A 56,813-nucleotide genomic window follows, 5' to 3' on the forward strand; every position below is an offset into this window, starting at 1 on the left:
GCCGCGACCCTCTCCCCCACCTGGGGCATCTACAGCGGCTACGAACTGTGCGAGAACACCCCCCTCAGGGCGGGCAGCGAAGAGTACCTCCACTCAGAGAAGTACCAGTTGCGCCCACGTGACTGGGAGACCGCGGACACCATCGCTCCACTCATCACCAAGCTCAACGCCGTCCGCCGTCGCCACCCCGCGCTGCACTTCCTGCGCAACCTGCGCTTCCACCACACCGACAACGACGCCGTGATCGCCTACAGCAAGCGCTCCGGCCCCGACACGGTCCTCGTGGTCGTCAACCTCGACCCGCACCACACCCAGGAGGCCACGGTCTCGTTGGACATGCCGCAACTCGGCCGGTACCGGGACGAATCCCTGTCCGTGCACGACGAACTGACGGGTGAGACCTATGTGTGGGGCAGGACCAACTATGTGCGCCTCGAGCCCGGCCGGGCACCCGCGCACGTGTTCCACGTCCAGGCCTCGCCCGCCTCGCCGCAGATCGGAGGGTCTACCGCGTCATGACCGTCAACGAGCCCGTCCATGACACCTTCGAGGACACCCCGGCCAAGGACCGGCATCCCGACTGGTTCAAGAGCGCCGTCTTCTACGAGGTGCTCGTCCGCTCCTTCCAGGACAGCAACGGCGACGGCGTCGGCGACCTCAAGGGCCTGACCGCCAAGCTGGACTACCTCCAGTGGCTCGGCGTGGACTGCCTGTGGCTGCCGCCGTTCTTCAAGTCCCCCCTCCGGGACGGCGGCTACGACGTCTCCGACTACACCGCCGTCCTGCCCGAGTTCGGCGACCTCGCCGACTTCGTGGAGTTCGTCGACGCCGCCCACCAGCGCGGCATGCGGGTCATCATCGACTTCGTCATGAACCACACCAGCGACCAGCACCCGTGGTTCCAGGAGTCCCGCAAGAACCCCGACGGCCCCTACGGCGACTACTACATGTGGGCCGACGACGACAAGCAGTACGCCGACGCCCGGATCATCTTCGTCGACACCGAGGTCTCCAACTGGACCTTCGACCCCGTGCGGGAGCAGTACTTCTTCCACCGGTTCTTCTCCCACCAGCCGGACCTCAACTACGAGAACCCGGCCGTGCAGGAGGAGATCCTGGGCGCCCTGCGCTTCTGGCTGGACCTCGGCATCGACGGCTTCCGGCTCGACGCCGTGCCGTACCTCTACGCCGAGGAGGGCACGAACTGCGAGAACCTCCCCGCCACGCACGAGTTCCTGAGGCGGGTCCGGCGCGAGATCGATGCGATGTACCCGGACACGGTGCTGCTGGCGGAGGCCAACCAGTGGCCGGAGGACGTCGTCGACTACTTCGGCGACTACCGCAACGGCGGCGACGAGTGCCACATGGCCTTCCACTTCCCGGTCATGCCCCGCATCTTCATGGCCGTACGGCGTGAATCGCGCTACCCCGTCTCCGAAATCCTCGCCAAGACGCCGGCCATCCCGTCGGGCTGCCAGTGGGGCATCTTCCTGCGCAACCACGACGAGCTGACCCTGGAGATGGTCACCGACGAGGAACGCGACTACATGTGGGCGGAGTACGCCAAGGACCCCCGCATGCGCGCCAACATCGGCATCCGGCGCAGGCTGGCGCCGCTGCTGGACAATGATCTGAACCAGATCGAGCTCTTCACCGCCCTGCTGCTCTCCCTCCCCGGCTCGCCGATCCTCTACTACGGCGACGAGATCGGCATGGGCGACAACATCTGGCTCGGCGACCGGGACGCGGTCCGCACCCCGATGCAGTGGACTCCGGACCGCAACGCGGGCTTCTCGACGGCCGACCCCGGCCGGCTGTTCCTGCCCACGATCATGGATCCGGTCTACGGGCACCAGGTCATCAACGTCGAGGCGGCGATGGCCTCGCCCTCCTCGCTGCTGCACTGGACACGCCGGATGATCGAGATCCGCAAGCAGAACCCCGCCTTCGGACTCGGTTCGTTCACCGAACTCCAGTCCTCCAACCCGGCGGTGCTGGCCTTTCTGCGGGAGTACGAGGACGATCTCGTCCTGTGCGTGAACAATTTCTCCCGATTCGCCCAACCTACCGAGCTCGATCTGCGCGAGTTCGACGGGCGGCACCCGGTGGAGCTGTTCGGCGGGGTCCGCTTCCCCGCCATCGGCGAACTGCCGTACCTGCTCACCCTCGCGGGTCACGGCTTCTACTGGTTCCGGCTCTCCCGAGTCGCCTCCCGCATCGGCCGCCGACCCTGAGCGTCTGCCCCTTGCGCGTGTGCCCTTGAGCGTGTGCCGACGAAAGGACGCGTCACCATGCCGAAGACCGCATCCCTCAGACCGAGCCCTCCGGCCGTCGCCGACATCATGGTCTCGCTCGGCGGTCTGCTGCGTCAGTGGCTGCCGCGGCAGCGGTGGTTCGCGGGCAAGGACCGGCCGGTCACCGACCTGGCCCTGTTGTCCATGACCGAGCTGTTCCCGGGCTGTCTGCACCTGCTGGTCCACGCCGGCCATGTCCCGGTGCCCGCCCCGGGCGGCACCACCGCGCCCCCGGCCGGCGACTGCTACCAGCTGCTGCTCGGCGTGCGGGAGCATCCCTCCCCACGCCTGGGCCGCAGCCTCATCGGACGGGCGGACGAGGGCCCGCTGGCGGGTCTGACGGTGTACGACGCCTTGCAGGACCTGCGGTCCGCGCAGATGCTCCTGGACCGGCTGCGGCACCCCGGCGCCGCCGGACCGCTGCGCTTCGAGTCCTGCTCGTCCGTGCCGGTACCCGCGGGCCTGGCACCCCGGCTGATGGACGCCGAGCAGTCGAACTCCTCGCTGGTGTACGGCGACGCCTTCGTACTGAAGGTGTTCCGGCGCATCCAGCCGGGCGTCAACCCGGACCTGGAGGTCCCGGGCGCGCTGGCCCGCCAGGGCTGCCGCAGGGTGCCCGCGCCCGTGGCCTGGTTCCGCACGACCCAGCCCTGGGACGCGACCCTCGGCGTGCTCCAGCCGTTCCTGCGGGACGCCAGCGACGGCTGGACGCTGGCGCTGCAGGCGCTCGCCTCCGGTGACGACTTCACGGCGGAGGCCCATCAGCTGGGCCGGGCCACCGCCGAGGTCCACCTGGCGCTCGCCTCGGCGTTCCCATGCGACACCGTCCGCGAGAACGGCCGTACGGCGGCGGCGATGACCGAACGCCTGGACGCCGCCGCGCACTGCGTACCGGCGCTGCGGCCGTTCGTGCCGGGCCTGCGGACCGCCTTCGGGGCGCTCACCACCTGCGACGCCGGTCCGCCCGCCCAGCGCGTCCACGGCGATCTGCACCTCGGTCAGGTGCTGCGGGCCGGACGGGAGTGGTTCGTGATCGACTTCGAGGGCGAACCGTCCCGGCCGCTCGCCGAGCGGCGCAGCCCGCACTCCCCCGTCCGGGACATCGCCGGGATGCTGCGCTCCTTCGACTACGCGGCGCGGCAGCGCCGCCCCTGGCGCCCGGAGTGGGCCCGCCGCTGCCGGGAGGCCTTCTGCGCGGGGTACGCCTCCGCCGCCGGCTGGGATCCGCGCAAGAAACACGGCCTGTTGCGCGCCTACGAGACCGACCGGGCCGTGTACGAAGTGCTGTACGAAGCCAGACACCGTCCGGACTGGCTTCCCGTACCGATGGCGGCGATCGAACGTCTCGCCGTACGAGGAGGCTGACCCCATGGCGCTGCGCGACACCTCGCTGCCGGAGCCCTCAGGACCCGCCCGGTGCACGGCGGCCCCGCCGCTGGACCCCACCGACCGCGGGCGTCTGCTGGCCGGCGCCCATCATGATCCGCACGCGCTGCTCGGCGCGCACGCGGTCCCCGGCGGGGTCGTGTTCCGGACGTTGCGCCCGTTCGCCCGTGCGGTGAGCGTGGTGATCGACGGCGAGCGCCACACGCTCGCCTCGGAGGGCGACGGCCTCTTCTCCGGCGTACTGCCGCTGCCGGAGCTCCCGGCGTACACGCTGCTGGTGTCGTACCCGGAGGGGGAGCAGGAGGTCGATGACCCGTACCGCTTCCTCCCGGCCCTCGGCGAGCTGGATCTGCACCTGATCCGGGAGGGGCGGCACGAGCAGCTGTGGAAGGCGCTCGGCGCCGAGCCGATGACCCACCAGGGCGTCACCGGCACCCGCTTCACCGTGTGGGCGCCGAACGCCCAGGGGGTGCGGCTCGCGGCTGACTTCACCTACTGGGACGGCACCGCCTTCCCGATGCGCTCCCTCGGCGCGTCGGGGGTGTGGGAGCTGTTCCTGCCGGGGGTCGGCGAGGGCACCAAGTACAAGTTCGAGATCCACTCCCGGCACGGCCACCGCTTCCTGAAGGCCGACCCGATGGCGCGGTACGCGGAGGTGCCCCCGGACACCGCGTCCGTGGTGCACTCCTCGCACTACGAGTGGGGCGACGCGCAGTGGATGGCGCACCGCGGGGACGTGCCCGTGCATGTGGCGCCGTTCTCGGTGTACGAGGTGCACCTGCCGTCCTGGCGGCCCGGGCTGACCTACCGCGAGCTGGCCGAGGTGCTCCCCGCGTACGTGAACGACCTCGGCTTCACCCATGTGGAGTTCATGCCGGTCGCCCATCACCCCTTCTCGGGTTCCTGGGGCTACCAGGTCACCGGCTTCTACGCCCCCATGGCAGGGCTGGGCACGCCCGACGACTTCAAGTACCTGATCGACGCGCTCCACCGGGCCGGCATCGGCGTGATCATGGACTGGGTGCCCGCCCACTTCCCGAAGGACGACTGGGCGCTGGCCCGCTTCGACGGGGAGCCGCTGTACGAGCCCGGGGACGACCGGCGGGCCGAGCATCCGGACTGGGGCACCTACGAGTTCGACTTCGGCCGCACCGAGGTGCGCAACTTCCTCGTCGCCAACGCCGTGTACTGGTGCGAGGAGTTCCACATCGACGGGCTGCGCGTGGACGCGGTCGCCTCGATGCTCTACCTCGACTACTCGCGCGACTCCGGCCAGTGGACGCCCAATGTGTCCGGCGGCCGGGAGGACCTGGACGCGGTGGAGTTCCTGCGCGAGATGAACGCCACCGTGTACCGGCGGGCACCGGGCGTGGTGACGATCGCCGAGGAGTCCACCGCCTGGGAAGGGGTGACCCGGCCCACCGACAGCGGCGGGCTCGGTTTCGGCCTGAAGTGGAACATGGGCTGGATGCACGACTCGCTCGGCTACGTCAGCCACGAGCCGGTGCACCGCAAGTACCACCACAACGAGATGACCTTCTCGATGGTGTACGCCTACAGCGAGAACTACGTGCTGCCGATCTCCCACGACGAGGTCGTGCACGGCAAGCAGGCCCTGGTGTCGAAGATGCCGGGCGACTGGTGGCAGCGACGCGCCAACCACCGCGCCTACCTCGGCTTCATGTGGGCCCACCCCGGCAAGCAGCTCCTCTTCATGGGCCAGGAGTTCGCCCAGGGCGGCGAGTGGTCCGAGCCGCACGGGCCCGAGTGGTGGCTGCTGGACCCGGAGTACTGCGCCGAGGCGGACCACCGGGGTGTGCTGGAGCTGGTCAAGGAGCTGAACACGGCCTACCGCGCGACTCCGGCCCTGTGGCAGCGGGACACCGACCCCGGCGGCTTCCAGTGGGCCCTCGGGGACGCGGCGGACGACAACGTCTTCGCGTTCCTCCGGTACGCCACCGACGGCACCCCCCTGCTCGCGGTGTCGAACTTCTCCCCGGTGGTCCGGGAGGATTACCGCATCTGGGTGCCCGAGGGGGGCCTGGTCTGGGAGGAGACCCTGAACACGGACGCGGGCCGGTTCGGCGGCGGTGACGTCACCAACCCCGGTCCGATCAAGCCGGAGGACGACGGCGTCCGGATCACGCTGCCGCCGCTGGCGACGGTGTGGCTGACGCCGTACCCCTCCTGAGGCCCGAGGGGCGGTGCGAGGTGTCCGAATGCCCGGAAACGGGCAGTCGGGGCGTACGACGAAATCCTCGTCGTCCTCGCATCGGGCCGCAGAAGGGGTGCCTCAGGTGCGTACTGTGGGAGTGGAGGAGGAACTCCTCCTGGTCGACCCGGAGACGGGTGAGCCCCGGGCGTTGTCGGCCGAGATCATCGCCCGGGCCGCGCGGGACAGCGCGGACGGGAAGGACGTGTTCGAGAAAGAGCTGCACGACCAGATGCTCGAATACGCCAGCCAGCCGCAGTCCGGCATGGACGACCTCCACCGGGAGATCGTCCGGTGGCGCAAGGAGGCGGCGCGACACGCCGGGGAGCTCGGCTGTACGGTCGCCGCGCTGGCCACTTCCCCGCTGCCGGTCAGCCCGTCCGTCGGGGAGGCCCAGCGCTATCAGTGGATGGCGGAGCAGTACGGCATCGCCACCCGGGAGCAGCTGGTCCTCGGCTGCCATGTCCATGTGTCGGTGGACTCCGACGACGAGGGCGTCGCGGTGATCGACCGGATGCGGCCGTGGCTGTCGGTCCTGGGTGCGCTGAGCACCAATTCCCCGTTCTGGCAGGGCAAGGACACTGGGTACAGCAGCTACCGCAGCCGGGTGTGGCAGCGCTGGCCGTCCGCCGGTCCGACCGAGCTCTTCGGATCGGCGGAGCGCTACCACCAGGTCGTCGCGGACATGCTCGACACCGGGGTGATCCTCGACAAGGCGATGGTCTACTTCGAGGCCCGGCTGTGCCGGAACTATCCGACGGTGGAGATCCGGGTGGCGGACGTCTGTCTGCACGCGGACACCCCCGTCCTGCTCGCCACCCTGGCCCGCGCCCTCGTGGAGACCTCCGCGCGGGAGTGGCGGGCCGGGATCGAGCCGCCCGCGCACAGCGTGAGCGTGTTGCGGCTCGCCGCCTGGCAGGCGGCCCGTACCGGGCTCACGGAGGAACTGCTGCACCCCGTGACCATGCGCCCCATGCCCGCCCCGGTGGTCGTGCGGGCCCTGCTGGACCACGTCGGCGACGCGCTGGAGGAGACCGGTGACCTCGACCGCGCCCGCACCCTCGTCGCCGATCTGCTGGGCCGGGGCAACGGCGCCCGGGTGCAGCGCGAGCTGATGCGCCGCAAAGGCGACCTGGGGGCCGTGGTGACGGAGTGCGTGCGGCGCACCCAGGAGTGAAGCGGCCCCCGCGCGCTTGGGAGCCGGGCGACGAGTAGCACGGGCGCGTCGGCCGCCTTCGTGATCGGCCGACGCGTCCTCCCGTGGTGGGTGAAGCGGCGGGCGCCTCGGTCACCCTTGGGTGCCCAGCCGTCGCGGGCCGAAGCGATCGAGCCGTTCGACTTGTCGGATTCCGGCACGGTTCGCTCGTACCTCGGCTAGATTCGAGCACCGCCGATAACCCTGCTCGTCGGTGGCGTCACACCGCGTACACCACAGGAGCTGCGCATGCGCGACTTCGCCCTGGCTCCGTCCGTCTCCGCGCCGCCGGCCGGCGGCCTCGCCGACAGCGTCTTCGAACGGGCCGCCCGCGAACCCACCCTGCCGGTGCTCGCGCGCCGGATCGCCGGCTCCGCGCAGTGGGCGGAGATCACCGCGGTCGAGCTGCGGGACACCGTGGTGGACCTGGCCAAGGGGCTGGTCGCCTCCGGGATCTCGCCGGGCCACCGCGTGGCGATCATGGCGCGCACCCGGTACGAGTGGACGGTCCTCAGCTTCGCCCTGTGGGCGGTGGGCGCCGAGGTCGTCCCCGTGTACCCGACCGCCTCGCGCGAGCAGGTGGAGTGGATCCTCCGGGACGCCCGCTGCGTGGGGGTGGTGGTCGAGGACGAGCAGTCGGTCATGACGGTCGGGTCCGTGTGCGCCTCGCTGCCGATGCTGCGGCATGTGTGGCAGCTGGACGCGGGGGCGCTGGGCGAGCTGATCGAGCGGGGCGCGTTCGTGCCGCTGGCCACGGTGGACTCGCTGCGCCGGATCGTGTTGCCAGACTCCACCGCCGTGATCGCCTACACCTCCGGCTCCACCGGACGCCCGCTCGGCTGCGCGCTGAGCCACCGGAGCCTGGCGAGCCCCTGCGACACCCTGCTGGCGGGCTGGGGGCACACGGTGGTGCCGCCGGGCGGACAGGCCTCGGTGCTCGCCTTCCTGCCGTTCTCCCATGTCTACGGGCTCATGGTGCAGGGGCTCTGCCTGCGCGGCGGGATGCTGATGGGGCACGAGTCCGACCCGAGCGGGGACGGTCTGGCGGCGTCGCTGCGCTCGTTCCGGCCGACGTACTTCTGTGCCGTCCCGTCGGTCTTCGAGAAGATCTACAAGAACTTCCTGCGCTCGGCCCGCGAGAGCGGCCGGGGCGCGCTGTTCGAGCGGGCGGCCGACACGGCCCGGGACTTCGCGCTGGCCGCGGAGCGGCACCGGCTCGGTGAGGGGCCGGGCCCCGGTTTCGATCTGCGGCTCCAGCACGCCCTGTACGAACGCACGGTCTACCGCGGACTGCGGGCCGCGCTCGGCGGCCGGGTCCGCCGCGCGACCTCGGGCGGCTCGCCGCTGCACCGGGAGATCTCGCTGTTCTACGAGGGCATCGGCATCTACCTCAACGACGGGTACGGGCTGACCGAGACCGCCGGCGGGGTCACCGCACAGCCACCGGGCCGGGAGCGCTCGGGGACGGTCGGCAAGGTGCTGCCGGGCATGGACGTCCGGGTGGCGGACGACGGGGAGATCCTGGTGCGCGGCCCCTCGGTGTTCCAGGGCTACGTCAACGACGAGGCGGCGACCCGGGCAGCGCTGCGCGGCGGCTGGCTGGCCACCGGGGACCTCGGGGTCCTCGACTCCGACGGCTATCTGGCGATCACCGGCCGGAAGAAGGACGTCATCATCACCAGCAGCGGCAAGAGCGTCGCCCCGGCCGCCCTGGAACAGCGGCTGCGCATGCACCCGCTGATCCACCAGGCGGTGGTCGTCGGCGACGACCGGCCCTGTGTCGGGGCGCTGCTCACGCTGGACCCGGACTTCCTGGCGTACTGGCGCCGCACGCTGGAGCCGCGCCCCGACCCGCGCGGCCGGGACACCCGCGACGCCCGGGAGGAGAACGCGCTGCGGGAGGAGATCGCCCGGGCCGTGGCGGCGGCCAACAGCGCGGTGTCGCGGTCGGAGTCGATCCGGGTGTTCCGGGTGCTGCCCGAGCCGTTCGACCTGGCCAACGGTCTGCTGACACCGTCGATGAAGCTGCGCCGGGACGTCATCGTGCGGCACTACGCGCTGGAGATCGACGCGATGTACCAGGCGCGGGCGCGGACCCGGCGGCAGTCGGTGCCGGACGACCCGGGGGTGTGGGACGACTCCGACAACGTCTTCGGGTGAGGGTGCGTAGATCGCGGCGAGCGGGGAAGCCGGACAGCGCAGTTGTTTGGGGGGAGAGACGGACGACGACACCTTGGCGGCACAGGAGATTACGCACCGCCTCGTCCGCTTCGCGGGCGAACACGCGGACGTGACCAGGGCGCGCTTGGCGGCGGAGGAGTTCCTCCGCGACCTCGCGCGAGTGGCCCCACCTGCCGAACCCGACCACTGTGACGACATCCTGCTGGTGGTGACGGAGCTGGCCCAGAACACGGTGGAATACGCCCCGGGCCCCTTCGAGCTGCGGTTGAGCAGGGCCTCCGACGGAGTGCACGTCATGATGCGCGACACCAGCATCGAGCCACCGGTGCCGCGCTCCTTCGACGTCCGCCAGGGGGGACGCGGGATCGGCTGGTACCTGGTCCGGAGCCTGAGCCATCAGGTCGGGGTCATCACCCATGAGCAAGGCAAGGACGTGCATGCCTTCCTGCCCTGGTGAGTCAGCGGCCGTTCTCGCGGAACCCCGTGTGCCCGTGGCCACCTTGGGGCAGTGTGGCTCGAAAGCGTCGTTCATCTGCCTGCCGCACCCGACTGGCGCAGCCGCCGGGAGCGCGGTGGGATCGGTGTGGTGGGAAGCAGCGATCCAGGGGCAGGCGTACGACGTCGTAGCAGACCGCCTGGAGCCGCAGAAGGGAACAACACCGTGACACGACCCAGGATCCTGGTGGTTGGCGCAGGCTTCGCCGGAGTGGGGTGCGTCCGCCGTCTGGAGCGCAGGCTCGCCGCCGACGAGGCCGACGTCACCCTGGTGACGCCGTTCGCCTACCAGCTCTATCTGCCCCTGCTGCCCCAGGTCGCCTCCGGCGTGCTGACGCCCCAGTCGATCGCGCTGTCCCTGCGGCGCAGCCGCAGGTACCGCACCCGGATCATCCCGGGCGGCGCCATCGGCGTGGACCTCGCCTCGAAGGTCTGCGTCATCCGCACGATCACCGACGAGATCGTCAACGAGCGGTACGACTACATCGTGCTGGCTCCCGGGAGCATCACCCGCACCTTCGACATCCCGGGCCTGACCGACCACGCCTTCGGCATGAAGACCCTCGCCGAGGCCGCCTACATCCGTGACCACGTCATCTCGCAGCTCGACCTGGCCGACGCCAGCCACGATCCGGACGAGCGCGCCGCCCGGCTGCAGTTCGTGGTGGTCGGCGGCGGATACGCGGGCACCGAGACCGCCGCCTGTCTGCAGCAGCTGACGCACAACGCGGTCAAGCGCTACCCGCGGCTGGACCCGGCGCTGATCAAGTGGCATCTGATCGACATCGCGCCGAAGCTCATGCCGGAGCTGGGTGAGAAGCTCGGCCGGGACGCCCAGGAGATACTGCGGCGGCGCGGGGTCGACATCTCGCTCGGGGTCTCCATCGCGAAGGCCGGGCCGGAGGAGGTCACGTTCACCGACGGCCGGGTGGTCCCCACCCGCACCCTGATCTGGACCGCGGGGGTCGTGGCCAGCCCGCTCATCGGCACGCTCGGCGAGAAGACGGTGCGCGGACGGCTTCAGGTGCGGTCCGACATGAGTCTGCCCGGTCACGACGGCGTGTTCGCGCTCGGGGACGCGGCGGCCGTGCCGGACCTGGCCAAGAAGGAGGAGGACGCGGTCTGCCCGCCCACCGCCCAGCACGCGATGCGTCAGGGCAAGGTGGCCGCCGACAACGTCATCGCCACGCTCCGCAACCAGCCGCTGCGGCCCTATGAGCACAAGGACCTCGGACTCGTCGTCGACCTCGGCGGCAAGGACGCGGTGTCCAAGCCGCTCGGCGTCGAACTGCGCGGTCTGCCCGCCCAGGTCGTGGCCCGCGGCTACCACTGGTCGGCGCTGCGCACCAATGTCGCCAAGACCCGGGTGCTGACGAACTGGGTGCTCAACGCGATCGCCGGCGACGACTTCGTGCGCACCGGCTTCCAGGCCCGCAAGCCCGCCAGGCTCAAGGACTTCGAGTACACGGACGCCTATCTGACGCCGGAGCAGCTGCGGGAACACGTGACGGGGACGGGGGCCGAGGAGTAGGCGCCGAGGACAGGGGGCGAACCAGGCGAGGGCCGACCGGGACGAGACCGATCAGGAAGCGACCGGCCAGGAGGGAGCGAATCGTTTCCTCCGGTAGTACGCCAGGAGCGTGGGCGCGACTTCGGGACCGGATCGCGGCCTCCGATCCCGGGCTGCTGCGGCTCGCCGCGGGCCTGCGGACGGTGGGCTCGATCACGCTCACGCTGGTCGTCCTCGCCCTGTTCGGGGCCGATGTGCCCCATCTGGTCGCCGGAGCCATGGCGGCGATGGTCTCCACCTTCGCCGTACGGGAGAAGCAGCGCGGTCCACAGGCGGTCACGCTCGCCCTCGGTCTGCCGGTGGGGCTCGCCTCCGTCACGCTGGCCGCGCTGCTGCACTCCCATGTCGTCGCGGGCGACCTGTTCTTCGTCGCGCTGATCTTCGGCGCCGTGTACGGGCGCCGGTTCGGCGACCGCGGGACCGCGCTCGGCATGATCGGGTTCCAGCTGTACTTCGTGTCCCTGTTCGTCGGCGCCACGGTCTCGGACCTGCCCGAGCTGTACGCCGTCGTCGGGACGGGCTTCGTGTGCAGTGCCGTGGTGCGGTTCGCGCTGGTGCCGGAGACTCCGGCCGGGACCCTGACCCGGTTGCGGGAGGCCTTCCGAGCCCGGCTCGCGCAGTTGGTGTCGGCCCAGCTCGAGCTGCTGGACGCCGGGCCCGAGGAGGCGGACCGGGCGCTGGAGAACGTACGGGAGGGCACCGCGCGGCTGCACGAGACGGCGCTGATGATCCAGGGCCGCCTCGAGGAGGGCACGGCCGACGAGGGCACGGCCCGGCTGGTGCAGCGGCGGGTGGCGGACGCCGAGATCGCCGCCGAGCGGCTCGGCCTGCTCCTGCTGACCGCGCGCAGCGCCGAGCGCACGGACACCCTGACCCTGCACCTGCCCGGCGCGCCCGTCCCGTCCGCCGGACGGCTGCCGGTGCGGGACGCGGCGAAGACCCTGCGCCGGGATCTGCGGGCGCTGCGCCTGCTCGTCCAGCACCCGGGCGGCACGGGGCTCGCCCAGGTCCGCAACCGGCTGCTGTCCTACCGCGACGAGGAGAACCTGCCCGACGCCTCACCGGCCGCGCAGGACGTCTTCCGCGGGATCGGCGAGGCCGCGCGGGCCGTCCTGGGCCTGCGCCTGGCGCTGGAGGGGCCGCAGGACGAGTCGGACGACACCCCGTCCACGACACGCTCCCGGGAGGAGCTGGACGCCGAGGACGCCGCCATCGACGCGGCCGAGGAGACCGACCAGGAGGAGCGGACAGGGCTGCGGCGGCCGACCACCCGGGCCGCCGTGCAGGTCGCCGTGGGCTCCTCGCTGGCCATGGTCGGCGGGGAGCTGCTCTCCAGCCACCGCTGGTACTGGGCCGTGCTGACCTGCTGGATCGTCTTCCTGAACACCTCCTCGACGGGCGAGATCCTGGTCAAGGGCTACCGCAGGCTGCTCGGCACGCTGTTCGGCGTCGTGGCCGGGATCGTGCTGGCGGGCCTGGTCGGGCAGCACACCCTGACCGCTTTCGCTCTCGTGCTGGTGTTCGTGTTCCTGATGTTCTACACCGCGCCCCTGTCGTACACGCTGATGTCGTTCTTCGTGACGGCCGCGCTGGGGCTGCTCTACACGCTGCTGCACACGTACAGCTTCTCGGTGCTGGTGGTGCGGGTGGAGGAGACCGCCCTCGGCGCGGCCTGCGGGATCTTCGCGGCGGCACTGGTGCTGCCCATCGCCACCGACCGGCGGACGAACGAACTGCTGGGCACGGTTCTGGACCGGCTCGGGGAGGTCACCGAGAGCGCCGTGGAGCAGCTCAGCGGCGGGTCGCCGGTCGAGCTGCTCGACCAGGCACGCGAGCTGGACCAGGCGCTGGCCGACCTGCGGGCCGCGATCCAGCCGCTGACCCACCCCGTCACCCCGCTGCGGGCCCGGCGGGACACCGCCCGCTACGTGGTGGCACTGCTGGAGACATCGGCCTACCACGCGCGCTCGCTGGCGGCGACCGCCGAGCTGCTGCCCACACATCCCTCGATCGCGGCGGATCCCCGCCTGCGCGGCGCCGGGCGGCGCATCGCCCGCAACATCGAGGCGATCGCCGCGCACGTCGCCGACGAGCGGGCCACGGACCGGGTCGAGACCGGCCCGAGCATCGCCTCGCTCCTGCCCCAGGCACCCGGCGCCACCCGGTACGGCCGGGTGACGGACCGGGTGCTGCGCCACCTTCAGCGGCTGGACGAGTCGGTGATGGGCCTGGCCCGGCCGCTGGGCGTGCCGAGGGCCGACTAGTCAGAAGTCGGTGGGCAGGCCGCTGGCCTCGGCGATGCCGCGCAGTTCCTCGTCGTCGTGGCGGCGGCCCCGGATGTAGGACGCGATCTCGTCCAGCCGATCGGGGTCGGAGGCGGTGGCCGCGTCCGTGACCACCCGGATGGAGCCGGTGTCGCCCAGGTCGATCTCCACGACCTCGTTGTCGAGGCGTCCGGTCACGGCTGTCGCGATGACCAGGGCGGCCTCGTCGCGCACCTCCTGGGGCAACTCGTCGGCGCCGTCTCCGTCCAGGGCGAGTTCGGCGGGCGGGAATCGCCGCTCGTCGATCGCTTGCAGGACCGGCTCGACCACGTCGAGCAGGCGAAGGAAGTTGTCGGTGTCCATCCGCGAACGCAGCAGACCGAGGTAGATGTCCACGGGCCGGCCGTCGGGCGGAAGCTCGTAGTCGTTCATCACTGCCGCGTTCCCCGTACGAGCCGTCTCAGACGCGTCGCCTGCGGGAGAGGAAGAAGGAGAAGAGACCGAACAGCACCAGACCGAACGCGACCACGGCCAGCAGCCAGGGCCCGAGCGCGGTGTCGGCGAAGGTTCGCAGCGTGTCGTCCAGGCCCTTGGCCCGGTCCGGTTCGTAGTCGACGGCGGCCTGTACGGCGAACGCGCCCAGGGTGGTGAACACCACGCCGCGCGCGACACCCCCGCCCACGCCCGTGACGTCGGTCAGCCGCCGCTCGGTGCGGGACATCTCGCCGAGCTTGAGCTTGTCGTGGTAGCTGCGCCGGATCGCCTGGACGCCGATCCAGACGCCCGCGATGACGATCCCGATCCCGCCGGCGGCGACGAGCCACTGTCCGGCGGGCAGGTCCAGCGCGGTGGCGGTGATGTCGCGGGACTCCTTGTCGCCGGACTTGCCGCCCTGCTGCCCGTCGCTCACGGTGAAGCGCAGCACGGAGAACGCGACGAAGCCGTAGAAGAGGCACCTGACCAGTGCGAGGCCGCGCTTGTGGAGCTTGCGGCCGTCCTTGCCCACGGAGCCGAAGAGCGCCTCGGAGAGCCGCCACACGGCCATGCCGACCAGGCCGATGCCGAGAGCCCACAGCAACACGGACCCGAGCGGCTTGTCGGACACCTCGGTCAGGGCGCCCTGGCGGTCGGCCTGCTGCTGTCGGTCGCCGAAGGCGATCTGCAGGGCGAGGGCGCCGACCAGCAGGTAGATCACGCCGCGCGCGGCCAGGCCCGCCCTGGCGGCACCCTCGGTCACCGACGCGGTCGTCTTGCTCCCGGCCGGGGTACGCCCGGCCCTGGTCACGGCACTCAGATTCATCTCGACCTCCCGGAGTCCGGATGCCCAGCATCGGGCGGCACTCACCTGGGAGGTTCGGGGCTGCGGCCTTCCGGTCACGGGGCGCCTCGGCGGTCGCGGCAGACGCTCGGAACGACAGGCTCCCGGGCCACCGGCACGTGCTTGCCTGCCGCGGAGACGCGCTCCGAACCCAGGCGCGCCCCTGCCCGTGCGGCCGCGCCGCTGGAGCTTGCGGCAGGGCGCAGGCGCGGGCCGCTCCACCGGGGCGCGCTCTTCGGCCGCCGGGACGTGCTCCAGCCTCCAGCGCGCTCGTTCAGACGAGCGGCACCACGGCGCTCACGCGCTTGCCCCCCGCGGGCAGCACCGCCACCTGCACATCGCGGGCGAGGCGGCACACGATCGACCAGCCGCGGCCCCCGATGCGGCGGTGGGCGCGCGGGCCGCCGGTGTCCGGGAGCACGGGCAGGCGTTGGCTGCGGTCGCTCACCGAGACCCGCACGCCCGGTTCGACGAGGTCGACGCGGAAGTCGGTGACGCCTCCGCCGTGCAGGATGGCGTTGGTGGTCAGCTCCGAGGCGACCAGCAGGGCGTCCTGGACCGCCATGCGGTCGCACCGCGCGCCCGTGGCGCTGCAGTGTTCGGCGACCGCGTGTTCCACGGCCCGGCGCGCCTCCGCCGGCTCGCGCACGCTGTGAGTGGTTTGCTCCCCGCGCATCGTATGACTCCGTGTCGATTGACTCCGCGAATCGATGTGAATCGATGTGAATCCCGTACTCTTCGGCTCGCCGTTGTCCGGCCGGTCAAACCTCCCGGCGCCCGGGCCGGCCGCGGGAATACGGCCGTATCGGGGGTACGCGGACGGCATGACCGATGTCGTGGACTCAGACGAACTGCTCCGGCGCATCCAGCGCGCCCGGGCCTGTGCCCGGGAGGAGGAGCAGACCTGGCGCAACCGCAGCTTCGGCCTGCGGTCGAGCGACCCGGAGGGTGCCGAGGAGGCCGCCGTCCGGACGCTCGCCTACGAGGCCGTCGGGACCGTGCTGGACGAGATCCTCACCCCGGGCACTCATCGGCACGAGCCCTGAGCGGGCGCCCCGATTCGTTCCCGCCCTGCCGGGAACCCGCACCCGTATGAAAGCCGATCACGAACGAGCACCGGTTCTGGAGGCCCTGGCCGAGTACCACCGCGTGAAGAGGACGGCGTTCTCGCCACCCGGCCACAAACAGGCCCGCGGCGCGGACCCCGCCGTACGGGAGCTGCTCGGTGACGCCGTCTTCCTCGGGGACGTGCTGGCGTCCGGTGGCCTCGACGACCGGCTCACCCGGGACCAGGTGCTCCAGCGCGCCGAGGCGCTGATGGCCGACGCGGTCCACGCCGACCACACCTTCTTCACCACGTGCGGCAGTTCCCTGTCCGTCAAGGCGGCGATGCTGTCGGTCGCCGGCCCGCACGAGAAGCTGCTGATCGGGCGGGACGCCCACAAGTCGGTCGTGTCGGGGCTGATCATCGCCGGGATCGAGCCCGTGTGGGTGGACCCGTGCTGGGACGGCGAACGGCATCTGGCGCATCCCCCGGCCCCGGCGGACTTCGACCGGGCCTTCGCCGAGCATCCGGACGCCAAGGGCGCCCTGGTCACCAGTCCCACGCCGTACGGCACCTGCGCCGATCTGCGGGCGCTCGCGGACGTGTGCCACAGCCGGTCGGTGCCATTGATCGTGGACGAGGCCTGGGGCGCGCATCTGCCCTTCCACCCCGATCTGCCGTCGTGGGCGATGGACGCGGGGGCCGACATCTGTGTCACGAGCGTGCACAAGATGGGCAGCGGTCTGGAGCAGGGGTCCGTCTTCCACCTCCAGGGCGACCTCGTGCCACCCCAGCTGCTGAAGATGCGCTCGGACCTCCTCGGCAGCACCAGCCCGTCGGTACTGATCTACGCCGGTATGGACGGCTGGCGCCGGCAGATGGCGCTGCGTGGCAAGGAGCTGATGGGCGGGGCGCTGGACCTCGTGGCCCGGGTGCGGGCCACCGTCGAGCGGATGGAGGGGATGCACGTCGACGACCGGGACGACTTCTGCGGTGCCGGTCTCGCCCACGACCTCGATCCGCTGATCGTCACCGTCGAGGTCGGCGACCTCGGGATGACCGGGTACCGGGCCGCGGACTGGCTGCGGCAGCACCGCGGCATCGACGTCCATCTCTCCGACCACCGGCGGCTCGGCCTGCAGCTCACGCACGCGGACGACGACGAGACGGCCGACGAACTGCTGGCGGCGCTCGGGGATCTCGCCGAGGCCGCGCCCCAACTCCGGCCGGTCCCCGGGGTGAAGGTGCCCTCGCCTTCCGAACTGCGGCTGGAGCAGACCTGCTTGCCGCGGGACGCCTTCTTCGGGCCGGCCGAGGACGTTCCGGCCGACGAGGCCGCCGGACGGGTCGCCGCCGAGATGATCACGCCGTATCCGCCGGGCATCCCGGTCGTCCTGCCGGGCGAGCGCCTGACCGAACCGGTGCTGGCGTATCTGCTCAGCGGGCGGGACGCGGGCATGAACCTGCCTGATCCGAGCGATCCGCATCTGGAGACGATCAGGGTCATGAAGGAAACGGAGTGAAACGGGTCACGTGACCCGGTCCTGGTTTCTCACACCCGTCATAAATGGTTTACGGTTCATCCATACGTGGTCGCGGGGTTGACGTCGTCCGTCCCCCGTACCCCGCATACGGCCCTGGCTGGCTTCCCCCGTCCAGCCAGGGCTTTTTCATGCCCGCGGAATTCTCCACCGGTTCTGTAGTCCGTCGAGGTGCCCTACGCGTCCGCAGCGGCTGAAATGGGCGTAGGGAAAGCCCCGGAACCCCGACGCCGGCGAGGAGCCCCGTGTCATGACCAAAGCGACCAAACTGCTGAACGCCCTTCCGCCTCCGCAACGCCAGCGGCTCATGGCACTCGCCAAGGAGGTGTCCTTCCCCGAGGACGCCCGCATCTTCGAGGCCGGGGGCACCGCCGACCGCTTCTGGGTCATCCGCTCCGGAGCCGTCTCGCTCGACCAGCGGGTGACCTCCCTGCAACGCGTCACCGTCGCCAGCCTCGGCGCCGGGGACCTGCTCGGCTGGTCCTGGCTGTTCCCGCCGTACCAGTGGGACTTCGGCGCGGAGGCGTTCAGCCCGGTGCGCGCCTACGAGTTCGACGCGGCGGCCGTACGGGCGCTGTCCGACGAGGACCAGCAGCTCGGCCTGATCCTGGTCCGCCAGGTCGCCGAGATCCTCGCGCACCGGCTGGAGATCACCCGGGGCAAACTCATGGAGCAGTACGGGATGCGCCGGGGCAGCGGCGCCCTGTAGCCGGGATCGGACGCGGTGGCGGCGGCGGCCGGGATCAGACGCGGTAACGGCGCAGCGCCGGGACGGCGAGGGCCAGGCCGAGCATCGTGGCGACGACCAGCAGGCCGCCGCCCGCCACCGCCTGGCGCGCGCCGAAGGCGGAGCCCGCGGTGCCGTGCAGGACGTCGGCGAGCCGGGGTCCGCCCGCGACGACGACGGTGAACGCGCCCTGCATCCTGCCGCGCATCTCGTCGGTGGCGGCGGACAGCAGGATCGCCCCGCGGAAGACCATCGACACCATGTCGGCGACCCCGGCGACGACCAGGAACGCCACCGCGAGCCACAGGCTGCGGCTCAGCCCGAAGCCCGTGATCGCGGCGCCCCAGGCGACGACCGCGCCGATCACCATCAGTCCGTGCCGTCGTGCCCGGGAGAAGGTGCCGGAGAACAGCCCGCCGAGCACCGCGCCGACGGGGATCGCGGCGAACAGCACGCCGAGCGCGAGGCCCTCGCCGTAGGAGGCGTAGGTCTCGGCGGCGAGTTGGGGGAACAGGGCCCGGGGCATGCCGAGGACCATGGCGATCACATCGGCGAGGAAGGACAGCAACAGCACCTTGTGCAGGGCGATGTAGCGAAAGCCCGCGCCGATCTCCCGCACCCCCGCCCGGCGGACCGTCGAGCCGGCCAGCGGCGGCAGCGGGGGCAGTCGGTGGACCGCCCACACCGTGACGCACAGGGCCAGCGCGTCGAGCAGATACAGCTCGGCCAGACCGATCGCCGGAATCAGGGCACCGGCCAGCAGCGGCCCGGCGACCAGTCCGGTCTGCATGACGGTCGAACCGAGGGCGCCCGCCGCCGCGAGCTCGTCCGCCGGGACCAGTCGGGCGATGGAGGCGGTGCGGGCCGGGGCGTTGAGGCCGAAGAAGGCCTGCTGGGCGGCGAGCAGGAGCATCAGGGCGGCCACCGACTCCAGGCCCGTGACGGCCTGGAGCCAGAACAGCACCGAGGTGACGGCGATCCCGCAGTTGGTGATCAGCAGCAGCTTGCGGCGGTCCATGGTGTCGGCGACCGCTCCGCCCCACAGCGCGAACACCACCAGCGGGAGCAGTCCGGCGAGGCTCGCGTAGCCGACCCAGGCCGAGGAGCCGGTGATGTCGTAGATCTGCCTGGGCACGGCGACCGCGGTGAGCTGGCTGCCGACCGCCGTGACGATCGTCGAGGACCACAGCCTGCGGTAGGCCGGGCGGCGCAGCGGGCGGGTGTCCATGGCCCAGCGGCGCCAGCCGCTTCGGGCCTCCTGGGCGGGCGGCTGCTGTTCGGTGGCGTCCACGGACTTCCTGGTTGCTCGTTACATCTTTTTCGGACCAGGGTTCACTATCGCACCGCCCGGCGGGAGTTCGGTGCGCGGGATCTCAGCGGAACGCGGGATCTCAGCTTCCGAGGATCAGCGATGCCCCGAGGGCGAGCATCGTGGCGGCGACCAGACCGTCCACCACCCGCCAGGCCGTGGGCCGGGACAGGAACGGGCTGAGCAGCCGCGCCCCGAAACCGAGCGCGGCGAACCAGCACAGGCTGGCGAGGACGGCGCCGAGCCCGAAGGTCCAGCGCAGATCGCCCCGGTCGGCGGCGATGGAGCCGAGCAGGAAGACGGTGTCGAGGTAGACGTGCGGGTTGAGCCAGGTCATCGCCAGACAGGTCAGCACCGCCCGCCGCCGGGACCCGGTGGCCTCCCCGTCGGTCCGCAGGGCGCCGACGGGACGGAACACGCGCCGGGCGGCGAGTGCGCCGTAAGCGATCAGGAAGGCGCCGCCGATCCAGCCGATCGCGGTCAGCGCCCCCGGCCAGGCCACCACCACCGCCCCGACTCCGCCCACGCCGAGGGCGATGAGGGCGGCGTCGGACAGGGCGCAGATGCCGACGACGGCGAGGACCGCGTCGCGGCGGATCCCCTGGCGCAGGACGAAGGCGTTCTGGGCGCCGATGGCGACGATGAGCGAGAGACCGGTACCGAATCCGGCGGCGGCCGTGGCGAGTGCGGTGGGCATGTCCTCGACGCTAGGGACGTCCGGATCCTGTGTACAGCTAAAGATTCTTACGTAGCATTAGCTCTCGTGATGGTGACGGAGCTGCCGCTGGACCATGTACGTACGCTGCTCGCCGTGGTGGACGAGGGGACCTTCGACGCCGCGGCGGCCGAGCTGCATGTGACACCGTCCGCGGTCAGCCAGCGGGTGAAGGCGCTCGAACAGCGCACGGGGCGCGTGCTGCTGGTCCGCACGAAACCGGTGCGCCCCACCGAGTCGGGCGCGGTCGTGGTGCGGTTCGCGCGGCAGCTCGCCCGGCTGGAGCGGGACGCCCGAGCGGAACTCGGCATGGGCGGCGCCGAGGAGGAGCCGACCCGGGTGTCGGTCGCGGTGAACGCCGACTCGCTGGCGACCTGGTTCCTGGACGCGCTCACCCGCGTACCGTCCGCGCCACGGCTCTGCTTCGAACTGCGCCGCGAGGACGAGGCGCATACGGCGGCCCTGCTCCGGGAGGGCCAGGTGATGGCGGCCGTCACCTCCGCTTCCGAGCCCGTGGCGGGGTGCTCCGTCCGTTCGCTCGGGAAGATGCGCTACCTCGCCGCGGCGAGCCCCGGCTTCGCCGACCGCCATCTCGACGGACCGCTGCGCGAGGCGTTGCCGGGCGCGCCGGTGGTGACCTTCGACCGCAGCGACGACCATCAGGACGCGTTCGTGCGGCGGCTGCGGCGCGGCCGGGGCGGCGCGAGTGCCGTCCGGCACCGGATCCCCACCTCCGAGGGGTTCGTGGCGTCGATCGCGGCCGGCCTCGGCTGGGGAATGGTGCCGGAGATCCAGGCCGGGGACCTGTTCGACACCGGGCGCCTGGTCTCCCTCGCGCCGGAGCGCGCGCTGGACGTCCCGCTGTACTGGCAGCAGTGGAAGCTGGACTCGCCGGCACTGGCGGCCGTGGCGGAGGCGGTGGCCGGGACGGCGGCGGAGGTGCTCCGGCCTTAGGAGGCCCGGACGACCTTGAGCCGGGCCTCGGCGCTGTCCAGAAGCATGTCCAGTGCCGTGGGATAGGCGCTGGTCACCATGCGTGTCGCGAGCAGGGGCGCGGCCTCCGCGATCCGGGGGTGGGTGGTGCGGGGCAGCCGGGCGTACGTCGAGCGCCACATCGCCTCGTCGGCGCGCTGGGAGGCGCTCGGCAGGGTCAGCGAGGCGGCGTCCAGGGCGGCGAAGGCCAGGGTCTGGTCGATGAAGGCGTGGTAGATCCGCACGGTCTCCGGCAGCGGGAAGCCGGCGGCGCGCAGCACGTCCAGCACGGCCTCGTCGGCGGCGAGTTCGTTCGCCCGGCCGGTGACCCGGTTGGTGGTCAGCAGGGCGGCCTGCGGGTGGGCGACGTAGGCCGCGTGGATCCGGAGTCCGACCGCCTTGAGGTCGGCCCGCCACTCCCCCGTCGCCCGCCAGCCCTTGAGCGCCTGCCCGATGAGCGCGTCGCCGATCGCGAGGGTCAGGTCGTCCATGCCGCGGAAGTACCGGTACAGCGTGCTCGGGTCGGCGTCCAGGGCCAGACCGAGGCGGCGGGCGGTGAGCCCGGCGCTGCCGTGCTCGCGCAGCAGCCGCAGCGCGGTCTCGACGATCAGCGCCTCGGACAGCACGGTGCCGCTCTTGGTCGGCCTGCGTCGGCGCCGCTTCTCCTCGGGGACCACTGGTTTCGGCACGCCCGCCTCCTACTCTTATGCCAACGCCATTGACCTTACGTGAGCGGCGGGCGTTGTATCTCCGTCAGGGCCCCGCTTTCTCCGCAACCTCCAGCAGGGAGTTCTCGTCATGCGTGTACTGCTCGTGGGCGCCGGTGGTGTGGGCACCGCCGTCACCCGGATCGCCGCCCGGCGCCCGTTCTTCGAGGCGATGGTGGTCGCCGACTACGACCCGGCGCGCGCCGAGGCGGCGGTGGAGTTCCTCGACGACCCCCGGTTCCGCGCCGAGCGCGTCGACGCCTCCGACGAGGCCGCCGTCACCGCGCTGCTGCGCCGGCACTCCTGCGACGTCCTCCTCAACGCCACCGACCCGCGCTTCGTGATGCCGCTGTTCCGGGCGGCTCGCGCGGCCGGCGCCTCCTACGTGGACATGGCGATGTCCCTGTCGCGTCCGCATCCCGAGCGCCCGTACGCCGAGTGCGGGGTCAAGCTCGGCGACGAGCAGTTCGCCGAGGCCGAGGAGTGGGCGAAGGACGGGGCGCTGGCGCTCGTCGGCATGGGTGTGGAGCCGGGCCTCTCGGACGTCTTCGCCCGGCACGCGGCCGATGAGCTCTTCGACGAGATCGAGGAGATCGGCGTCCGCGACGGCGCGAACCTCACCGTCGACGGCTATGACTTCGCCCCCTCGTTCAGCATCTGGACCACGATCGAGGAGTGCCTCAACCCGCCGGTCGTCTACGAGGCCGGCCGGGGCTGGTTCACCACCGAGCCGTTCAGCGAGCCCGAGGTGTTCGACTTCCCCGAGGGCATCGGCCCGGTGGAGTGCGTGAACGTGGAGCACGAGGAGGTGCTGCTGGTCCCCCGCTGGGTCGACGCCCGCCGGGTGACCTTCAAGTACGGCCTGGGCCAGGAGTTCATCGACACGCTGAAGACCCTGCACCTGCTGGGCCTGGACCGCACCGAGCGGGTGACCGTGCCGGGCCCCGGCGGACCGGTCGAGGTCTCACCGCGGGACGTCGTCGCCGCCTGTCTGCCCGATCCGGCGACGCTGGGCGAGCGCATGCGCGGCAAGACGTGTGCGGGCACGTGGGTGCGGGGCGTGAAGGACGGGGCGGCGCGGGAGGTGTACCTGTACCACGTCGTCGACAACGAGTGGTCGATGGCCGAGTACGGTTGCCAGGCCGTGGTGTGGCAGACGGCAGTCAATCCGGTCGTCGCCCTCGAACTCCTCGCCGGCGGCGCCTGGTCGGGCTCCGGAGTGCTCGGCCCGGAGGCCTTCCCCGCCCGCCCGTTCCTGGATCTGCTGACCGACTACGGCTCCCCCTGGGGCCTGCGCGAGCAGTGATCGCGCGGCGAACCAGGATTCAGTGGTTTCACTCCCGTATCGACAGGTGACCCGAAAGCGACTAAAAGCTTCCGAAGGGGCACGTACGAATGGGAACGCAGGTGACTGCGATGGACGACTGGCGCGACCATGCCGCATGCCGCGAGGAGGACCCGGACCTCTTCTTCCCGATCGGCACCTCCGGCCCGGCCCTCTTGCAGACGCTGCAGGCGAAGGCGGTCTGCGGACGCTGTCCGGTACGGGAGCGGTGCCTGAGCTGGGCGCTGGACACCGAACAGGCGGTCGGCGTGTGGGGCGGCACGAGCGAGGGCGAACGGCAGGCGATGCTCCGCAAGACGGCGGCGCGGCGAAGGAGCGGCTGATCGCCGTCAGGCGTCGTCGGGCGCCTGGCTCCCCGGCAGCCTCAGGTCGTCGGGCGCCTCGCTCCCCGGCGGCCTCAGGTCGTCGGGCGCCTCGCCCCCCGGCAGCCTCAAGGTGAACACCGAGCCGCTGCCCTGCTCGCTCGTCGCCTCGGCCGTACCGCCGTGGGCGGCCAGCAGGTGGCGGACGATGGGCAGGCCGAGGCCGCTGCCTCCGGTACGGCGGCTGCGGGACTTCTCCGCCCGCCAGAACCGGTCGAAGACGTGCGGGAGGTCCTCGGCGGCGATGCCCGTCCCGGTGTCGGTGACGGTCAGGACGACGTCCTCGCCGTCCCGGCGCGCGGCCAGGGTGACGGTGCCGCCCCGCGGGGTGTGCCGCAACGCGTTGGAGACGAGGTTGCCGAGCGCCTGCCGCATCCGGACCGGGTCGGCGTCCAGCCAGGGCGCGCCCTCGGCCGTGGTGCGCAGGGCGACGCCCGCGGCGTCGGCGGCCACGCGGTGGGCGGCGGCGACCTGGTCGAGGAGTTCGTCGGCGCGGACGGGTTCCCGGCGCAGCCGCAGGGTGCCGGCGTCGGCGTCGGCGAGGTCCTGGAGATCGTCGATGACGCGCTGGAGGACGAGTGCCTCCTCGTGCAGGGAGGCGAGCAGGGCGGGGTCGGGTTCGACGAGGCCGTCGCGGGTGACCTCCAGCCAGCCGCGGATGTTGGTGAGCGGGCTGCGCAGTTCGTGGGCGATGTCGCTGACCATCGCCTTGCGCTGGGCCTCCAACCGGGCCCGGCGCTCGGTGAGTTCGTTGAAGGCCGCGGCGAGGATGCCGGTCTCGTCGCGGGTGGTGACGGGCACCCGCACGTGCAGGTCCGGGGGCTGCTGGGCGGCCGCGGTCAGCGCTCGCAGGGGGCGGACGAGCCGGGTCGCGACGACGGCGGTCACGGCCACCGTGACGGCGAGCACCAGGCCCGCGGCCCCCACGACCTTGGTCCAGTTCGCCGGGGACAGGTCGAAGCGGACGGTGGGCCGGTCCCCCACCCCGAGGAACAGATGGGCGGCCGGGGCGACATAGGGGTCGAGCTGGGCCCGGAGGGCCTGGTCGACACAGGCCCGCGCCTGTCGCTGGGCCCGCTGTTGCGGCTGCGCCTTCAGCTTGCCCATCACGTACCGGGTGTCCAGCTTCCTTTCGGTGACGTCGACGGTGACGAACAGCGGCTCGTGAAAGCCCAGTTCCCGCCCGTCCAGACAGCTGCGGGCGTGGGCGGTCAGCTGGGCCAGCGCCTTCTCCTCGGTTGCGGTCGGGGTGTTGAGCCGTCCGTCGGCGCACTCCAGCGGCACGTAGTCGACGGCGCTGCCGTCCTGGTCGGTGAGGACCGGGCGGCCGGTCGGGGTGCGCGCCACGGTCACGACGACTGCGTTGCGCTCGTAGCACTCGCGCCGTTCCTCGGCGAGCGCGTCCAGGGCGGCGCGTTCGGCCGCGGGCAGCCGGTAGGGGCCGACCACGCGCGGGTCGACGCCGCCACGCTGGGCACCGAGGTCGGTGTGGGTGTCGGTGCTCAGCGGGTCGACGGTGGCGGCCGCGCGCGGCGGCAGCGGGGTGCCGGGCGGGGCGGAGTCGGCGATGGCCCTGCGGTCGGCGGTGGTGAGGGCGATGCGCCGGCCGATCCGCTCGGACAGCTCCCCCAACTGGGCCTCCACGCCTCTCCAGTCGGCGTGCGTCGCCGCGTAGCCGCTGAGCCGGGTCAGGACGTCCATGTCGTCGGCGAGGACCTGGCCCTGTTCCTCGCGCAGGGCGCGGGTGGTGGTCTCCACCGCCAGCCAGGCCGTGGCCGCCACCGAGCACACGGCGATCAGCACCGAGGCGATGAGCAGCCGGACCAGCAGCCGCTTGCGCAGCGGTATCCCGGACCTCATCCCCGGCCGCCGCTGAGCTTGTAGCCCACCCCGAACACCGTCAGCAGCCGGGCCGGGCGCCGCGGGTCGGCCTCGATCTTGCGGCGCAGGTTCATGATGTGGACGTCCACGGCCCGTTCGGTGGAGGCCCGGTCGGTGCCCCGGGTGCACTCCAGCAACTGCCGCCGGGAGAAGACGCGTTCCGGCTCGGCGGTCATGGCGAGCAGGATCTGGAACTCGGCCGGCGTGCACTCCACCGGCCGCCCGTCGCAGCGCACCTCGTGCCGTGCCGGATCGACGGCGATGCCGGCGGCCCGTACGACGGGATCCTCCCGCTTGTCCGCCGCCCGCCCGCTGCGCCGCAGCACGGTACGGATGCGGGCCATCAGCTCGCGCGGGCTGTACGGCTTGGTCATGTAGTCGTCGGCGCCGAGCTCCAGGCCCAGCAGGACGTCGTCCTCGGCGGAGCGGGCGGTGAGCATCAGCACCGGGATGTCGCCGTCCCGGCGCAGCACCCGGCACACCCCGAAGCCGTCGATCACCGGCAGCATCAGGTCCAGCACGACCAGATCGGGACGGAGCCGGCGGGCCGCGTCCAGGGCGGCGGGGCCGTCGTGGACCACGGTGGCGGTGTGACCCTCCGCCAGCAGGGAGCGCCGTATCAGTTCGGCCTGCATCTCGTCGTCCTCGGCGACCAGCACATGTGCGCACACTCGGCGGATCCTAGGCGTCGGCGGGAATCAGCGGGCGAGGGAGACCCGGTCGCCCATGACGACGACGGGGTTCTTGGCGGGATCCAGAGCGAGGAGAAGGGCCTTCATGTGCTCGCGGTCGAGGCTGACGCAGCCGTGGGTGGGGCCGTCGTGGTCCACGTGCAGCCATATGCCGCCGCCCCGGTCCGCGCCGAGCGGGCGGGTCCAGTCCAGGGGTGAGGTACCGGGCTCGCGGTTGTAGTCGATGGCGACGACGTAGTCGAAGGAGCCCGCGAGGGGTTCGCCCTCGAATCCGGTGCCGGTCGCGGTGAATCCGGTGGAGCGGTCGTACGGCAGTTTCGTGCCGGGGTCGCCGAGCAGCCCGCCCGCGTCGGTGAGGGTGAACACGCCGATGGGGCTGCGCAGGTCGCCGAGCCGGTGGTGGTCGGTCCAGCCGCGCAGGGCGTTGTGCGCGTCCCAGGTGGCCCGGGGCTCCCACCCCGCGTCGGTGCGCTCGTACAGCACGGCCGTGGACCGCGAGGAGTTCTTGCCGCGTCCGGTCACCACGACCGCCTGGCGGGTGTCGGAGGGCACCTCGGCCCAGGTGCGGGGTCCGAGTCCGGGCAGTTGCCGCGGGGCGAGGTCGAGGGAGATCCCGGGCTGCGGCGCGCTGGTCGTGGGGGCCGGGGCGGCGGGGGTGTTCGCCACGGTCCCGGTGCCGCAGCCGGTGAGCATGAGGGACGCGGCCAGCAGTACGGCGCGACGGTTCGGCGTGATCATGCGTCGACCCTGACGGACACTTGTGAGGAACCCGTCAGCCCCGTGTGGAAAGGCCCGACCGTGAGCTTGCGCATCCGCCGTGTCTACGAACCGCCCGTGCCGGAGGACGGTGTACGCGTCCTGGTCGACCGGCTCTGGCCGCGCGGTCTTTCCAAGGACGCCGCCCGCGTCGACGAGTGGCCCAAGGCGATCACCCCGTCGACCGACCTGCGCCGCTGGTACCACGCGGGCGAGGGCTCGTACGAGGAGTTCGCCGCCCGCTACGAGGCGGAGCTGACCGGCCCCGAGGCGGACGAACTCCTCGACCATGTGCGGGAGTTGGCGGGCAAGGGTCGGGTGACCCTGCTGACGGCCGCGAAGACTCCGGAGGAGAGCCACGCGGCCGTCCTGGCCCGGCTGCTGGGCTGAAGCTCAGCCGGTCTGCTGGGCCGCCGCCCGTCCCGCCGCCCGCCCCGAGAACAGGCAGCCGCCGAGGAAGGTGCCCTCCAGGGCGTTGTAGCCGTGGACGCCGCCGCCGCCGAAGCCGGCCACCTCCCCCGCCGCGTACAGACCGCCAACGGGCTGTCCGTCGGCGCCGAGGGCGCGGGAGTCGAGGTCGGTCTGGATGCCGCCGAGGGTCTTGCGGGTGAGGACGTGCAGCTTGACGCCGATCAGCGGGCCGGCCGCCGGGTCGAGGATCCGGTGCGGGGTGGCGACGCGGCCGAGGCGGTCGCCGATGTAGCGGCGGGCGTTGCGGATGCCCTGTACCTGGGCGTCCTTGCTGTAGGGGTTGGCGAGCTGGAGGTCGCGGGCCTCGATCTGGCGCCGCATCTCGGCCGCGTCCAGGAGCGGCTTCTCGGTCAACCGGTTCATCTTCTCCACCAGTTGCTCCAGGTTCGGGGCGGTCACGAAGTCCGCGCCCTTGCGCAGGAACGCGTCCACCGGACCCGGCGCGCCCTTGCCCAGGACGCGCTCCTTGAGGAAGCCCGCCCGGTCCTTGGCGGTGATGTCGGGGTTCTGCTCGGAGCCGGAGAGCGCGAACTCCTTCTCGATGATCTTCTGGGTGAGGATGAACCAGGAGTGGGAGTGGCCGGCGATGTCCTCCGTGGTGCGCAGGTACTTCAGGGTGCCGAGGGTGTCGTAGCCGGGCAGGCAGGGGTCGGGCAGCCGGCGGCCGAGCGCGTCGAACCACATGGAGGACGGGCCGGGCAGGATGCGGATGCCGTGCCCCGGCCAGATCGGGTCCCAGTTCTGCAGACCCTCGGTGTAGTGCCACATGCGGTCGCGGTTGACCAGCCGTACGCCCGCCTGCGCGCTGATGTCGAGCATCCGGCCGTCGACGTAGGCGGGCACGCCGGTGACCATCCGCTCGGGTGGGGTGCCGAGGCGCTCGGGCCAGTAGCGGCGGACGATGTCGTGGTCGGCGCCGATGCCGCCGGAGGTGACGATCACCGCCTGGGCGGTCAGCTCGAAGTCGCCGACCGGGTCGCGGTTGGAGCGCACACCGCGCGCCGAGCCGTCCTCGGCGAGGAGGGTGCCGCGCACACCTCGCGCCTGGCCCTCCTCGATGACGAGTTCGTCGACCCGGTGGCGGTGGTGGAAGGTCAGCAGCCCGTCCCGCGCGGCCTGCTTGGCGTGGTCGACGAAGGGCTCGACGACGCCCGTGCCGGTGCCCCAGGCGATGTGGAAGCGGGGCACGGAATTGCCGTGCCCGTGGGCGCGCAGGTCACCGCGCTCCGCCCAGCCGACCGTGGGCAGGAACTTGATGCCGTGCCCTTCCAGCCAGGACCGCTTCTCCCCGGCCGCGAACTCGACGTAGGCCCGCGCCCAGCGCACCGCCCAGGAGTCCTCGTCGTCGACGCGGTCGAAGCCCGCGCTGCCCTGCCAGTCGTTCCAGGCCAGGTCGAAGGAGTCCTTGATGCCCAGGCGCCGCTGCTCCGGGGAGCCGACGAGGAACAGCCCGCCGAACGACCAGAAGGCCTGTCCGCCCAGGTTGTTGGCGTTCTCCTGGTCCACCAGGGCCACCCGGCGGCCCCGGCTGGTGAGTTCGTGCGCGGCGACCAGGCCCGCGAGGCCCGCTCCGACGACGATGACGTCGGCATCCATGGCGACCGTTCCCTTCCTCATTCGGGGGTGCCGCTGCCGTCGGTCAGCAGGGCGGTGAGCAGTTGCTTGAGCCAGGCGCGGGCGCTGTCAACGTCCTTGTCCAGCAGCAGTTGGGTGGTGACCCCGTCGTACGCGGCGACGACCGCGCGGGCGGCGCCGTCGATCCCGCCGAACACGGCGGGCAGTGCGGTGGGCCCGGTGGCCCGGGCGAGCCGGTCGGCGATGGCCTCGCGCAGCCGCTCGCGGTGCTCCAGCAGGGTCTGGGCGACGGCCGGGTCCCGGGCGGCGTGCACCAGGAAGTCCGTCTTGACGAGCAGCCAGTCCACGTCGAGCAGCAGCACCTCGGTGACCCGGTCCACCGACTGCGTCACGTCGAGGTCGGGCCCGTCCAGCGCCAGCGCGCCCGCGACCTGCTCGGCGATCAGGTCGGCGCGCTGCCGGTACAGGGCGAAGAACAGCTGGTCGAGGCTGGCGAAGTTGGAGTAGAAGGCGCCCCGGCTGTAGCCGGCGGCCTCGCAGACCTCCTCGATGGAGACCCGCCCGAACCCCTTGGCGGCGAACACCTCGAACGCGGCGTCGAGCAGATTGGCCCGCGTCCGCACGCGACGCCTGGTCACGCGCCGTGCCGCCTGCTCCGCCACGATGGCCGCCCCTTCATCCGATACGGGAATGTATCCGATACACCAGTGCATCGAAAGGCCTGTGACATGCACGATCGCCCGGGATCATAGATAGGAACACATTTTCGAATCAGGAGTACGCTGGACTCATGACCACGCACCTCCAGGGCTCCCTCTTCGACCAGACGGACGAGCTGCGCCTCGGCCCGCTCGACGGGATCCGCCGGACCGGGCTCGGCCGCGGCGCCTGGATCGACGTGCTGCCGGGCTGGCTCAGCGGCGCGGACATCCTGTTCGAACAGCTGGCCGCGGAGGTCCCCTGGCGAGCCGAGCGCCGCAAGATGTACGACCAGGTCGTCGACGTCCCCCGGCTGCTGGCTTTCTACGGCGCGGACGACCCGCTGCCGCATCCCGTACTGGACGAGGCGCGCACCGCGCTGACCGCGCACTACGCCGAGGAGCTGGGCGAGCCGTTCACCACGGCCGGCCTGTGCCACTACCGCGACGGCCGGGACAGCGTCGCCTGGCACGGCGACCGGATCGGCCGGGGCGCCCGCGAGGACACCATGGTCGCCATCCTCTCCGTCGGCGCGCCCCGCGACCTCCTCCTGCGCCCGACGGGCGGCGGCGGCGAGACTGTGCGCCGTCCCCTGGGCCACGGGGACCTGATCGTGATGGGCGGCTCCTGCCAGCGGACCTGGGAACACGCGATCCCCAAGTCGACCCGCGCCACGGGCCCCCGCATCAGCGTCCAGTTCCGGCCGCACGGCGTGAACTGAGCCGCCGGCCATCTGCTTTGCTGTTCCCGTCGGGCGGACAACCTCGGGATGTGGAACGGCCATGCGGGCAGACGTACGTCAAGTAGCCGACGGCACCTATCTGGTGCACGGCTCCAACACCAACTGGGTGATCCTCGCCGAGGGAGACGCCGTCACCCTCGTCGACACCGGGTACCCCGGCGACCGGGACCAGGTCCTCGCCTCCCTCACGGAGGTGGGCAGTTCACCGGAGGCCGTAGCGGCCGTCCTGATCACCCACGCGCACAACGACCACCTCGGCTCGGCGGAGTTCCTGCGCGCCTCCTACGGCACACCGGTGCTGCTGCACGAGGCCGAAGTACCGCACGCGCGGCGGGAGTTCCTGCACCAGGTGACCGTGGGCAAGATCCTGCGCAACGGCTGGCGGCCCGGGGTCGTGCCCTGGGCACTGCACGCCCTGCACTCGGGCGGCACGGCCCATGTGCCGGTGACCGCGCCGGCGGCGTTCGCCCCGGGCGCCCCGCTGGACCTGCCCGGGCGACCGGTCCCCGTGCACACCCCCGGCCACACCGACGGCCACTGCGCGTTCCACCTCCCCGGCACCGGCGTACTGATCGCCGGTGACGCGCTGGTGAGCGGGCACCCGACGTCCCGGATCAAGGGCCCGCAACTGCTGCCCGACATGTTCCACCGCGAGCGCGCCCGCACCGTCGTGTCCCTGGAGGTACTGGCCGAGCTGGAGGGCGATCTCCTGCTGCCCGGCCACGGTCCCGCCCACCGCGGTCCGGTCCGTGAAGCGGCACTTCAAGCGCGGGAGCGGGCCGTTTAGGGTGAGGTGACGATCACCGGCGAGACGATCACCGCGAGACGAGGACACCCCGCCCATGGCCCTGCAGATCAGCGCGACCAACCCCGAACATCCCGCGCTCCTGCTGGAGCTGCCGTGGCACCTGCCGCTGGAGGACTGGCCGGAGGAGTACCTCGTGCCGCTGCCGCGCGGCATCTCCCGGCACGTCGTGCGCTACGCCCGCGCCGGTGAGGAGGTCATCGCGGTCAAGGAGCTGGCCGAGCGGCCCGCGCTGCGCGAGTACGAACTGCTGCGCGACCTGGACCGGATCGGCATCCCGGCGGTGGATCCGCTCGCCGTCGTCACCGGCCGCACCGACTCCGGCGGCGCTCCCCTGGAGCCGGTGCTGGTCACCCGGCACCTCGGCGGCTCCATGCCGTACCGCTCGATGTTCGAGACGACGATGCGCCCGGCGACCATGCACCGGCTGATGGACGCCCTGGCCGTGCTGCTGGTGCGGCTGCACCTGGCCGGGTTCGCCTGGGGCGACTGCTCGCTGTCCAACACCCTCTTCCGGCGCGACGCGGGCGCCTACGCCGCCTACCTGGTCGACGCCGAGACCGGAGACCTGCACCCGCAGCTGAGCCCCGGCCAGCGGGACTACGACCTCGACCTCGCCCGCGTCAACATCAGCGGTGAGCTGCTGGACCTGGAGGCGTCCGGCGCCCTGCACCCCTCGGTGGACCCGATCGAGTTCGGCACCGAGATCTGCGCCCGCTACCGGGGCCTGTGGCAGGAGCTGACCCGCACCTCGGTCTACCCGGCCGGGAAGTACCACTACATCGAGCGCCGGATCCGCCGCCTGAACGACCTCGGTTTCGACGTCGCCGAGATGCAGATCGAGCACTCCTCCAACGGCGACACCGTCACCTTCGTGCCCAAGGTCGTCGACGCCGGCCACCACCAGCGCCAACTGCTGCGCCTGACCGGCCTGGACACCGAGGAGAACCAGGCCCGCAGGCTGCTGAACGACCTGGAGAGCTGGATGGCCACCCAGGACGACTACGCCCCGGGCGACCCCCTCGCCGCGCGTCCCGAGGTCCTCGCCCACCGCTGGGTGCGCGACGTCTTCCGGCCCACCGTGCGGGCGGTCCCGCTCGGACTGCGCGGCTCCATGGACCCCGCGGAGATCTACCACGAACTCCTGGAACACCGCTGGTACCTGTCCGAGCGGGCCCAGCACGACATAGGCCTCGACACGGCCGTACAGGACTACGTCAAGAACATCCTCCCCACGGCGCGGGAGACGCTCCAGCCGGTGTCCGAGGCCACGGACTGAGTCAGGAGGCGGGCGGCACCACGGCCACCGGGCAGTCGGCGTGGTGCAGCACACCGTGCGCGACCGAGCCGATGCGGGCGCCCACGGCCGTACGGTGGGCGCGGCGACCCACGACCATCAGCTGGGCCCGGCCGGCCACCGACAGCAGCACCTGTCCGGCGCTGCCCATCTCCACGTGCTCCACCACGTGCACGTCGGGGAACCGCTCACGCCACGGCTGCACGGCCGCGGCCAGCGCCTTCTTCTCGTAGGGCTCGAGACCGCCGGCGTCGTCCAGCAGCTTCAGCGAGGACGGGCTGTACGCGAACAGCGGCGGCAGCGTCCAGGCGCGGACCGCCCGCACGGTGGCACCGCGCGCCGCGGCCGTCTCGAACGCGAACCGCAGCGCGGCGGCGCTGTCCTCCGGCTCGCCCTGCTGGCCGACGACGATCTCGTGCCCGGCGACCTCGGCGGACGGCTGGTCCCCGGCGCGCACCAGCACGAGGGGTCGCTCGGCCTCCACGATCACCTGCTGCCCGACCGAGCCGAGCAGGAAGCCGACGACGGCGCCATGGCCACGGGAGCCGAGCACGAGCATCTCGGCGTCCACCGCGGCGGCGACGAGCGCGTCGACGGGCCCGCCCTCCGCCACCTCGACGGAGACGTCCAGACCGGGATGGCGCGCACCGAGATCCCGGGCGGCCTGCTCCACCGCCTCCCGCGCCCACTGGGCCTGCGCGTCCGGGTCCGCCTCCTCGACCGCCTCCAACGGCTGGAACCGCCAGGCGTGCACCACGCGCAGCGCCAGCCCGCGCCGGACCGCCTCACGGGCCGCCCACCCCAGTGCGGCCACGCTCTCCTCGGTGCCGTCGAATCCTGCCGTGATCGGGCGCGTCATGTCCCGGTGCCTCCCTGTGTCGCGGTCACGTCCTCGCCCCCAGTCTTCACTACGCTGCGACCATGGCCTTGGAATGGGAACAAGTGAACGTGGACGCGGCCGATCCTGTGGCGCTGGGCAGTTGGTGGGCCGAGGCGCTCGGCTGGGTGGTCCTCAACGACTCCCCCGACGAGTACGAGATCCGCCCGGCCCCGGACCGCCTTCCCGGCCTGATCTTCTGCCCGGTCCCGGAACAGAAGACGATCAAGAACCGGCTCCACCTCGACTTCCGCCCGGACGATCAGGAGGCCGAGGTCGCCCGCTTCCTCGCCCTCGGCGCCCGCCGTGCGGACGTCGGCCAGGGCGAGCAGTCCTGGGTGGTGCTGCAGGACCCGGAGGGCAACGAGTTCTGCGTCCTGTCCTCCCGCCGGCGCTGAGGGGCGACGATGGACACCGACTCGCTGAACGCGGCGGCGGACGCCTTCCAGCACGTGCGTCCGCGACTGTTCGGCATCGCCTACCGCGTCCTCGGCAGCGTGGTGGAGGCCGAGGACGTCGTGCAGGACGCGTGGGTGCGCTGGCAGGGCGCGGACCGTGACACGGTGCTGGACGCCGGGGCCTTCCTGGCGAGGACCACCACACGCCTCGCGATCAATGTGGCCCAGTCGGCGCGGGTGCGCCGGGAGGCGTACGTGGGACCGTGGCTGCCGGAGCCGGTCGACACCAGCGTGGATCCCCAGGTCGGCGCGGAGCGCGGCGAGGCGCTGGAACTGGCCGTGCTGCTGATGCTGGAGCGGCTGAACCCGGTGGAGCGCGCGGCCTACGTGCTGCGGGAAGCCTTCGATTACGGCTACGACGAGATCGCGGCCTTCCTGGAGCTGAGCCCGGTCAACACCCGCCAGATCGTCAGCCGGGCCCGCAAGCGGCTGGCCGCCGAGCGCCGGGAACCCGTCGACGCCGCACAGCACCGGCGGCTCCTCGACGCCTTCGTCGCCGCCGCCCGCGACGGAGACATCGCCGCCCTCGAAAGCGTGCTGTCGGCGGACGTCGTCACCTACGCGGACGGCAACGGCCTGCGGGGCGTGGCCCGGCTGGCGATCACCGGCGCCGAGCGCACGGCCCGGGTCACCGCCTTCGCGCACACGTTCTTCCCCGGCGCCGAGTACGCCGTCGCCGAGGCCAACGGTCTGCCCTGCCTGGTGCTGCACCAGGGCGGCACGACGGTCGCCCTTGTGAGCCTGACGGTGGGCCCCGCCGGCATCGACGGCCTGTACTGGGTCATCGCGCCGGAGAAGCTGCGGGCGTACGAGCGCTCCGCGAAGAGGGCCGCCTAGCTCTGCCTGGCGGGCCGACTCAGCCCTGCTTGAGCCAGTCCTCGTACCGCGTGGCCGCGACATGGATGCCGGCGTCGCCGGTCAGCACGTCCGGCATGCCCGCGAACAGGCTGGCCGTCTCGTCCGTCACGACCGTGCGGCCGTCCGGCTTCGCGGCGAGGGTGATCTCGCCGAACCGGTCGAGGCCGTGGATCTCGGGACCGGCGATGTCGCGGATGCCGTTCGACGGATCGCTCTGCGCCGCCTCGGCGACGGCCGCCGCGACATCGGCGGAGGCGATCGGACGCAGCGGCAGCGACGGCAGACGGACCTCGGTGCCCTCGGTGGCCATGTCCATCACCGGAGGGATGAACTCGAAGAACTGCGTGGCCCGCACCAGGCTGTAGGGCACGCCGCTGGCGCGCACGGCCTCCTCCTGGGCGACCTTGGCCTGGTAGTAGCCGTAGTCGGGCACCTGGTCGACACCGACGATGGAGAGCCCCACGTGGTGGCGGACTCCCGCCTCCTTCTCGGCCGCGAACAGGTTCCGTGCCGAGCGGGTGAAGAAGTCCAGCGCCGCCTCGGTCTCGAAGGACGGCGAGTTCGACACGTCCACGACCACGTCCGCGCCCTTCAGCGCCTCCGCGAGGCCGTCGCCGGTGAGCGTGTCCACGCCCGTGGAGGGGGCCGCGGCAACGGCCTCGTGACCGTTCTCGCCCAGCAGCGCGACCACCTGCGAACCGATCCGGCCCGTACCGCCGATCACCACGATCTTCATGTCCGTCTCCCTCAGCCGCTCTCGACGGGCCCGACGACCTCCGCCCAGCCCGGCGCGTCACCGCGCACACCAGAAGGACCGGACAGGGGGCGGGCCTGTGACAGCGACTCGGGCATGTCTGAGCAGAGCGGCACGATCGAACATACGATGGCCACAGTCGGCAGGGCGGCAGCCGTCGCCGTGCCGGGGCACCGGACCACTCGGGGTGGGAGACGTATGGCACAGGCCGCCGAATCCGCGCGGACCGTCATCCTGACCGTGGACGACGACCCGGGGGTCTCCCGCGCCGTCGCCCGGGACCTGCGGCGGCGCTACGGCGAGTCGTACCGGATCGTGCGCGCGGAGTCCGGGGAGTCCGCGCTGGAGGCGCTGCGGGAGCTGAAGCTGCGCGGGGACCTCGTGGCCGTGATCCTGGCCGACTACCGGATGCCGCAGATGAACGGCATCGAGTTCCTCGAGCAGGCCATGGACATCCATCCCGGCGCCCGGCGCATCCTGCTCACCGCGTACGCCGACACCAGTGCGGCCATCGACGCCATCAACGTCGTCGATCTCGACCACTACCTCCTCAAGCCCTGGGACCCGCCGGAGGAGAAGCTCTACCCCGTGCTGGACGACCTGCTGGAGGCCTGGCGGTGCAGTGACTACCGGCCGGTGCCCGCCACCAAGGTCGTCGGTCACCGGTGGTCGGCGCGGTCCTCGGACGTGCGGGAGTTCCTCGCCCGCAACCAGGTGCCCTACCGCTGGTACTCCGCCGACGAGCCCGAGGGACAGCGGCTGCTCGCCGCCGCCGGACAGGACGGACGGCGGCTGCCCCTGGTGATCACCCCGGAGGGCACACCCCTGGTCGAGCCGGACGTGCCCGAGCTGGCCTCGCACGTCGGCCTCGCGACCACACCCACCGCCGACTTCTACGACCTCGTCGTCATCGGCGGCGGCCCGGCCGGGCTGGGGGCCGCGGTGTACGGCGCGTCCGAGGGCTTGCGGACGGTGCTCGTGGAGCGGTCGGCGACCGGCGGGCAGGCCGGGCAGAGCTCCCGGATCGAGAACTACCTCGGCTTCCCCGACGGTGTCTCCGGCGCCCAGCTCACCGACCGGGCCCGCCGTCAGGCCGCCAAGTTCGGCGCCGAGGTGCTCACCGCGCGCGAGGTCACGGGCCTGGAGGTGAGCGGCGCCGCGCGTGTCGTGCGGTTCTCCGACGGCTCGGCCATCGCCGCGCACAGCGTGATCCTGGCGACCGGGGTGTCCTACCGCCAGCTCCAGGCGCCCGGCTGCTCCGAGTTGACCAGCTGCGGGGTGTTCTACGGCTCCGCGCTGACCGAGGCGCCCGCCTGCCAGGGGCAGGACGTGTACATCGTCGGCGGCGCCAACTCCGCGGGGCAGGCGGCGATGTATCTGTCCAAGGGCGCCAAGTCGGTGACGCTGCTGGTGCGCGGGGCCGATCTGTCGGCGTCGATGTCGCACTACCTCATCCAGCAGATCGAGGAGGCGCCCAACATCTCCGTGCGCCCGAGGACGGTCGTGGAGTCCGCGCACGGCGAGGGCCACCTCGAACAGCTCACCCTGCGCGACACCCAGACCGGGGAGAGCGAACTCGTCGATGCGCAGTGGCTGTTCGTCTTCATCGGCGCGGCTCCGCTGACCGACTGGCTGGACGGCACCGTGCTCCGCGACGCGGGCGGCTTCATCCTCGCCGGACCCGACCTCACCCCCGACGGACGGCCCCCGGCGGACTGGGAGCTGGACCGGCCGCCGTACCACCTGGAGACCAATGTGCCCGGCGTGTTCGTGGCCGGCGACGCGCGCGCCGAGTCCGCCAAGCGCGTCGCGTCCGCCGTCGGAGAGGGAGCCATGGCCGTGATGCTCGTCCACCGTTATCTGGAGCAGTCGTGAGCGGCCAAGCGATGCCGTGCAGCCCCGTGGAGATCGGCTCGCTGTTCCTGTTCGAGAAGCTCTCCCCCGAGCAGCTCGGCAGGCTGTGCGCCGAGGGACGGGTGGAGCGGTTCGAGCCCGGCCAGGTCTACGCCGAGGGCGATCCGGCGACCTGCTTCTACGTCATGATCGAGGGCACGGTCGTGCTGTCCCGCCGGGTCGGCGCGGACGACGTGGAGGTGATCCGCAGCTCCCAGCGCGGGGTGTACTCCGGAGCCATGCAGGCCTATCTGGGCGACCGGGACCGGCAGGTCTACAACAACACCATGCGCGTCACGGAGCCTTCGCGGTTCTTCGTGCTGCCCGCGGACACGTTCGCGGGCATCATGCAGGAGTGGTTCCCGATGGCGGTGCATCTGCTGGAGGGCCTGTTCTTCGGTGCGAAGAACACCCAGCGGGTGATCGGGCAGCGGGAACGGCTGCTGGCGCTCGGCTCGTTGTCGGCGGGCCTCACCCATGAGCTCAACAACCCCGCGGCGGCGGCCGTACGGGCCACCGCCACCCTGCGCGAGCGGGTGGCGAAGATGCGGCACAAGCTGGCCGTGATCGCCTCGGGGCCGTATCCGCGCGAGAGCCTCGCGGGACTCATCGAGATCCAGGAGCGCACCGCCGAACTCGTCGGCAAGGCACCGGCCCTGAGCCCGCTGGAGGCCGCCGACCGCGAGGACGCGCTCACCGACTGGTTCGACGACCACGACATCCAGGAAGGCTGGCGGCTCGCGCCGACGTTCGTCCAGGCCGGGCTCGACGTCGACTGGCTGGAGCAGGTCGCGGCGGCGGTGGAGGCGGACGTCCTGCCGGGGGCGATCGGCTGGCTCAACTACACCGTCGAGACCGAGCTGTTGATGAGCGAGATCGAGGACTCCACCACCCGGATCTCCCATCTGGTCGACGCCGCCAAGCAGTACTCCCAGCTCGACCGCGCTCCGTACCGCAGCGTCGACGTGCACGAACTCCTCGACAGCACGCTGCTGATGCTCTCCGGGAAGATCGGCCGGCAGATCAAGGTCGTCAAGGAGTACGACCGGAGCCTCCCGGAGATCCCCGCGTACCCGGCCGAGCTCAACCAGGTGTGGACGAACCTCATCGACAACGCGGTCTCCGCCATCAACAGCGCGGGCGGCGAAGGGACGTTGACGGTACGGACGGCCTCCGACCACGACCGGCTGCTGGTGGAGTTCCGCGACACCGGCGTGGGGATCCCCCGGGAGATCCGCGACCGGATCTTCGATCCCTTCTTCACCACCAAGCCCGTGGGCGAGGGTACGGGGCTCGGGCTCGACATCTCCTGGCGGATCGTGGTGAACAAGCACCACGGGTCGCTGCAGGTGGAGTCCGAGCCGGGCGACACGCGGTTCCAGGTGCTGCTTCCGCTCACCGCCGCGGACGAGGACACGAGTGAGGAGTCCGTATGACCGAGGTCAACGGTATCGATCCCAGCGTTCCGCCGAGCGGTGCGGGGTGCGTGGACTGTGATGCCGTCGGAGGCTGGTGGTTCCATCTGCGGCGGTGTGCGCAGTGCGGGCACATCGGGTGCTGTGACTCCTCGCCCGCCAAGCACGCCACCGCGCACTTCAAGGAGACGGGGCATCCCGTCGTGCAGAGCTACGAGCCGGGTGAGGGGTGGTTCTGGGACTACAGCACGTCTGAGCTGTACGAGTCCGGGCCGGAGTTGGCCGCGCCTTCCAGTCATCCTGTAGATCAGCCTTCGCCCGGGCCTGCGGGGCGGGTGCCTTCTGACTGGGCTCAGGTATTGAAGGGCGCCTGACGGGGTGGGAAGTCCGGCTTCTGCGGCGGGTGCGGGTCCTTCGTGGCTTGTCGCGCAGTTCCCCGCGCCCCTGGAGGTCGGAACAGCGTGACTAGGATTGATCGGTGACCCAGAACCTGTCCCCCGCTCCCCTCGTCGGCCGCGAGCAGGAGCTTGACCGGCTCCTCGGTGTGCTTGCGCGGGCCCGCGCCGGGGAGGCCCGGGCCGTGCTGCTCGCCGGGGACGCCGGAGTCGGGAAGACACGGGTCCTGGACGAGGTCGCCTCCCGGGCCGCCCGGGACGGGATGACCGTGCTCACCGGGCACTGTGTGGATCTCGGTGATGTCGGGTTGCCGTACCTACCCTTCACCGAGGTACTGGGGGTGCTCGCCGGGGACGAACGGTTCGCCTCGGTGCTGGCGGCGCATCCGGAGGTCGAGCGGATGCTGGGCGGGGGTACGGACACCGCCCGGGACTCGCGGCCGCGGCTGTTCGAGGGGATGGCCGGGCTGCTGGCCGAACTCGCGGACGTGGCTCCGCTGCTGCTCGTCCTGGAGGATCTGCACTGGGCCGACCAGTCCTCCCGGGATCTGCTGCGGTTCCTGCTCAGCCGGGGTGTGCTGCACCGCCCGGCGGGCGGGGTGGCGGTGCTGGCCTCCTACCGCGCGGACGACCTGCACCGACGCCATCCCCTGCGGCCGCTGCTGGCGGAGCTGGTACGGCTGCCCGCGGTGGAGCGGCTCGAACTGCGGCCGCTCGCCGACACCGAGGTGACCCGGCTGGTGAGGGCCCTTGAGGAGCGCCCGCTGCCGGAGACCACGGTCCGCCGGATCGTCGAGCGGGCCGAGGGCAACGCCTTCTACGCAGAGGAACTCCTCGCGGCCACCGACACCCAGGCCGGCGGGGTGCCGAGCGGACTCGCCGACGTCCTGCTGATCCGCTTCGAGCAACTGTCGGAAACCGCCCAGCAGGTGCTGCGCACCGCCGCCGTCGCCGGGCGACGCGTCGAGCACGACCTGCTGCGGGAGGCCGTGGGCCTGCCGGAGGCGGAGCTGGAGTCGGCGCTGCGCGAGGCGCTGGGACGGCAACTGCTGGTCCCCGGGACCGGCGACACGTACTCCTTCCGGCACGCCCTGGCCCGTGAGGCCGTCTACGCCGATCTGCTGCCCGGTGAACGGGCCAGGCTGCACGGCGCGTTCGCCCGGCTGCTCGCCGACCGGCCCGGGCGCGCCGAGACCGCGGCCGAGCGCGCCCACCACTACCGCGAGAGCCACGACCTCGCCGAGGCGCTCACCGCCTCGCTGGAGGCCGCCGACCACGCCCGCAGGCTCGGCGCCCCCGCCGAGGAACTGCGGCACCTGGAGACCGCCCTGGACCTGTGGCCCACGGTGGAGTCGGCCGCGCGGCCCTCCGGCGAGGACGGTGACCGGGTGACCCTCACCCTGCGCGCCTCCTCTGCCGCGGCCCACGCCGGTGAGGCGCACCGCGCGGTCGCGCTGACCCGGGCCGCGCTGGCCGGCGTCGACCAGGAGGAGGACTCGGAGCTGGCCGCCCGGGTCCGCTACACCCTGGCCGACAATCTGATCACCGTCGACAACCTGAGCGCGGCCTACGCCCACAGCAGCGAGGCGCTCGCCCTGATCCCCGCCGAACCCGCGACGCCCACCTGGGTGTGGGCCGCGGCCACGCACGTCCTGGCGGCCCGTCAGGTCGGCGAGACCGAGAAGGCGTTGCAGGTGGCCCGGGAGGCGCTGGCGGTCGCCGAGCGGCTCGGGGTGACGGACGCCCGGGCCGATCTGCTCGTCTCCCTCGCGATCCTCGAAGGCGGCGGCCGGAGCAGCGAGGGCGGCAGGGCGCGGCTGAAGGAGGCCCGGGAGCTGGCGCGCGGTTCGGGCAACGCGCAGGTGGAGCTGCGCGCCCTGTTCAGCCTCGCCATGGGCAGCTACGAGGCGGGCGAGCTGGAGGAGTGCCTGCCGTGGCTGACCGAGGGCCTGGACCGGGCCCGGCGCGCCGGGCTGCTGTCCTCGACGTATCCGCTGGAGATGCGCTACCTGCGGCTGCTGGTGCTGTACACGCTGGGCCAGTGGGACGAGTGCCTCAAGGCCTCCGCCACCGACGCCGACGTCCTGCCCACGGCGGGCGGGTACACCTCCGGGCCCGCCTGGTACGTATCGCTCGCGCGCGGTGACCTGACGGCCGCCGACCGGGCCGGGGCCCTCCTGGAGGGGCCGTTCGACTGGATGGCCACGCTGGTCGCCGGAATCGTCCGGACCGACGCCGCCGCCCTGGCCGGCGATCCGGAGACGGCGGTCGAGCGGATGCGGTCCACGGTCGCCGCCCTCACCGACGACGTGGGCGTCCGCCCGGACGTGACCGTGCGGCTCGCCGCGCTCGCCCTGTCGGCCGTGGCCGACCGGGCCGCCGAGCTGCGGCGGGGCGGGGACGGGCCCGGGGCACGGCACTGGGCGGACACGGCGACGGAACTCGTCGAGCTGGCGCGCCACTCGGCGGCGCGCGGTGTGAACCGGGCGCCGCAGGGCCCGGAGGGAAAGGCGTGGCTGGCCCGCGCCGAGGCGGAGTGGCTGCGGGCCACGTCGGGACCCGATGTGGCGGCCTGGGGCCGGGCGGTGGCCGCGTTCGACTACGGCGACGCCTACGAACTCGCCCGCTGCCGGTTCCGGCACGCCGAGGCCCTGCTGACGGCCGAGCGGCGCGAGGAGGCGGTCGCCGAGGCGGCGGCGGTCCGGGAGACGGCCCTACGGCTGGGCGCCGGGCCCCTGTTGGAGCGGGTGGACGCCCTGACCCGCCGGGGCCGCCTCGGCGACACCTCGTCCGCCGCGGACCGCACCTCCCCACTGACCGCCCGGGAGCAGGACGTGCTGCGGCTGCTGGCCAGGGGCCGCAGCAACCGGCAGATCGGCGAGGAGCTGTTCATCAGCGGCAAGACGGCCAGCGTCCATGTCTCCAACATCCTCGCCAAGCTCGGCGCGGCGAGCCGTGGCGAGGCGGTGGCGATCGCCTATCGCGAGGGGCTGATCGCGCCGGAGCCGACGGCGTCCTCCAGCTGAGGCGGGTCCCCCCAGGATCCCCCATGCGGGCGACCCATGTCCGCGTATGTCCCGAATGACCATCTTTCTATCTCTCCCCGGCACTACTGTGCGTCGCCGTGACGGTGTGTCAGCAGGGAGAGAGGACCCGGATGGACTCGGCAACGGTGGGCAGGGGTACGGCGTTGGGGACCGCGGTCCTCCTCTCCCTCCTGGCGACCCCGGCGCACGCGGCGCCCCAGGAACCCGCGCCCGATCTCGCGGGCCTGCGCGGCGTCCTGCGCACGGCGACGACCCAGGGGGCGCCCGGCGCGACGGCGCGACTCGACGACCACGGCACCGTGCTGAGGACATCGGTGGGCATCGCGGACCGGAAGACGGGGCGAGCCCTCACCACCACCGACCGGTTCCGCATCGGAAGCGTCACCAAGACCTTCTCCGCCGTCGTCCTGCTGCAACTCGTCGACGAGAAGAAGCTGAAGCTCGACACCTCGGTCAACCACTATCTGCCCGGACTGCTGCCGGACGACCGGATCACCGTGCGCCACGTCCTCAGCCACCGCAGCGGCTTGTACGACTACACCAACGACATGTTCGCCCGGACGGTTCCCGGCTTCGAGGCGGTCCGCAGCAAGGTGTTCACCTACCGCCAGCTGATGGACCGCTCCCTGCGCAAGCCGCGCACCACCGCGCCGGGCGGCGCCTACACGTACTCCAACACCAACTTCGTGGTCGCCGGCCTGCTCATCGAGAAGCTGACCGGGAACCCGGTCGCCGCCGAGTACCAGCACCGGATCATCGAGCCGTTGCGGCTCACGGACACCTTCTACGTCCATCCCGCAAAGAAGATCCCGGGCCGGTACGCCCGGGGCTATCTCACCCCGGACGCGGCCGGGGCCGCGCTGGTCGACGCGACCGAGCAGACGGTGTCCTGGGCGCAGAGCGCGGGCGCGGTGATCTCCAGCGCGCGGGACCTGAACACCTTCCTCTCCGCGCTCCTGCGAGGCGAGCTGACCTCCGCGGCCCAGCTGACGCAGATGCGGCGGTGGGTGCCCGCGGGCTCCGGCCAGGCGTACGGGCTCGGGCTGCGGCGCCGGGACCTGTCGTGCGGGGTGTCGGTGTACGGGCACACCGGTGCCGTCCAGGGCTTCTACACCTACGCGTTCGCCTCCAAGGACGGCGGGCGCAGCCTGGCGGCGTTCGCCAACACCTCCAACAACGGCAAGGTGCACACCACCATGCTGGGCGCGCTGGAGTCGGCGTTCTGCGGCAAGCAGGCCAAGGCGCCACGCGGTTCCTCGGTCGGCGACACGTCCGAGGCCGCCGCCGTCCGCTGATCCCGGCCTGGTCGGGAACCCTCAAGGGGCGGCGCGCGTTGTCCGGACAGCTCTCGCACGAGCGTGTACGACGACACCAGGACGGCCCGATGAGCGAGTTGGTCCCCGGGGGCAATGTGCCCCTCCCGGGCGGTCCCGTGGCCGTCCGGGTGCCCGGTCCCTTCGATGTGTCCGCGCTCATCACGGACGACGGCGGCAAGGTCAGCGGCGAGGCCGACTTCGTGTTCTACAACCAGCCGTCGGCTCCGGGCGCCCGGCTGCACGGCGACACCCTGACCGTCGACCCGGGCCGGCTGCGGGCGGGCGCCACCCGGGTGACGGTCGTCGTCAGCCCCGCCGACCCCGGCACCGCCCTCGGCGGCCTGCCCGCCCCCACGCTCCATGTCACCGGAGCGGGCGGCCGCCCGCTCGCCCGGTTCGCCCCGCCACGCCCCCGGCAGGAGACGGTGCTGCTGCTGGCCGAGCTGTACCGGCGCGGCGGCGGCTGGAAGCTGCGGGCCCTGGGCCAGGGGTACGCGGACGGACTGGCGGGTCTCGCCCGGGACTTCGGGGTCGAGGTCACGGAGGACGCGCCGTCGCAGGCCCCCGACGAGTTCACCGCCCTCGTCAACTCCGCCCGCGCCTCGGCCGGTTCCCCGCCGGTCGGCCCGGACGCCCGGCTGGCCTCCGCCGCCCGCGCCCACGCCGGTGCCATGGCCGCCGCGGGATGCCTGAGTGTGGAGGGCCGGGACGGCGTCTCCGTCTACCAGCGTGTCACCGCCGCCGGATACGCGTATCTGACCGTCGGGGAGCACCTGGTGTCCGGCCCGCGCACCCCGGCCGAGTTCGTGGACTACTGCCTGCGCACCGACCAGGCCCGGCGCACTCTTCAGGACCCTGCGTTCACGCACGCCGCCGCGGCATGCGTCCCCGCCGGGCGCGGCGGCGACGTCTACTGGACGGCGCTGTGGGCGCGCCCGTTCACCACGGCGGACCTGGCCAGGACCGCCACTCAGGTGGTCGACCTCACCAACCGCGAGCGTTCCAGGGCCGGTCTGCGCCCGCTCGCCGTCGACCCGGTCCTGACCACCGCCGCGCAGGCGCACAGCGCCGACATGGTGGCGCGGGCGTTCTACTCGCACACCTCGCCAGAGGGCAGCCGGCCTTGGGACCGGGCGGCAGCGGCGGGCTCCCGGCGCCGCTCGATCGGCGAGAACATAGCCTGCGGCCAGCGCTCCCCCGCCGAGGTCGTGGAGGGCTGGATGAACAGTCCCGGTCATCGCGCCAACATCCTCAAGCCCGACTTCACGCACATCGGCATCGGCTTCGCGGGCGGCGGGCCGGCCGGCACGTACTGGACCCAGCTGTTCGGCGCGTGAACTTCGCCCGTCTAGGCGGAAGGAGGTCGTCCGGGACACGATGCCGTCATGAAGGGTGACCTCTTTTCCAGTGAGCACATGGTCCAGCCCGCCACGGCGCCGGGCATGACGGTCGAGAACGCCAAGTGCGTCCGGTACGCGGTGAACGGGGAGATGCTGGCCCGTCAGGGCGCGATGATCGCCTACCGGGGCAATCTCCAGTTCGAGCGCAAGGGCCAGGGCGTGGGCGGCATGCTCAAACGCGCGGTCACCGGGGAGGGGCTGCCGCTGATGGCGGTGCGCGGTCAGGGCGAGGCCTGGTTCGCGCACGAGGCGCAGAACTGCTTCGTCGTGGAACTCGACCCCGGTGACGAGTTCACCGTCAACGGCCGCAACGTCCTGTGTTTCGACGCCACGTTGTCGTACCGGATCGCGACGGTGAAGGGAGCGGGCATCTCCGGCGGCGGCCTGTTCAACAGTGTGTTCACCGGCCAGGGCCGGCTGGGCCTGGTCTGCGACGGCAATCCGCTGGTGATCCCGGTGTCGGCGCAGTACCCGGTGTACGTCGACACCGACGCGGTCGTCGGCTGGAGCGCGGGCCTCGGGACCTCGCTGCACCGCTCGCAGTCCATAGGCTCGATGCTGCGCGGCGGCTCGGGTGAGGCCGTACAGCTGATGCTGAGCGGGGAGGGCTATGTCGTCGTACGGCCGAGCGAGGCCACCCCGCCGAAGGCCCAGCAGCACTGACGGTCCGTGAGGTGATCTGCGCCTCACGGGCAACCCCGCCGACGCCGTCCACGTCTTGATCCACAACAGATGACACCAGCCCTGGTCCCTCCCGGGGGGCCGGGGCTGGTTTCACAGGCTCTATACACGCCATGTATACGCTCAATGTATAGATGGGGTGTATACGGATCGAAAGGCATCCATGTACGGCAAGGCATTCGCCCCCGAGTACCAAGGCGCTCTCACCACCCTGTCCGTGAACTCCTCGCTGACGGACGTCCTGGCCGCCGGCACCGAGGAGTTGCGGGCCGCCGAGCGGACCGGGCGGCACGCAGAGGCGGCGCGCTCGGGGCTCGCGGTCGCCGAGGCGTACCGGCGTCTCGGGCAGATCGGGGAGGCGGACCGGGCCTGGAAGGCGAGTTACCGCGCCGCCCGCGCCGCCGAGGACACCGCGGCGATGGCCTGGGCACTGTGGAGCGGCGGCACCCTGGCCCGCCAGCGCGGCGAGTTCGCACTCGCCCGGCGTCTCCTCCGGCTCGCCGCCGACCTCGGCGAGCGCGGCGGGGACGTCGTCGTGCGCGGCTACTCCCTCGCGGGGCTGGCCGAGACCGGCCGGATCCAGGGCGACTACGAGGCCGTCGCCCGGCTGCACGAGCAGCTCCTGGCGGAGGCCAGGCGACGCGGCGAGGCGCGGCACACGGTGTGGGCGCTGGAGGGCATCGCCCAGATCCACCGCAACACCGGCTCCTACGACACCGCGTTCGCCCTGTTCGAGGAGGCGGCCGGGATCGCCGCCCGCGCCGAGGACCGGCGCGGGCACGCCTGGGCGCTGCGCGGCCTCGCCGACATCGTCTCGGTGCGCGACGGCGACACCGAACGGGCGCTGGAACTGCTGTCCGAGGCGGAGACCACCTGCCGGACGATGAAGCTGTCCAGCGCGCTCGCCTACAACCACAAGATGCGCGGCAACGTCCTGTACCGCGCCGGTCGTTACGCCGAGGCCCGCGAGCTGTACGAGCAGGCCCTCGCCGAGTTCCGCGCGATGGGCGAGCCGCGCGGCGAGGCACTGGCCCGCCTGGGACTGGCCAAGTCCAGGGCCCGGCTGGGCCGGGACCGCTCCGAGACGGAGGCCGAACTCGCCGAACTGGCCCGCACCTTGGACCGCATCGGCCTCAAGCACGCCCGGGAGATGGTGGCCCGCGCCCAGCAGGAGCTCGACGCGGAGGTCGTACGGTGACGGCGTTCCCCTCCACAGCGCCCCTGACCGGCGTCCAAGTCCTGGACCGGTGCCGGGAGTCGGTCCGGCCCGAGCTGGAGCGGGCCGTGGCGCGGTTGCATCCCTGGGTGGCGGAGATGGCCGCGTACTCCTTCGGCTGGTGCGCGGTGGGCGGCGCCCCGGTCGGCGGCTCCGGCGGCAAGGGAGTGCGGCAGGCCCTGGCCCTGCTCGGCGCCGAGGCGGTGGGCTGCCCCGGCCGGGCGGGGACGAGGGCCGCGGTGGCGGTGGAGCTGGTGCACGTCTTCTCGCTGCTGCACGACGACATCATGGACGGCGACACCGCCCGCCGGGGCCGGCCCACCGTGTGGCAGGCGTACGGCACAGGACCGGCGGTCCTCGCGGGTGACGCCCTGTTCGCGCTGGCCGTGGAGACCCTCGCCGCGGCACCGGGCGGCGGGGACGCCGTACGGCTGCTGTCGGCGGCGCTCGGTGATCTGGTGCGGGGGCAGGCGGACGATCTGCTGTTCGCAACCCGGCCCTGGACCGGCCCCGAGCGGGTGCGGCCCGAGGAGTACCGGGCGATGGCCGAGCGGAAGACGGGCGCGCTGCTGGGCTGCGCGATCGCGCTGGGCGCCGCGCTCGGCGGGGCACCGGCTACCACGGTCGCCGCGCTGGACCGGGCCGGTCGGGACCTCGGGATCGCCTTCCAGATCGTCGACGACATGCTCGGCGTGTGGGGCGATCCGGCCGTCACTGGCAAGCCCGTTCACAACGATCTGCGGGCCCGCAAGAAGACCCTCCCGGTCCTGCTCGCCCTCGGCACACCCCTGGCCGGTCGCCTGGCCGGACTCCTGGAGTCGGGCGAGAATCCGGACGCGGCGGCCGTGCTGATCGAGGAGGCGGGCGGCCGGTCCGAGGCGCTGCGCGAGGCGCGGCACCGGATCACCAGGGCCGAGGCCGCCCTGGACGCCGTACCCCTGGAAGCGGGCGCCGTCGGGGAGTTGCGGGCGCTGCTGGACTTCCTGGTGCGGCGCGACCTGTGAGCCGGGCGTCCGGTGCGATGCGTGTTCGATGCATCGGATGAACAAAAGGAAATCGGCGCATCTCGCTCGGCGAACCTTGAACGCACCCCGTCACGCACGCCGTACCTGTGGGAAAGGTGAGAGCCAGGGGTTCAGCGAAGGATGACCATGGTCAAGGCGCACGTCTCCACACCCGTGTTGGTCGCCGGGAGATACCGGCTCGTCGAGGTGCTCCACCAGGAGACCAACCGCGTCTGCTGGTACGGCGAGGACATCGGGGTGGAGCGTCCCGTCATGGTCACCCAGATCGGGCTGCCGGAGGATCCGGGCGGGGAGGAGGCGCGCCGCGTCACCGCGCGCGTCCTGCGGGCCAACGAGCAGATGGCGCTGGTGTGTCCCGACCGGGTCGCCGAAGTCGTCGACGCCGTCGAGGAGTCGGGCACGCTGTGGGTGGTGACCCGGTGGGTCGACGGCCGGCCGCTGAGTGAACTGCTCTCCCAGCAGGGCGTCTTGAACTACGTACGGGTCGCGCGCATCGGTCTGGAGCTGCTCGACGTGCTGGAGGTGGCGCACGGGCGGGGCCTCTTCCACGGCGAACTCAGCCCGGCCCAGGTGTTCCTCCGGGACCAGGGGCCCCTCGTCGTCACCGGTTTCGGGCTGGCCGGGGCCACTCTCGCGCCCCGTCTGACCGCGCCCGCCTACGCCTCCCCCGAGCAGGCCCGCGACGAGCCGGCCGGCCCGGCCACCGATCTGTGGGCGCTCGGGGCGCTGCTCTACACGATGGTCGAGGGGCGCCCGCCGTTCCGGGACCGGGGGCGCCCGGAGGCCACACTGAAGGGCGTGGACCGGCTGCCGCTGCGCACGCCGGTGCGCGCCGGGCCGCTCACCCAGGCCCTGCAGGGGCTGCTGCGCAAGGACCCCCTGGAACGGCTGCCCCGCCCGGTGGTCCGGGAGGCCCTGGCCCGCGTCCTGGACGAGGAGAGCGCGGCGGCCATGCCGAGCCCGCGGCTGCGCGGCCGGTACGCGCACTGCGCGACCTGGAGCAACCGCACGCTGATCGCCGGGACCGCGCTGGCCGTCGCCACCGTCACGGTCGCCGTCCTCGCCGTGACCGACCGGCTGCCGGGCGGATCCGACTCCCCCGCCGCCGGGACACCACCGCGCCCGGCGCCGTCCGCCACCGCGTCCGCGGCACCCGCCGACCCGCCCTCCCCGGCACCGTCCCCCACGCCCACCCCCACCGAGTCGCCCTTCAGCCGCTACGACTCACCCGAGGGCTTCTCCGTCAGCCTCCCCGAGGGCTGGCGGCCGCTGAGCACCGACCGGGTCTCGGAGCTGGCGTACCGCATCGTGCTCGGTGCGGAGGGCGACGCGCGGACGCTGACGGTGACCTACAGCGAGCGGGTGGGCCCGGATCCCGTCGCCGTCTGGCGGGATGTGGAGCCGGGGCTGAAGGAGGGCGGCGGCTACCGCAGGATCGGGGAGATCCGGCCGACGACGTACCGGGGCCGGGAGGCCGCCGAGATGGAGTGGCTCGCCGACGCCGACGGCACCCGGGTGCGCACCCTCGGCACCGGCTTCCTGCTCGGCGGCGGCCGTGGTTTCTCGCTGCGCTGGACGGCGCCCGCGGCCGACTGGGACGACCCGGACAACCGCGAGGCCCTGGACACCGCCCTGCGCACCTTCCGGGAACCGTCAGACTGACCGGCGGGGCACGCCCGTTCTGTGCAGGGGCAGGGGGTGCAGCGGCTGGGTGCGCCAGCGGGCCGTGCAGGTGCGGTCCGGGAGCGTGCAGGTCACCGCGAGGCGATGGGGCGTCTCCAGGAAGATCACCTCCGCCTCCAGGGTGTCGGGGCCGGTCCAGCCGCCGCTCACCGCGGTGGGGACCGGCTGCTCGGTCACCCGCCAGCCGCCGCTCGGCAGGCGCAGGTCCAGCCGGTGTCCGCCCTCGAGGAGCGTCAGGCGGTCCCCGCTGACCTCCGCGGAGATCCCGTCGGAGCGGAAGGTGACCGCCGCCAGGTCCTCGGGCGCGGGCTTGCCGTCGGCGGGCGCCAGCGCGAGCCCCGCCAGCCGCTCGGCGAGGGCCGCGTCCGCCTGCTCGCGGCCGGTCAGCGGGGCGGGCCCGAAGGCGGGCAGCAGGTGTGTCCAGACCATGTCCAACATCTTCTGCATCGCCACGGTCGCCGCGGTCGTGGCGATCACCGCGTCCTGCTCGGGCAGCACCAGACAGAACTGGCCGTACGCGCCATCGCCCCGGAAGCCGTGCCGGGACCTCCAGAACTGCAGGCAGTACCCCTGCCGCCAGTCCTCACCGCCCATGGGCCCGTCGTCGTTCGGCGTGTGCACGCGGGTGGCCTCGGCCACCCAGGACTCCGGCAGCACCCGCCGGCCTTCCCACGTCCCCCCGCGCAGATACAGCTGCCCCAGCCGGACGATCGCGTCGGTGGGGGCGTGCAGGCCGCTGAAGCCGAGTTCACGGCCCGCCCGGTCGCGCCGCCAGGCGACCTCGCCGATGCCGATCGGGTCGAACAGACGCGGGCGCAGGTAGTCGGTGAGTGACTGGCCGGTGACCTTCTGGACGATCGCCGCGAGGGTGTAGGTCGCGGGCTGGTTGTAGGCGAACACGGTCCCCGGGTCGCGCTCGGGCGGCAGCCGCAGGAAGCCGCGCACCAGCTCGTCGGGGTCGAGGGCACGGGCCCGGTCGAGGGTCTCGTCCGTGTGCCCGCTGGCCATCGACGCCACATGCCGTACGAGCATCGCGCGGCTGCGCGGATCGGTGACGTCGGCGTCGAACTCCGGGAAGTAGGAGATCACCGGGTCGTCCAGCCGCAGCAGCCCCTCGGCGACCGCGAGCCCGGCGGCGGTGGAGGTGAAGCTCTTGCTGAGCGAGTACAGCAACTGCGGCCGCTCGGGGGTGTACGGCGCCCACCAGCCGGACGCCACGAGCCGGTCGTGCCGCATGATCATGAGGCTGTGCGGCTCTATCTCGGGGTCGCCCTCCAGGGCGTCGAGGAAGGCCTGCACACCGGAGGCGTCGACGCCCTGGGCGGCGGGCGGGCTGGAAGGCAGCGCGGAAGTCGTCATGACGGCATCCGTACCCACCTTGGCGAACCGTTTTCTCCTCCGCATGCCGGGGACTCGGGCGGCATGGTGCAAATCGGATACACGATGATGACCGAGCAGGCCGGCCCGCGTGACCTCGTCGACCACGTGGTGCGCGCCGAGGAGGCCGGCTTCGACTTCTCCGTGACGTCGGACCACTACTTTCCGTGGCTGCGCTCCCAGGGGCACTCACCCTATGCGTGGAGCGTGCTGGGGGCCGCCGCCCAGGCGACCCGGCGGATCCCGCTGATGACGTACGTCACGTGTCCGACGTTCCGCTACCACCCCGCGGTGGTGGCGCAGAAGGCGGCGACGATGCAGTTGCTGTCCGAAGGCCGCTTCCGGCTGGGCCTCGGCTCCGGTGAGAACCTCAACGAGCATGTGGTGGGCGGCGGTTGGCCCTCCGTCGACGTACGGCACGAGATGCTGGAGGAGGCGATCGGGATCATCCGGGCGCTCTTCGACGGCGGCCATGTCACCCGCCACGGCACCCACTACGACGTGGAGTCGGCCCGGCTCTGGGACCTGCCGGCCGAGCCGCCGCCGATCGGGGTGGCCGTCTCCGGCGAGCGGTCCTGCTCCCTGGCGGGCCGGCTCGCGGACCTGGTGATCGCCACCGAGCCGAAGCCGGGACTGCTGGAGTCCTTCGACCGGCACGGCGGCACGGGCAAACCGCGCGTGGGCCAACTGCCGGTCTGCCACGACCGGGACCGGGACACCGCGGTCAAGCGCGCCCACGCGCAGTTCCGCTGGTTCGGCGGCGGCTGGAAGGTCAACGCGGAGCTGCCGCACCCGGACTCCTTCGAGTCGGCCACCCAGTTCGTCACCCCCGACGACGTCGCCGCCGCCATCCCGTGCGGCGACGACCCGGACGACTTCGTCGAGGCCGTACGGCCCTATGCGGAGGCAGGGTTCACCGAGGTCGCGCTGGTGCAGATCGGCGGGGAGTCACAGCCGGACTACCTGGACTGGTCGGAGAAGACACTGCTGCCGGCCCTGCGCGAGGCCTTCGGATGACACGCCCCGGGGTCCGGGGTCGGCAAACCGTCGCATGCAGGTGCATATAGGCTTCCGGTCTGCACCCGTGCCCGGTCCCAGCCCTCAGGAGAGCCTCCGTGACCCTAGCGTTCGTCCCGTCCGAGACGTCCCCCGCGCCGCTGTCCGACCTCGTCGCGCGCGACGCGCGTGAGTTCGGGGTCTACGCCCGCACCGGCGGATGGGCCTTCGGCCTGATGGTGGCGCGCAGCGTGCGGCCCGGCGGGCAGGGCGCGGAGGAGACGCCGAAGGTGTCGGCGAAGGAGTTCGCCGAGCTCGCCGGCTGCTCCGCCGAGCGGGTCATGCGCTACTACAAGGCCTGGGACCGGGCCGCCGACGACGGTCTCGTCCCGCACTTCGAGGCGCTCCAGCCGGGCGCGGAGGTGGAACTGCCGGACGCCGACGTGTGGCTGAGCTACTACGTCTCCCGCAACAGCGCCACCTCCGAGCGCGGCACCGCCATCGCCGAGGCCGCCGAGGCCGAGGGCATCCGGCCGACGAAGGCGCTGGAGGTCGCGGAGAACCCCACCGCCCTGCGCGCCGCGATCCTCGCCGACCCCTCCACCGCCCGCGCGGCCCGCCAGGCCCTGCTGGACCGGGTCCGCGAAGACCCCGAGCTGCAGGCCGAGTTGGCCCGGGACGTGGTGCGCACCGACGATCTGAAGAAGGCCGTCGCCAGCGAGAGCCGGTCCGCCGACCGGATCGGCTACGTCCGCCAGATCGCCGAGTCCGGTCAGGTGAAGACCCCCGCCGGGCAGACCATCGACGCCCCCGCCGATCTGCGCCAGGAGGCCGAGCGGCATCTGTCGCTGATCGACGAGCTGGAGGAGGACGAGGACACCGGCGAGTGGGCCACCGAGGCCTACGACACCATGAAGACCCTCGTCGCCGAGACCGTCGAGGCCGACCCCGAACTCCGCGTCCAGGAACGGCGGACGAAGTTCTACAGCAGCCTCCAGCGCGCTACGAAGGTCTTCGAGGAGCTCACCTTCGACGACGTGCAGGAGTTCGTCGAGGACGACATGGTGCAGCAGCTGGAGGAGCTCCAGCAGGCCATCACCGCGTGCATCGCCTCACTGCGGGGTGCGAAGAGCACAGAGGCGGCTGAGTAGCCGTACTCATGCCGCCGGGGCGGCGCGCGGACACGATGGGCTCCGATGACAAGGAGCCCCGCGATGACCGCACTTCGCCGCCCTGTGCCGCCCCTTCTCGCCGCGGCCGTGGTCGCGGCGCTCGCGCTCTCGGCGTGGGGTCCGCACGACCGTACGACCTGGTTCCTGGAGACGGTGTGGGTGCTGGTCGGGCTGCCGCTGATCGCGCTGCTGTGGCGGCGCTTCCCGCTGACGGACCTGCTGTGCTGTCTGCTGGCCCTGCACGCGATCGTCCTGCTGGTGGGCGGGCACTACACGTACGCGGAGGTGCCGCTCGGCGACTGGGTGCGCGACACCTTCGGCTTGGAGCGCAACCCGTACGACCGCTTCGGGCACCTGATGCAGGGCTTCGTACCGGCCGTGCTGGTGCGGGAGCTGCTGACCCGGACCTCGCCGCTGGCCGGCAGCCGCTGGCTGGCGCCGCTGACGGTGTGCGCGTGTCTCGCCTTCAGCGCGGTCTTCGAGATGCTGGAGTGGCTGGCCGCCGTGATCGGCGGTCAGGCCGCCGACGCGTTCCTCGCCACGCAGGGCGATGTGTGGGACACCCAGTGGGACATGTTCTGCGCCCTGGTCGGCGCCACGCTCTCGCTGCTGCTGCTCAGCCGCCCGCACGACCGGCAGCTCGCCGCGCTGGGGGTCAGTCCCGGGACGTGTAGCGGTGCCGCACCCAGTACGGCAGAGCGAACCAGCACAGCAGGTACCACAGCACCACGCCCGTGACGAGCCACGGCACGAAATCGTCGTGGGTGGCGACCCTGAGTATCAGCAGCAGGGACGACGTGGTGGTGGCGAGCAGCAGGATCAGGCCGACGAAGGTCAGCCTGGACGCCCACTGCACCGCCTGCGCCTTGATGCGCCGGCCGGACACCAGCCGGTGCAGGGACACGGGCCCGATCAGGGCGCCCGTGGCGGTGGCGCCCAGCACCACGGTCACGATGTAGATCGTCTCTTCCGTGTCGCCCAGATCGGCGTAGGTCGGGGTGAACACCACGGTGAGCAGGAACCCGAACAGGATCTGCACGCCCATCTGGGCCACGCGGATCTCCTGGATGAGGTCGGACCACATCCGGTCGGCCCGCTCGTCCTCGGTCTCGTCCCTGCCGGAGCGTCTCGCGGTTTCCTGCGCCATGGGGTCCGGGTGTCCCGGTGTTGACCTTTCAAACGGTTACCAGCGGTTCTCGACCTGCTCCTTGATCCGCCGCTCGTACAGGTCCCGGACGGCGGTGAGGGTCTGCTCGGACAGCTCCGGCAGTTCGGCCGCGGCGGCGTTGGCGCGGGCCTGCTCGGGCGAGCGGGCGCCGGGGATCACGGTGGTCACGCCAGGCTGGTCGATGATCCAGCGCAGGGCCAGCTGGGCGGGCGTGAAGCCCTCGGGGGCGAGGGCGGAGAACTCGGCGGCGGCCTCCACGCCGGTCGCGTAGTCGACGCCGGAGAAGGTCTCGCCCTGGTCGAAGGACTCGCCGTGCCGGTTGTAGGTGCGGTGGTCGTTCTCGGGGAAGACGGTGTCCTTGGTGTACTTGCCGGACAGCAGGCCCGAGGCGAGCGGGACGCGGGCGATGATGCCGACGCCCGCCTCCCGGGCGGCGGGCAGGACCTCGTACAGCGGCTTCATGCGGAACGGGTTGAGGATGATCTGCACGCTGGCCACGCCGGGCCGGGCGATGGCGGCGAGGGCCTCGGCGCAGGTCTCCACGCTCACGCCGTAGGCGGCGATGCGCTCCTCGGCGACGAGGGTGTCCAAGGCGTCGAACACCTCGTCGGTGGAGTAGACGGGGGTGGGCGGGCAGTGCAGCTGGACCAGGTCGAGGCGGTCCATGCCGAGGTTGCGGCGGGAACGGTCGTTCCAGGCGCGGAAGTTGTCCAGGACGTAGTTCTCCGGGATCTGGTCGACCCGGCGGCCCATCTTGGTGGCGACCATGACGTGCAGATCGGGCCTGCCGCGCAGGAAGCCCGCGATGGTCTGCTCGCTGCGCCCGTCGCCGTAGACGTCCGCGGTGTCGAAGAAGGTCACCCCCGTCTCGGCCGCCGTCTCCAGCACCGTGAGGGCTTCCTTGTCGTCCACGTCGCCCCAGTCGGCGCCCAGTTGCCAGGTGCCGAGTCCGACCACGGATGCGTGCTGCTGCGACCTGCTGAAATTGCGCTCGTCCATGGCGTCAGTCTGTCATCCGCCCCGCGCTCCCTGGGCGCGGGGCGATGCCGTTCGGGCTACTTCCGGGTGGCCAGGGTCCGCGCGACCCTCGGGCCCAGCCAGCGCTTGAGGCGGCGCAGTGCCTCCAGCTGTCCGGCCGCCCTGTCCAGGCGGTAGTAGAGCTGCGGGGGGACGTGGGGCAGCAGGGGTGAGTGGCGCTGGCCGAGCAGGGCGAACATCTGCTCGGGGGGCAGGTGCATGTAGCGGGGCAGGTTCTCGTACCACTGGGCGCTGTAGCGTGCCGCGCTCTGCATCGGGAGCAGGGCCTGGCGGCGCTCCCGCTCGTACCGGGCCAGGGCCCTCGGCAGTGCGGTCTCCGCGTGCAGCGCGTCGGCGAGCGCGATGGCGTCCTCGAGGGCGAGGGTCGTGCCGGCGCCGATGGAGTAGTGCGTGGTGTGCGCGGCGTCGCCGAGCAGGACGAGGTTGTCGCGGTACCAGGTGCGGTTGGTCAGGGTGCGGAAGTTCAGCCAGGAGGAGCTGCCGTCGGCCGGTGACCGGCCGATCAGCGCATGGCCGTCGAGGGTGTCGGCGAACAGCTTCTCCAGCACGGTGAGCCCTTCGGCCTCGTCGGCGCGGTCCAGGCCGAGGCCGGTGAAGGTCTCGGGGGCGCATTCGATGACGCAGGTGCTGCGGTCGGGGCCGAAGCCGTAGCCGTAGGCCCAGATCCAGCCGTGCTCGGTCTCGACGAAGGCGAAGGTGAAGGCGTCGAAGACCTTGGTGGTGCCGAGCCAGATGTAGTGGTTGCGACCGGGGCGCAGCTCGGTGCCGAAGTGGGCGGCGTGGCGGGTGCGCAGCGCGCTGTGGACGCCGTCGCTCGCGACGAGGAGGTCGGCGTCGGCGGGCGGCCGGTCGGGGTCGACGGGCTGCTCGTACGCCAGGTGTACGCCGAGGGCGCGGGCCCGGCCGGCGAGGATCTCCAGCAGTCGGTGGCGGCCGATGCCGAAGCCCTCGTCGCCGCGGTGCCGGGTGGTCAGGTCACGTACGCGGGCGGTGCCTTCGTTCCAGCTGACCGAGTTCTCGGCGACGGCGCGCGCGGACTCGGGGTCGTGCGCGTGCAGCCTGTCGAGCAGTCCCCGCCAGTAGGTGACGCCCCAGCCGTAGGTCGAGCCCTCCGGGTTGCGTTCGTGGACGGTGATGTCGTGGGACGGGTCCCGCAGCTTCAGCAGGATCGAGAGGTACAGGCCGGCGGGCCCGCCTCCGACGCAGACGACCTTCACGCGCACCCCTTGGTCTCACTCAAAGCGATCGGTTCGAGACGGAGGGTAGCAGCGGGGGGACGTGCGGCCCGGCTTCCGGATCGCGTCAGTTTCCGGGCGTGACACAGGCCACCCCGGTCGCACCGGCCCGTCAAAGACCACCCGAATCAGGGCTTCCAGGAGAAGGAATTGCCCGTTCCGGTGACTCCCGGCATATGCGCGCAGCAAGATCACCTTCGTTCAACCTTCCACGACATGTGGGTAATTGTCCGGATCGCAGCCAACCACTCCC

51 protein-coding genes are annotated in these 56,813 nt (G+C 72.2%); 34 read left to right on the forward strand and 17 right to left on the reverse strand.

The features are described 5' to 3' along the window. The 9 genes from AC068Z_RS40365 to AC068Z_RS40405 form a co-directional block, all read left to right on the forward strand. On the forward strand, positions 1-519 hold a 519-nt coding region (locus tag AC068Z_RS40365; RefSeq protein WP_478568097.1), incomplete at its 5' end, for an alpha-glucosidase C-terminal domain-containing protein. Continuing rightward, complete coding sequence (gene treS, locus AC068Z_RS40370) at positions 516-2,234, forward strand: maltose alpha-D-glucosyltransferase (RefSeq protein WP_478568100.1); 1,719 nt, start codon at positions 516-518, stop codon at positions 2,232-2,234. The genes AC068Z_RS40365 and treS, both read left to right, overlap by 4 nt. A 57-nt stretch (positions 2,235-2,291) precedes the next feature. Continuing rightward, entirely contained in the window at positions 2,292-3,659 is a 1,368-nt protein-coding gene (locus AC068Z_RS40375) for a maltokinase N-terminal cap-like domain-containing protein (RefSeq protein ID WP_478568103.1), read from the forward strand. Positions 3,660-3,663: 4 nt separating this feature from the next. Further along, positions 3,664-5,871 carry a 1,4-alpha-glucan branching protein GlgB gene (gene glgB, locus AC068Z_RS40380; RefSeq protein ID WP_478568106.1) on the forward strand — a complete coding sequence of 736 codons (2,208 nt, stop codon included), beginning with the start codon at positions 3,664-3,666 and terminating at the stop codon, positions 5,869-5,871. Positions 5,872-5,977: 106 nt separating this feature from the next. Beyond that, positions 5,978-7,069: a glutamate--cysteine ligase 2 gene (locus AC068Z_RS40385; protein WP_478568109.1), complete on the forward strand. Its 1,092-nt coding sequence runs from the start codon at positions 5,978-5,980 to the stop codon at positions 7,067-7,069. Positions 7,070-7,336: 267 nt separating this feature from the next. Then, positions 7,337-9,247, forward strand: a complete 1,911-nt coding sequence (locus tag AC068Z_RS40390) for an AMP-dependent synthetase/ligase (protein WP_478568112.1) — start codon at positions 7,337-7,339, stop codon at positions 9,245-9,247. A 46-nt stretch (positions 9,248-9,293) separates the two neighbouring features. Further along, the gene (locus AC068Z_RS40395) at positions 9,294-9,725 is read left to right on the forward strand and encodes an ATP-binding protein (protein ID WP_478568115.1); all 432 of its coding nucleotides are present in this window, start codon (positions 9,294-9,296) and stop codon (positions 9,723-9,725) included. A 204-nt stretch (positions 9,726-9,929) separates the two neighbouring features. Next, positions 9,930-11,294 carry an NAD(P)/FAD-dependent oxidoreductase gene (locus AC068Z_RS40400; protein WP_478568118.1) on the forward strand — a complete coding sequence of 455 codons (1,365 nt, stop codon included), beginning with the start codon at positions 9,930-9,932 and terminating at the stop codon, positions 11,292-11,294. A gap of 173 nt (positions 11,295-11,467) precedes the next feature. Continuing rightward, positions 11,468-13,597 (forward strand): FUSC family protein, encoded by a 2,130-nt coding sequence (locus tag AC068Z_RS40405; protein ID WP_478568353.1) that lies wholly within the window; start codon positions 11,468-11,470, stop codon positions 13,595-13,597. On the opposite strand, the gene AC068Z_RS40410 is transcribed toward AC068Z_RS40405, so the two are convergent. The 3 genes from AC068Z_RS40410 to AC068Z_RS40420 all read right to left on the reverse strand — a co-directional run bounded on the left by AC068Z_RS40410 (position 13,598) and on the right by AC068Z_RS40420 (position 15,591). After that, complete coding sequence (locus AC068Z_RS40410; RefSeq protein WP_478568121.1) at positions 13,598-14,029, reverse strand: hypothetical protein; 432 nt, start codon at positions 14,027-14,029, stop codon at positions 13,598-13,600. A 28-nt stretch (positions 14,030-14,057) separates the two neighbouring features. Beyond that, positions 14,058-14,897, reverse strand: coding sequence for a DUF1206 domain-containing protein (locus tag AC068Z_RS40415; protein ID WP_478568124.1), 840 nt, complete (start codon positions 14,895-14,897; stop codon positions 14,058-14,060). Positions 14,898-15,189: 292 nt separating this feature from the next. Further along, positions 15,190-15,591, reverse strand: a complete 402-nt coding sequence (locus tag AC068Z_RS40420) for an ATP-binding protein (RefSeq protein WP_478568127.1) — start codon at positions 15,589-15,591, stop codon at positions 15,190-15,192. Positions 15,592-15,739: 148 nt separating this feature from the next. On the opposite strand from AC068Z_RS40420, the gene AC068Z_RS40425 reads away from it, so the two are divergent. From AC068Z_RS40425 to AC068Z_RS40435, 3 genes are all read left to right on the forward strand, one after another. Beyond that, on the forward strand, positions 15,740-15,961 hold the full coding sequence (locus AC068Z_RS40425; protein ID WP_478568130.1) for a hypothetical protein: 222 nt from the start codon (positions 15,740-15,742) through the stop codon (positions 15,959-15,961). Between the two features lie 46 nt (positions 15,962-16,007). Continuing rightward, entirely contained in the window at positions 16,008-17,483 is a 1,476-nt protein-coding gene (locus tag AC068Z_RS40430) for an aminotransferase class I/II-fold pyridoxal phosphate-dependent enzyme (RefSeq protein WP_478568133.1), read from the forward strand. A 268-nt stretch (positions 17,484-17,751) separates the two neighbouring features. Next, positions 17,752-18,210, forward strand: a complete 459-nt coding sequence (locus AC068Z_RS40435) for a cyclic nucleotide-binding domain-containing protein (RefSeq protein WP_478568136.1) — start codon at positions 17,752-17,754, stop codon at positions 18,208-18,210. Positions 18,211-18,244: 34 nt separating this feature from the next. Here the strand turns inward: AC068Z_RS40435 and AC068Z_RS40440 are convergent, their stop codons facing one another. Beyond that, a complete protein-coding gene (locus AC068Z_RS40440) occupies positions 18,245-19,519 on the reverse strand; it encodes an MFS transporter (protein WP_478568139.1) in 1,275 nt (424 codons plus the stop codon). A 100-nt stretch (positions 19,520-19,619) separates the two neighbouring features. Continuing rightward, complete coding sequence (locus AC068Z_RS40445; protein ID WP_478568142.1) at positions 19,620-20,234, reverse strand: LysE/ArgO family amino acid transporter; 615 nt, start codon at positions 20,232-20,234, stop codon at positions 19,620-19,622. A 69-nt stretch (positions 20,235-20,303) separates the two neighbouring features. Here AC068Z_RS40445 and AC068Z_RS40450 point away from each other — a divergent pair, with 69 nt between their 5' ends. Beyond that, positions 20,304-21,206 (forward strand): LysR family transcriptional regulator ArgP, encoded by a 903-nt coding sequence (locus tag AC068Z_RS40450; protein WP_478568356.1) that lies wholly within the window; start codon positions 20,304-20,306, stop codon positions 21,204-21,206. Here AC068Z_RS40450 and AC068Z_RS40455 read toward each other — a convergent pair. Then, the gene (locus AC068Z_RS40455) at positions 21,203-21,913 is read right to left on the reverse strand and encodes a TetR/AcrR family transcriptional regulator (protein ID WP_478568145.1); all 711 of its coding nucleotides are present in this window, start codon (positions 21,911-21,913) and stop codon (positions 21,203-21,205) included. The genes AC068Z_RS40450 and AC068Z_RS40455 overlap by 4 nt on opposite strands. A gap of 109 nt (positions 21,914-22,022) precedes the next feature. On the opposite strand from AC068Z_RS40455, the gene AC068Z_RS40460 reads away from it, so the two are divergent. After that, positions 22,023-23,237 carry a saccharopine dehydrogenase family protein gene (locus AC068Z_RS40460; protein ID WP_478568148.1) on the forward strand — a complete coding sequence of 405 codons (1,215 nt, stop codon included), beginning with the start codon at positions 22,023-22,025 and terminating at the stop codon, positions 23,235-23,237. A 110-nt stretch (positions 23,238-23,347) separates the two neighbouring features. Continuing rightward, the gene (locus AC068Z_RS40465) at positions 23,348-23,599 is read left to right on the forward strand and encodes a WhiB family transcriptional regulator (protein WP_478568151.1); all 252 of its coding nucleotides are present in this window, start codon (positions 23,348-23,350) and stop codon (positions 23,597-23,599) included. Positions 23,600-23,605: 6 nt separating this feature from the next. On the opposite strand, the gene AC068Z_RS40470 is transcribed toward AC068Z_RS40465, so the two are convergent. Genes AC068Z_RS40470 through AC068Z_RS40480 form a run of 3 tightly spaced genes read right to left on the reverse strand, consistent with a single transcriptional unit; the run spans position 23,606 to position 26,949 of the window. After that, the gene (locus AC068Z_RS40470; protein ID WP_478568154.1) at positions 23,606-25,498 is read right to left on the reverse strand and encodes a sensor histidine kinase; all 1,893 of its coding nucleotides are present in this window, start codon (positions 25,496-25,498) and stop codon (positions 23,606-23,608) included. After that, the gene (locus tag AC068Z_RS40475) at positions 25,495-26,190 is read right to left on the reverse strand and encodes a response regulator (protein ID WP_478568157.1); all 696 of its coding nucleotides are present in this window, start codon (positions 26,188-26,190) and stop codon (positions 25,495-25,497) included. The genes AC068Z_RS40470 and AC068Z_RS40475 overlap by 4 nt, the downstream gene beginning before the upstream one ends. A 27-nt stretch (positions 26,191-26,217) precedes the next feature. Then, positions 26,218-26,949 (reverse strand): L,D-transpeptidase family protein, encoded by a 732-nt coding sequence (locus AC068Z_RS40480; RefSeq protein ID WP_478568160.1) that lies wholly within the window; start codon positions 26,947-26,949, stop codon positions 26,218-26,220. Positions 26,950-27,009: 60 nt separating this feature from the next. Between AC068Z_RS40480 and AC068Z_RS40485 the strand changes: the two genes are divergently transcribed. Next, positions 27,010-27,357 (forward strand): DUF488 domain-containing protein, encoded by a 348-nt coding sequence (locus AC068Z_RS40485; protein ID WP_478568163.1) that lies wholly within the window; start codon positions 27,010-27,012, stop codon positions 27,355-27,357. 3 nt (positions 27,358-27,360) lie between these two features. Here the strand turns inward: AC068Z_RS40485 and AC068Z_RS40490 are convergent, their stop codons facing one another. Next, on the reverse strand, positions 27,361-29,034 hold the full coding sequence (locus AC068Z_RS40490; protein WP_478568166.1) for an FAD-binding dehydrogenase: 1,674 nt from the start codon (positions 29,032-29,034) through the stop codon (positions 27,361-27,363). A gap of 17 nt (positions 29,035-29,051) precedes the next feature. Then, entirely contained in the window at positions 29,052-29,678 is a 627-nt protein-coding gene (locus AC068Z_RS40495) for a TetR/AcrR family transcriptional regulator (protein ID WP_478568359.1), read from the reverse strand. 125 nt (positions 29,679-29,803) lie between these two features. Between AC068Z_RS40495 and AC068Z_RS40500 the strand changes: the two genes are divergently transcribed. The 3 genes from AC068Z_RS40500 (at position 29,804) to AC068Z_RS40510 (ending at position 32,538) form a co-directional block, all read left to right on the forward strand. After that, complete coding sequence (locus AC068Z_RS40500) at positions 29,804-30,433, forward strand: alpha-ketoglutarate-dependent dioxygenase AlkB (protein ID WP_478568169.1); 630 nt, start codon at positions 29,804-29,806, stop codon at positions 30,431-30,433. A gap of 61 nt (positions 30,434-30,494) precedes the next feature. Continuing rightward, positions 30,495-31,241, forward strand: a complete 747-nt coding sequence (locus AC068Z_RS40505) for an MBL fold metallo-hydrolase (RefSeq protein ID WP_478568172.1) — start codon at positions 30,495-30,497, stop codon at positions 31,239-31,241. Positions 31,242-31,296: 55 nt separating this feature from the next. Beyond that, a complete protein-coding gene (locus AC068Z_RS40510) occupies positions 31,297-32,538 on the forward strand; it encodes a DUF4032 domain-containing protein (protein WP_478568175.1) in 1,242 nt (413 codons plus the stop codon). Between the two features lies 1 nt (position 32,539). Here the strand turns inward: AC068Z_RS40510 and AC068Z_RS40515 are convergent, their stop codons facing one another. Next, positions 32,540-33,415 (reverse strand): universal stress protein, encoded by an 876-nt coding sequence (locus AC068Z_RS40515; RefSeq protein ID WP_478568178.1) that lies wholly within the window; start codon positions 33,413-33,415, stop codon positions 32,540-32,542. 62 nt (positions 33,416-33,477) lie between these two features. On the opposite strand from AC068Z_RS40515, the gene AC068Z_RS40520 reads away from it, so the two are divergent. Together AC068Z_RS40520 and AC068Z_RS40525 are read left to right on the forward strand one after the other, a co-directional pair. After that, on the forward strand, positions 33,478-33,831 hold the full coding sequence (locus tag AC068Z_RS40520; protein ID WP_478568181.1) for a VOC family protein: 354 nt from the start codon (positions 33,478-33,480) through the stop codon (positions 33,829-33,831). A 9-nt stretch (positions 33,832-33,840) separates the two neighbouring features. Next, positions 33,841-34,728: a sigma-70 family RNA polymerase sigma factor gene (locus AC068Z_RS40525; RefSeq protein WP_478568184.1), complete on the forward strand. Its 888-nt coding sequence runs from the start codon at positions 33,841-33,843 to the stop codon at positions 34,726-34,728. 19 nt (positions 34,729-34,747) lie between these two features. On the opposite strand, the gene AC068Z_RS40530 is transcribed toward AC068Z_RS40525, so the two are convergent. Continuing rightward, positions 34,748-35,485, reverse strand: a complete 738-nt coding sequence (locus AC068Z_RS40530) for an SDR family oxidoreductase (RefSeq protein ID WP_478568187.1) — start codon at positions 35,483-35,485, stop codon at positions 34,748-34,750. Positions 35,486-35,701: 216 nt separating this feature from the next. On the opposite strand from AC068Z_RS40530, the gene AC068Z_RS40535 reads away from it, so the two are divergent. The 10 genes from AC068Z_RS40535 (at position 35,702) to AC068Z_RS40580 (ending at position 49,553) form a co-directional block, all read left to right on the forward strand. Then, a complete protein-coding gene (locus AC068Z_RS40535) occupies positions 35,702-37,378 on the forward strand; it encodes an NAD(P)/FAD-dependent oxidoreductase (protein WP_478568190.1) in 1,677 nt (558 codons plus the stop codon). 11 nt (positions 37,379-37,389) lie between these two features. After that, positions 37,390-38,832 carry an ATP-binding protein gene (locus AC068Z_RS40540; protein ID WP_478568362.1) on the forward strand — a complete coding sequence of 481 codons (1,443 nt, stop codon included), beginning with the start codon at positions 37,390-37,392 and terminating at the stop codon, positions 38,830-38,832. After that, entirely contained in the window at positions 38,829-39,185 is a 357-nt protein-coding gene (locus tag AC068Z_RS40545; protein WP_478568194.1) for a UBP-type zinc finger domain-containing protein, read from the forward strand. The genes AC068Z_RS40540 and AC068Z_RS40545 overlap by 4 nt, the downstream gene beginning before the upstream one ends. Positions 39,186-39,289: 104 nt before the next feature. Further along, positions 39,290-42,232 (forward strand): helix-turn-helix transcriptional regulator, encoded by a 2,943-nt coding sequence (locus AC068Z_RS40550; RefSeq protein WP_478568197.1) that lies wholly within the window; start codon positions 39,290-39,292, stop codon positions 42,230-42,232. 131 nt (positions 42,233-42,363) lie between these two features. Further along, complete coding sequence (locus tag AC068Z_RS40555; RefSeq protein ID WP_478568200.1) at positions 42,364-43,548, forward strand: serine hydrolase domain-containing protein; 1,185 nt, start codon at positions 42,364-42,366, stop codon at positions 43,546-43,548. Positions 43,549-43,637: 89 nt separating this feature from the next. Then, positions 43,638-44,906, forward strand: a complete 1,269-nt coding sequence (locus AC068Z_RS40560) for a CAP domain-containing protein (RefSeq protein ID WP_478568203.1) — start codon at positions 43,638-43,640, stop codon at positions 44,904-44,906. A gap of 48 nt (positions 44,907-44,954) precedes the next feature. After that, positions 44,955-45,632 (forward strand): AIM24 family protein, encoded by a 678-nt coding sequence (locus tag AC068Z_RS40565; RefSeq protein WP_478568206.1) that lies wholly within the window; start codon positions 44,955-44,957, stop codon positions 45,630-45,632. Between the two features lie 181 nt (positions 45,633-45,813). Then, on the forward strand, positions 45,814-46,848 hold the full coding sequence (locus tag AC068Z_RS40570; protein ID WP_478568209.1) for a tetratricopeptide repeat protein: 1,035 nt from the start codon (positions 45,814-45,816) through the stop codon (positions 46,846-46,848). After that, positions 46,845-47,870, forward strand: coding sequence for a polyprenyl synthetase family protein (locus AC068Z_RS40575; protein WP_478568212.1), 1,026 nt, complete (start codon positions 46,845-46,847; stop codon positions 47,868-47,870). Before AC068Z_RS40570 ends, AC068Z_RS40575 begins: the two co-directional genes overlap by 4 nt. Positions 47,871-48,017: 147 nt before the next feature. Beyond that, positions 48,018-49,553, forward strand: a complete 1,536-nt coding sequence (locus AC068Z_RS40580) for a serine/threonine-protein kinase (RefSeq protein ID WP_478568365.1) — start codon at positions 48,018-48,020, stop codon at positions 49,551-49,553. Here AC068Z_RS40580 and AC068Z_RS40585 read toward each other — a convergent pair. After that, positions 49,545-50,933, reverse strand: a complete 1,389-nt coding sequence (locus tag AC068Z_RS40585; RefSeq protein WP_478568215.1) for a serine hydrolase domain-containing protein — start codon at positions 50,931-50,933, stop codon at positions 49,545-49,547. The genes AC068Z_RS40580 and AC068Z_RS40585 overlap by 9 nt on opposite strands. Before the next feature lie 63 nt (positions 50,934-50,996). On the opposite strand from AC068Z_RS40585, the gene AC068Z_RS40590 reads away from it, so the two are divergent. The 3 genes from AC068Z_RS40590 (at position 50,997) to AC068Z_RS40600 (ending at position 53,857) form a co-directional block, all read left to right on the forward strand. Beyond that, positions 50,997-51,968, forward strand: coding sequence for an LLM class F420-dependent oxidoreductase (locus AC068Z_RS40590; protein ID WP_478568218.1), 972 nt, complete (start codon positions 50,997-50,999; stop codon positions 51,966-51,968). A 98-nt stretch (positions 51,969-52,066) separates the two neighbouring features. After that, positions 52,067-53,098, forward strand: coding sequence for a hypothetical protein (locus tag AC068Z_RS40595; protein ID WP_478568221.1), 1,032 nt, complete (start codon positions 52,067-52,069; stop codon positions 53,096-53,098). Positions 53,099-53,161: 63 nt separating this feature from the next. Continuing rightward, complete coding sequence (locus tag AC068Z_RS40600; RefSeq protein WP_478568224.1) at positions 53,162-53,857, forward strand: DUF2238 domain-containing protein; 696 nt, start codon at positions 53,162-53,164, stop codon at positions 53,855-53,857. On the opposite strand, the gene AC068Z_RS40605 is transcribed toward AC068Z_RS40600, so the two are convergent. The 3 genes from AC068Z_RS40605 to AC068Z_RS40615 are packed head-to-tail and all read right to left on the reverse strand — an operon-like array spanning position 53,775 to position 56,548. Next, entirely contained in the window at positions 53,775-54,266 is a 492-nt protein-coding gene (locus AC068Z_RS40605; protein WP_478568227.1) for a DUF6328 family protein, read from the reverse strand. The genes AC068Z_RS40600 and AC068Z_RS40605 overlap by 83 nt on opposite strands. Before the next feature lie 36 nt (positions 54,267-54,302). Continuing rightward, positions 54,303-55,286 (reverse strand): aldo/keto reductase, encoded by a 984-nt coding sequence (locus tag AC068Z_RS40610; RefSeq protein ID WP_478568230.1) that lies wholly within the window; start codon positions 55,284-55,286, stop codon positions 54,303-54,305. 56 nt (positions 55,287-55,342) lie between these two features. Beyond that, positions 55,343-56,548, reverse strand: coding sequence for an FAD-dependent monooxygenase (locus tag AC068Z_RS40615; protein WP_478568232.1), 1,206 nt, complete (start codon positions 56,546-56,548; stop codon positions 55,343-55,345). Positions 56,549-56,813: the final 265 nt, after the last annotated feature.

This window comes from Streptomyces sp. NPDC043726, from assembly GCF_056436565.1.

Excerpts from the sequence above, each read along its gene's own strand:
- AC068Z_RS40470 (WP_478568154.1), bottom strand. The coding sequence starts at position 25,498 with ATGAGGTCCGGGATACCGCTGCGCAAGCGGCTGCTGGTCCGGCTGCTC.
- AC068Z_RS40500 (WP_478568169.1), top strand. The coding sequence starts at position 29,804 with ATGACCACGCACCTCCAGGGCTCCCTCTTCGACCAGACGGACGAGCTG.
- AC068Z_RS40435 (WP_478568136.1), top strand. The coding sequence starts at position 17,752 with ATGACCAAAGCGACCAAACTGCTGAACGCCCTTCCGCCTCCGCAACGC.
- AC068Z_RS40585 (WP_478568215.1), bottom strand. The coding sequence starts at position 50,933 with ATGACGACTTCCGCGCTGCCTTCCAGCCCGCCCGCCGCCCAGGGCGTC.
- AC068Z_RS40600 (WP_478568224.1), top strand. The coding sequence starts at position 53,162 with ATGACCGCACTTCGCCGCCCTGTGCCGCCCCTTCTCGCCGCGGCCGTG.
- AC068Z_RS40490 (WP_478568166.1), bottom strand. The coding sequence starts at position 29,034 with ATGGATGCCGACGTCATCGTCGTCGGAGCGGGCCTCGCGGGCCTGGTC.
- AC068Z_RS40465 (WP_478568151.1), top strand. The coding sequence starts at position 23,348 with ATGGACGACTGGCGCGACCATGCCGCATGCCGCGAGGAGGACCCGGAC.
- AC068Z_RS40450 (WP_478568356.1), top strand. The coding sequence starts at position 20,304 with ATGGTGACGGAGCTGCCGCTGGACCATGTACGTACGCTGCTCGCCGTG.
- AC068Z_RS40415 (WP_478568124.1), bottom strand. The coding sequence starts at position 14,897 with ATGAATCTGAGTGCCGTGACCAGGGCCGGGCGTACCCCGGCCGGGAGC.
- AC068Z_RS40530 (WP_478568187.1), bottom strand. The coding sequence starts at position 35,485 with ATGAAGATCGTGGTGATCGGCGGTACGGGCCGGATCGGTTCGCAGGTG.
- AC068Z_RS40545 (WP_478568194.1), top strand. The coding sequence starts at position 38,829 with ATGACCGAGGTCAACGGTATCGATCCCAGCGTTCCGCCGAGCGGTGCG.
- AC068Z_RS40390 (WP_478568112.1), top strand. The coding sequence starts at position 7,337 with ATGCGCGACTTCGCCCTGGCTCCGTCCGTCTCCGCGCCGCCGGCCGGC.
- treS (WP_478568100.1), top strand. The coding sequence starts at position 516 with ATGACCGTCAACGAGCCCGTCCATGACACCTTCGAGGACACCCCGGCC.
- AC068Z_RS40560 (WP_478568203.1), top strand. The coding sequence starts at position 43,638 with ATGAGCGAGTTGGTCCCCGGGGGCAATGTGCCCCTCCCGGGCGGTCCC.
- AC068Z_RS40590 (WP_478568218.1), top strand. The coding sequence starts at position 50,997 with ATGGTGCAAATCGGATACACGATGATGACCGAGCAGGCCGGCCCGCGT.
- AC068Z_RS40520 (WP_478568181.1), top strand. The coding sequence starts at position 33,478 with ATGGCCTTGGAATGGGAACAAGTGAACGTGGACGCGGCCGATCCTGTG.
- AC068Z_RS40430 (WP_478568133.1), top strand. The coding sequence starts at position 16,008 with ATGAAAGCCGATCACGAACGAGCACCGGTTCTGGAGGCCCTGGCCGAG.
- AC068Z_RS40605 (WP_478568227.1), bottom strand. The coding sequence starts at position 54,266 with ATGGCGCAGGAAACCGCGAGACGCTCCGGCAGGGACGAGACCGAGGAC.
- AC068Z_RS40505 (WP_478568172.1), top strand. The coding sequence starts at position 30,495 with ATGCGGGCAGACGTACGTCAAGTAGCCGACGGCACCTATCTGGTGCAC.
- AC068Z_RS40445 (WP_478568142.1), bottom strand. The coding sequence starts at position 20,234 with ATGCCCACCGCACTCGCCACGGCCGCCGCCGGATTCGGTACCGGTCTC.
- AC068Z_RS40580 (WP_478568365.1), top strand. The coding sequence starts at position 48,018 with ATGGTCAAGGCGCACGTCTCCACACCCGTGTTGGTCGCCGGGAGATAC.
- AC068Z_RS40410 (WP_478568121.1), bottom strand. The coding sequence starts at position 14,029 with ATGAACGACTACGAGCTTCCGCCCGACGGCCGGCCCGTGGACATCTAC.
- AC068Z_RS40515 (WP_478568178.1), bottom strand. The coding sequence starts at position 33,415 with ATGACGCGCCCGATCACGGCAGGATTCGACGGCACCGAGGAGAGCGTG.
- glgB (WP_478568106.1), top strand. The coding sequence starts at position 3,664 with ATGGCGCTGCGCGACACCTCGCTGCCGGAGCCCTCAGGACCCGCCCGG.
- AC068Z_RS40610 (WP_478568230.1), bottom strand. The coding sequence starts at position 55,286 with ATGGACGAGCGCAATTTCAGCAGGTCGCAGCAGCACGCATCCGTGGTC.
- AC068Z_RS40425 (WP_478568130.1), top strand. The coding sequence starts at position 15,740 with ATGACCGATGTCGTGGACTCAGACGAACTGCTCCGGCGCATCCAGCGC.
- AC068Z_RS40525 (WP_478568184.1), top strand. The coding sequence starts at position 33,841 with ATGGACACCGACTCGCTGAACGCGGCGGCGGACGCCTTCCAGCACGTG.
- AC068Z_RS40535 (WP_478568190.1), top strand. The coding sequence starts at position 35,702 with ATGGCACAGGCCGCCGAATCCGCGCGGACCGTCATCCTGACCGTGGAC.
- AC068Z_RS40375 (WP_478568103.1), top strand. The coding sequence starts at position 2,292 with ATGCCGAAGACCGCATCCCTCAGACCGAGCCCTCCGGCCGTCGCCGAC.
- AC068Z_RS40480 (WP_478568160.1), bottom strand. The coding sequence starts at position 26,949 with ATGATCACGCCGAACCGTCGCGCCGTACTGCTGGCCGCGTCCCTCATG.
- AC068Z_RS40570 (WP_478568209.1), top strand. The coding sequence starts at position 45,814 with ATGTACGGCAAGGCATTCGCCCCCGAGTACCAAGGCGCTCTCACCACC.
- AC068Z_RS40555 (WP_478568200.1), top strand. The coding sequence starts at position 42,364 with ATGGACTCGGCAACGGTGGGCAGGGGTACGGCGTTGGGGACCGCGGTC.
- AC068Z_RS40540 (WP_478568362.1), top strand. The coding sequence starts at position 37,390 with ATGCCGTGCAGCCCCGTGGAGATCGGCTCGCTGTTCCTGTTCGAGAAG.
- AC068Z_RS40510 (WP_478568175.1), top strand. The coding sequence starts at position 31,297 with ATGGCCCTGCAGATCAGCGCGACCAACCCCGAACATCCCGCGCTCCTG.
- AC068Z_RS40460 (WP_478568148.1), top strand. The coding sequence starts at position 22,023 with ATGCGTGTACTGCTCGTGGGCGCCGGTGGTGTGGGCACCGCCGTCACC.
- AC068Z_RS40420 (WP_478568127.1), bottom strand. The coding sequence starts at position 15,591 with ATGCGCGGGGAGCAAACCACTCACAGCGTGCGCGAGCCGGCGGAGGCG.
- AC068Z_RS40565 (WP_478568206.1), top strand. The coding sequence starts at position 44,955 with ATGAAGGGTGACCTCTTTTCCAGTGAGCACATGGTCCAGCCCGCCACG.